The 57,671-nt window shown below is 41.3% G+C and carries 51 protein-coding genes and 1 riboswitch (2 of these 52 running past the window's edge); of the genes, 12 read left to right on the top strand and 39 right to left on the bottom strand.

The window, feature by feature from the left end:
• The 5 genes from ACQ96U_RS00800 to ACQ96U_RS00780 all read right to left on the bottom strand — a co-directional run.
• Window positions 1-908: the beginning of a membrane-targeted effector domain-containing toxin gene (locus ACQ96U_RS00800; protein WP_431719321.1), read on the bottom strand. It extends 11,014 nt beyond the left edge of the window; 908 of the gene's 11,922 nt are visible here — the first part of the coding sequence; it begins with the start codon at window positions 906-908; its stop codon lies off the left edge, out of view.
• Window positions 909-1,590: 682 nt separating this feature from the next.
• Window positions 1,591-2,334 carry a carbonic anhydrase gene (locus ACQ96U_RS00795; RefSeq protein WP_431719320.1) on the bottom strand — a complete coding sequence of 248 codons (744 nt, stop codon included), beginning with the start codon at window positions 2,332-2,334 and terminating at the stop codon, window positions 1,591-1,593.
• Window positions 2,335-2,493: 159 nt separating this feature from the next.
• Entirely contained in the window at window positions 2,494-3,309 is an 816-nt protein-coding gene (locus tag ACQ96U_RS00790) for a substrate-binding periplasmic protein (protein ID WP_431719319.1), read from the bottom strand.
• Between the two features lie 423 nt (window positions 3,310-3,732).
• Window positions 3,733-4,152 (bottom strand): DUF2237 family protein, encoded by a 420-nt coding sequence (locus tag ACQ96U_RS00785; RefSeq protein WP_431719318.1) that lies wholly within the window; start codon window positions 4,150-4,152, stop codon window positions 3,733-3,735.
• A 25-nt stretch (window positions 4,153-4,177) separates the two neighbouring features.
• A complete protein-coding gene (locus tag ACQ96U_RS00780; protein WP_431719317.1) occupies window positions 4,178-4,564 on the bottom strand; it encodes an MAPEG family protein in 387 nt (128 codons plus the stop codon).
• 232 nt (window positions 4,565-4,796) lie between these two features.
• Here ACQ96U_RS00780 and ACQ96U_RS00775 point away from each other — a divergent pair, with 232 nt between their 5' ends.
• Window positions 4,797-5,192 (top strand): hypothetical protein, encoded by a 396-nt coding sequence (locus ACQ96U_RS00775; protein ID WP_431719316.1) that lies wholly within the window; start codon window positions 4,797-4,799, stop codon window positions 5,190-5,192.
• Window positions 5,193-5,272: 80 nt separating this feature from the next.
• Here the strand turns inward: ACQ96U_RS00775 and ACQ96U_RS00770 are convergent, their stop codons facing one another.
• From ACQ96U_RS00770 to thiB, 5 genes are all read right to left on the bottom strand, one after another.
• On the bottom strand, window positions 5,273-5,830 hold the full coding sequence (locus ACQ96U_RS00770) for a GNAT family N-acetyltransferase (RefSeq protein ID WP_431719315.1): 558 nt from the start codon (window positions 5,828-5,830) through the stop codon (window positions 5,273-5,275).
• A 552-nt stretch (window positions 5,831-6,382) separates the two neighbouring features.
• A complete protein-coding gene (locus ACQ96U_RS00765) occupies window positions 6,383-8,641 on the bottom strand; it encodes a tRNA(Met) cytidine acetyltransferase TmcA (protein WP_431719314.1) in 2,259 nt (752 codons plus the stop codon).
• A gap of 14 nt (window positions 8,642-8,655) precedes the next feature.
• Window positions 8,656-9,321, bottom strand: coding sequence for an ATP-binding cassette domain-containing protein (locus ACQ96U_RS00760; RefSeq protein ID WP_431719313.1), 666 nt, complete (start codon window positions 9,319-9,321; stop codon window positions 8,656-8,658).
• A complete protein-coding gene (locus tag ACQ96U_RS00755; protein ID WP_431719312.1) occupies window positions 9,308-10,894 on the bottom strand; it encodes an ABC transporter permease subunit in 1,587 nt (528 codons plus the stop codon). Before ACQ96U_RS00755 ends, ACQ96U_RS00760 begins: the two co-directional genes overlap by 14 nt.
• Window positions 10,870-11,937, bottom strand: coding sequence for a thiamine ABC transporter substrate binding subunit (thiB, locus tag ACQ96U_RS00750; protein ID WP_431719311.1), 1,068 nt, complete (start codon window positions 11,935-11,937; stop codon window positions 10,870-10,872). Before thiB ends, ACQ96U_RS00755 begins: the two co-directional genes overlap by 25 nt.
• Window positions 11,938-12,106: 169 nt before the next feature.
• Window positions 12,107-12,225, bottom strand: a riboswitch (TPP riboswitch).
• Window positions 12,226-12,367: 142 nt separating this feature from the next.
• Between thiB and ACQ96U_RS00745 the strand changes: the two genes are divergently transcribed.
• The 5 genes from ACQ96U_RS00745 to ACQ96U_RS00725 all read left to right on the top strand — a co-directional run bounded on the left by ACQ96U_RS00745 (window position 12,368) and on the right by ACQ96U_RS00725 (window position 18,203).
• Complete coding sequence (locus ACQ96U_RS00745; RefSeq protein WP_431719310.1) at window positions 12,368-12,883, top strand: DUF6933 domain-containing protein; 516 nt, start codon at window positions 12,368-12,370, stop codon at window positions 12,881-12,883.
• 114 nt (window positions 12,884-12,997) lie between these two features.
• Window positions 12,998-14,377 carry a multicopper oxidase family protein gene (locus ACQ96U_RS00740; protein ID WP_431719309.1) on the top strand — a complete coding sequence of 460 codons (1,380 nt, stop codon included), beginning with the start codon at window positions 12,998-13,000 and terminating at the stop codon, window positions 14,375-14,377.
• Window positions 14,378-14,702: 325 nt separating this feature from the next.
• Window positions 14,703-15,218 (top strand): hypothetical protein, encoded by a 516-nt coding sequence (locus ACQ96U_RS00735; protein ID WP_431719308.1) that lies wholly within the window; start codon window positions 14,703-14,705, stop codon window positions 15,216-15,218.
• 193 nt (window positions 15,219-15,411) lie between these two features.
• Window positions 15,412-16,629, top strand: coding sequence for a hypothetical protein (locus ACQ96U_RS00730; protein WP_431719307.1), 1,218 nt, complete (start codon window positions 15,412-15,414; stop codon window positions 16,627-16,629).
• Between the two features lie 953 nt (window positions 16,630-17,582).
• Window positions 17,583-18,203 (top strand): hypothetical protein, encoded by a 621-nt coding sequence (locus ACQ96U_RS00725; protein WP_431719306.1) that lies wholly within the window; start codon window positions 17,583-17,585, stop codon window positions 18,201-18,203.
• 90 nt (window positions 18,204-18,293) lie between these two features.
• Here ACQ96U_RS00725 and ACQ96U_RS00720 read toward each other — a convergent pair whose 3' ends face one another.
• The 5 genes from ACQ96U_RS00720 to ACQ96U_RS00700 form a co-directional block, all read right to left on the bottom strand.
• Complete coding sequence (locus ACQ96U_RS00720; RefSeq protein ID WP_431719305.1) at window positions 18,294-18,716, bottom strand: cytidine deaminase; 423 nt, start codon at window positions 18,714-18,716, stop codon at window positions 18,294-18,296.
• Window positions 18,717-18,847: 131 nt separating this feature from the next.
• Entirely contained in the window at window positions 18,848-20,731 is a 1,884-nt protein-coding gene (locus tag ACQ96U_RS00715; protein WP_431719304.1) for a hypothetical protein, read from the bottom strand.
• 114 nt (window positions 20,732-20,845) lie between these two features.
• The gene (locus tag ACQ96U_RS00710; RefSeq protein WP_431719303.1) at window positions 20,846-21,403 is read right to left on the bottom strand and encodes a hypothetical protein; all 558 of its coding nucleotides are present in this window, start codon (window positions 21,401-21,403) and stop codon (window positions 20,846-20,848) included.
• Window positions 21,400-22,404 carry a hypothetical protein gene (locus ACQ96U_RS00705; protein ID WP_431719302.1) on the bottom strand — a complete coding sequence of 335 codons (1,005 nt, stop codon included), beginning with the start codon at window positions 22,402-22,404 and terminating at the stop codon, window positions 21,400-21,402. Before ACQ96U_RS00705 ends, ACQ96U_RS00710 begins: the two co-directional genes overlap by 4 nt.
• 164 nt (window positions 22,405-22,568) lie before the next feature.
• A complete protein-coding gene (locus ACQ96U_RS00700) occupies window positions 22,569-24,455 on the bottom strand; it encodes a hypothetical protein (protein ID WP_431719301.1) in 1,887 nt (628 codons plus the stop codon).
• 763 nt (window positions 24,456-25,218) lie between these two features.
• Between ACQ96U_RS00700 and ACQ96U_RS00695 the strand changes: the two genes are divergently transcribed.
• The gene (locus tag ACQ96U_RS00695; RefSeq protein ID WP_431719300.1) at window positions 25,219-26,832 is read left to right on the top strand and encodes a flagellar hook-length control protein FliK; all 1,614 of its coding nucleotides are present in this window, start codon (window positions 25,219-25,221) and stop codon (window positions 26,830-26,832) included.
• A gap of 1 nt (window position 26,833) precedes the next feature.
• Complete coding sequence (locus ACQ96U_RS00690) at window positions 26,834-27,142, top strand: EscU/YscU/HrcU family type III secretion system export apparatus switch protein (RefSeq protein WP_431719299.1); 309 nt, start codon at window positions 26,834-26,836, stop codon at window positions 27,140-27,142.
• A 69-nt stretch (window positions 27,143-27,211) separates the two neighbouring features.
• On the opposite strand, the gene ACQ96U_RS00685 is transcribed toward ACQ96U_RS00690, so the two are convergent.
• From ACQ96U_RS00685 to ACQ96U_RS00580, 22 genes are all read right to left on the bottom strand, one after another.
• Window positions 27,212-27,589 carry a DUF2802 domain-containing protein gene (locus ACQ96U_RS00685; RefSeq protein ID WP_431719298.1) on the bottom strand — a complete coding sequence of 126 codons (378 nt, stop codon included), beginning with the start codon at window positions 27,587-27,589 and terminating at the stop codon, window positions 27,212-27,214.
• Between the two features lie 26 nt (window positions 27,590-27,615).
• Entirely contained in the window at window positions 27,616-28,104 is a 489-nt protein-coding gene (locus ACQ96U_RS00680) for a chemotaxis protein CheW (RefSeq protein WP_027708164.1), read from the bottom strand.
• Between the two features lie 269 nt (window positions 28,105-28,373).
• Entirely contained in the window at window positions 28,374-29,087 is a 714-nt protein-coding gene (locus tag ACQ96U_RS00675; RefSeq protein ID WP_431719297.1) for a chemotaxis protein CheW, read from the bottom strand.
• Entirely contained in the window at window positions 29,084-29,887 is an 804-nt protein-coding gene (locus tag ACQ96U_RS00670; protein WP_431720121.1) for a ParA family protein, read from the bottom strand. Before ACQ96U_RS00670 ends, ACQ96U_RS00675 begins: the two co-directional genes overlap by 4 nt.
• 167 nt (window positions 29,888-30,054) lie before the next feature.
• A complete protein-coding gene (gene motD, locus ACQ96U_RS00665; RefSeq protein ID WP_431719296.1) occupies window positions 30,055-30,855 on the bottom strand; it encodes a flagellar motor protein MotD in 801 nt (266 codons plus the stop codon).
• A gap of 176 nt (window positions 30,856-31,031) precedes the next feature.
• A complete protein-coding gene (locus tag ACQ96U_RS00660; protein WP_431719295.1) occupies window positions 31,032-31,772 on the bottom strand; it encodes a flagellar motor protein in 741 nt (246 codons plus the stop codon).
• Window positions 31,773-31,774: 2 nt separating this feature from the next.
• Window positions 31,775-32,848 (bottom strand): protein-glutamate methylesterase/protein-glutamine glutaminase, encoded by a 1,074-nt coding sequence (locus ACQ96U_RS00655; protein WP_431719294.1) that lies wholly within the window; start codon window positions 32,846-32,848, stop codon window positions 31,775-31,777.
• 146 nt (window positions 32,849-32,994) lie between these two features.
• Window positions 32,995-35,331: a chemotaxis protein CheA gene (locus ACQ96U_RS00650; RefSeq protein ID WP_431719293.1), complete on the bottom strand. Its 2,337-nt coding sequence runs from the start codon at window positions 35,329-35,331 to the stop codon at window positions 32,995-32,997.
• Between the two features lie 12 nt (window positions 35,332-35,343).
• A complete protein-coding gene (locus ACQ96U_RS00645; RefSeq protein WP_431719292.1) occupies window positions 35,344-36,135 on the bottom strand; it encodes a protein phosphatase CheZ in 792 nt (263 codons plus the stop codon).
• A gap of 9 nt (window positions 36,136-36,144) precedes the next feature.
• Window positions 36,145-36,525, bottom strand: coding sequence for a chemotaxis response regulator CheY (locus tag ACQ96U_RS00640; RefSeq protein ID WP_431719291.1), 381 nt, complete (start codon window positions 36,523-36,525; stop codon window positions 36,145-36,147).
• 307 nt (window positions 36,526-36,832) lie between these two features.
• Window positions 36,833-37,576, bottom strand: a complete 744-nt coding sequence (locus ACQ96U_RS00635; protein WP_431719290.1) for an RNA polymerase sigma factor FliA — start codon at window positions 37,574-37,576, stop codon at window positions 36,833-36,835.
• Window positions 37,576-38,403: a MinD/ParA family protein gene (locus tag ACQ96U_RS00630; RefSeq protein WP_431719289.1), complete on the bottom strand. Its 828-nt coding sequence runs from the start codon at window positions 38,401-38,403 to the stop codon at window positions 37,576-37,578. The genes ACQ96U_RS00635 and ACQ96U_RS00630 overlap by 1 nt, the downstream gene beginning before the upstream one ends.
• Before the next feature lie 36 nt (window positions 38,404-38,439).
• The gene (flhF, locus tag ACQ96U_RS00625) at window positions 38,440-39,975 is read right to left on the bottom strand and encodes a flagellar biosynthesis protein FlhF (protein WP_431719288.1); all 1,536 of its coding nucleotides are present in this window, start codon (window positions 39,973-39,975) and stop codon (window positions 38,440-38,442) included.
• Between the two features lie 44 nt (window positions 39,976-40,019).
• Window positions 40,020-42,164, bottom strand: a complete 2,145-nt coding sequence (gene flhA, locus ACQ96U_RS00620; protein WP_431720120.1) for a flagellar biosynthesis protein FlhA — start codon at window positions 42,162-42,164, stop codon at window positions 40,020-40,022.
• Between the two features lie 203 nt (window positions 42,165-42,367).
• Window positions 42,368-43,501 (bottom strand): flagellar biosynthesis protein FlhB, encoded by a 1,134-nt coding sequence (gene flhB / locus ACQ96U_RS00615; RefSeq protein WP_431719287.1) that lies wholly within the window; start codon window positions 43,499-43,501, stop codon window positions 42,368-42,370.
• Between the two features lie 32 nt (window positions 43,502-43,533).
• Window positions 43,534-44,313 carry a flagellar biosynthetic protein FliR gene (gene fliR, locus ACQ96U_RS00610; protein ID WP_431719286.1) on the bottom strand — a complete coding sequence of 260 codons (780 nt, stop codon included), beginning with the start codon at window positions 44,311-44,313 and terminating at the stop codon, window positions 43,534-43,536.
• Window positions 44,314-44,317: 4 nt separating this feature from the next.
• Window positions 44,318-44,587, bottom strand: a complete 270-nt coding sequence (fliQ, locus tag ACQ96U_RS00605; protein ID WP_215818604.1) for a flagellar biosynthesis protein FliQ — start codon at window positions 44,585-44,587, stop codon at window positions 44,318-44,320.
• A gap of 34 nt (window positions 44,588-44,621) precedes the next feature.
• Window positions 44,622-45,395, bottom strand: a complete 774-nt coding sequence (fliP, locus tag ACQ96U_RS00600; protein ID WP_431719285.1) for a flagellar type III secretion system pore protein FliP — start codon at window positions 45,393-45,395, stop codon at window positions 44,622-44,624.
• A 109-nt stretch (window positions 45,396-45,504) separates the two neighbouring features.
• Window positions 45,505-45,903 carry a flagellar biosynthetic protein FliO gene (gene fliO, locus ACQ96U_RS00595; protein WP_431719284.1) on the bottom strand — a complete coding sequence of 133 codons (399 nt, stop codon included), beginning with the start codon at window positions 45,901-45,903 and terminating at the stop codon, window positions 45,505-45,507.
• Between the two features lie 74 nt (window positions 45,904-45,977).
• On the bottom strand, window positions 45,978-46,475 hold the full coding sequence (gene fliN, locus ACQ96U_RS00590; protein ID WP_431720119.1) for a flagellar motor switch protein FliN: 498 nt from the start codon (window positions 46,473-46,475) through the stop codon (window positions 45,978-45,980).
• Between the two features lie 290 nt (window positions 46,476-46,765).
• On the bottom strand, window positions 46,766-47,734 hold the full coding sequence (fliM, locus tag ACQ96U_RS00585) for a flagellar motor switch protein FliM (RefSeq protein ID WP_431719283.1): 969 nt from the start codon (window positions 47,732-47,734) through the stop codon (window positions 46,766-46,768).
• Between the two features lie 24 nt (window positions 47,735-47,758).
• Entirely contained in the window at window positions 47,759-48,292 is a 534-nt protein-coding gene (locus tag ACQ96U_RS00580) for a flagellar basal body-associated FliL family protein (protein ID WP_431719282.1), read from the bottom strand.
• 799 nt (window positions 48,293-49,091) lie between these two features.
• On the opposite strand from ACQ96U_RS00580, the gene ACQ96U_RS00575 reads away from it, so the two are divergent.
• From ACQ96U_RS00575 to ACQ96U_RS00565, 3 genes are all read left to right on the top strand, one after another.
• The gene (locus ACQ96U_RS00575; RefSeq protein WP_431719281.1) at window positions 49,092-49,691 is read left to right on the top strand and encodes an Hsp20/alpha crystallin family protein; all 600 of its coding nucleotides are present in this window, start codon (window positions 49,092-49,094) and stop codon (window positions 49,689-49,691) included.
• Window positions 49,692-49,801: 110 nt separating this feature from the next.
• Window positions 49,802-50,563 (top strand): substrate-binding periplasmic protein, encoded by a 762-nt coding sequence (locus ACQ96U_RS00570; protein ID WP_431719280.1) that lies wholly within the window; start codon window positions 49,802-49,804, stop codon window positions 50,561-50,563.
• A gap of 589 nt (window positions 50,564-51,152) precedes the next feature.
• Window positions 51,153-55,088: a PAS domain S-box protein gene (locus ACQ96U_RS00565; RefSeq protein WP_431719279.1), complete on the top strand. Its 3,936-nt coding sequence runs from the start codon at window positions 51,153-51,155 to the stop codon at window positions 55,086-55,088.
• Window positions 55,089-55,176: 88 nt separating this feature from the next.
• Here the strand turns inward: ACQ96U_RS00565 and ACQ96U_RS00560 are convergent, their stop codons facing one another.
• Window positions 55,177-56,121: a hypothetical protein gene (locus tag ACQ96U_RS00560; protein WP_431719278.1), complete on the bottom strand. Its 945-nt coding sequence runs from the start codon at window positions 56,119-56,121 to the stop codon at window positions 55,177-55,179.
• A gap of 168 nt (window positions 56,122-56,289) precedes the next feature.
• Here ACQ96U_RS00560 and ACQ96U_RS00555 point away from each other — a divergent pair, with 168 nt between their 5' ends.
• The gene (locus tag ACQ96U_RS00555; RefSeq protein WP_431719277.1) at window positions 56,290-57,180 is read left to right on the top strand and encodes a substrate-binding periplasmic protein; all 891 of its coding nucleotides are present in this window, start codon (window positions 56,290-56,292) and stop codon (window positions 57,178-57,180) included.
• 45 nt (window positions 57,181-57,225) lie between these two features.
• Here ACQ96U_RS00555 and ACQ96U_RS00550 read toward each other — a convergent pair whose 3' ends face one another.
• Window positions 57,226-57,671 carry the 3' end of an efflux RND transporter periplasmic adaptor subunit gene (locus ACQ96U_RS00550; protein ID WP_431719276.1) on the bottom strand. The gene runs 820 nt beyond the window's last position, so 446 of the gene's 1,266 nt are visible here — the last part of the coding sequence; its start codon lies off the right edge, out of view; it ends in the stop codon at window positions 57,226-57,228.

The raw sequence follows: 57,671 nt of genomic DNA, 5'->3' as shown, positions 1-57,671 counted from the left end.
TCATGCAGTACCAGATTGGCCGCATTATGCCCATCACCTGTTTTTGGCACGACCCATTTTCCATTTGCATCCAGCTTAACCGCAATAACAGCGCCCCGGTAAGCACCAAATGCCCCCACACCAGGAACAGAGTCCCATGTTTGTCCTGCAGGCCAACCACGAGGAGTGACACCTTTCAATTCCTGATAATAACTGGTAATACTATCTTGGGTAACAAGCACACTAATATTGTGGGCTTTCATTAAATCTAATAACTCAGCAGGAAACTTTGCCAATTCCTGTGCGACAGCAAATCGCCCCTGTTCAGAAACGGGACTATTGGTATTCAATGTCACAACATCTAATGCTTTCTGTAAATTAGCAAACTCAGGACTTAATAATGTATCCGTTACTGCACGAAGAATACCTGTATTGAGTTTTTTAGCATTGGCCAAAACCCCTTGTGTTAACGTATTTAAGTAGTCAACCGCTTGTTGAGAGAAACGACTTTCCAGTACCTGCCTTAACTCACTGGGCTGCTCAAACGAATGACCGACAATCCCTTTTAGCAATTGGAGTGCTTCATTGTACGCTTGTTTTTTTGCCTGCTGCTGATCCTGCGCTAACAGGCTTAGCTCCTGCTTTAACTGTTCATTTTGCTGAACATGCCAAACTTGATAGCGACGTTCGATAATCTGTGTTTTAAGTGCTTGTATTGCTGCATTTCGTCCTGACTCAGGATGTTTTTCCAAATATTGGTTAACTTCACCCAATAATAATTTTAATGCATCATACTCTGCAGGTGAGTTTTTACCTTTGACCCCTTCATAAGCTTGATAACGTTGAAGTAACTGCTGGTAACTTTCACCTTGCTTTTTAAATTTTACAGCGGCGACTTTTTTAAATTCATCCAAGGGGATTATGGCCATCTACTACACTCCAGATTAATTTACTTATCAACTGCCTATGACATCCCACATACAGCGATCACGATGATTTACACCCATCAATCGATATGCTAGGCCCGGGTATAAAATAGTTAAAATTATTGATATACAAAAAAAGTTAAAAATAATTAATGCAACTAGGAAAAACGGACAGCATCATTAAATAGTTTTTTCACTGGCACAGCCAGGGTGAGCTATTCAGTAAACAATCTCTCAAGCCCATTTTTCTAAGGTTAAAGACAATGACATATAAAAAAAACTTTCACGACTATACTTCACGAATCTCTTTTATAGGTGCGCCTCTTGATATAGCAAGTTAGCACCTCAAAAACTTCGTTATATATTTTTCGCTGTGGGTATACCATGCTAAGAGTGGTTACAACCTCATTGCACGATTGTAGCACAACCCAATTAACTCTTAGAATACAAACCAGCTCAAATAGTTTCTATTAAATGTATTGATTTAGAAAATCAATCAGCTAGAACGCTTATTTTATTTAATAATCCTATTTTTCTTATTAATAAATTTATATTTTTTTTAATATTAAAGATTATCTTGTGAATAATTCCAATAGCATGAGACGAAACGAAGGGGAATACCCCTTCGTAAGTAAATGAGAATAGTCACTGAACGAGTGGTAATAATGACTTACCAATAGAAGTGTTACTTTAAGACTTGCCGTGCATTAATCGGTTGAACAGGTCGATTATTCGTACCATTTGGTAACACTTTAGCAAACTGCGCTACCTGTTGTTGATTAACTTTCATAGATGACTTTAAGACAAACCACCTTACCCCTTCAGTACAAGGTGGTGTTGTAAGTGAACCATTAAAATAGTAGTAATCCCATTCTGCAGGTAGTAAACTTTGCCAAGCTACTGTGTGGGCCGAAGGTTGTTGCTCATCAGCCTTTGGTAATTTTCCCCACAGTTGTTGTAGTACTTGATTGGTATGGCCTTGTTCAAACATCACTGCAACAACAGCCAACTTACCTTGTTGATCAGCATGTACTAAATGCATTTCCAGTGGGAAAGATTGACCATCAATTTGATTTTCACTGGGAGTATGAAAGTGAAACTGTTTCAGCTCATAGGTTTCGCCTTCCCAAGTTAAAATAGATCCCGGCTCAACATTTAACTGTATTGTATGCCCATTATTGACAATATTTTTCGTATGGATTGGCTTGTTCCAAGTCAGTGCAGGCAACTCTGTATCAAACCCTTGTTTGATATTGATAGGCGACTGATTAAGTCCCGACTGACATGTCGCAAATGACTTATCAAGCTGTCCCCAGTGTTCAGGCCCTCGTTTACCTTGATACCCCCAATGCTCTGCACTATCAGCAATGCTGTAAGGTGTAATTAAGACACTTGATAAAAACAATAAAACAGATGTTTTAATTTTCATAATACCCTCAAAGATAACGTGTAAACCGATTTACTATGAATACTTTATATGCTGTAAACAATGATATTCATCAGCAAAGAAGAATTTTTTACGAGGGAGACCACAGCATAAACTCAACGATGGTATACATTGGATTATACTGACCACTAATGCGTGTAGTTAAAAATTTCCATTTTGTAGGGGAAACCAGCGTTTTTTGAGTTCTGCCAATATCCCTTGTTTAAGAAGAAATGGCCTGGATGAATCAAAATCTTTTAAAATACGTTTTACTTTCGTATTAAGTTTATTGCCTGATAAAAACTCAAACCCTTGATCGAAAGCCGCCAGTTTTTGAAACTTTTTATCGATAGACGTCTCGATTAAATAATGATCAAACACTTCCTCGTAACCTGCTAGCCCTTCTACTCTCCTATAATCTAACATTTGGAATCCTTGCTCAACGGTATTGACTTCCCTTAGTTCAATATGTTCAAGATGAGAATTCCAATAACTACCATAATCCCATCCTCTCATTGCCCCCACCCTAAGCCCCGTCATTTCAGCCAAATTTTGCCAGCTACTTTGGTTTTCCTTATTAGTATAAATGACATAATGTACCGTATTTACAGGGTATTTAGAAAACACCAGAAATTGGCTTCGCGTCTCCGTCACCGCAGCAGGAAAAATAACATCTATCTCATTACGGCGAACCAATGACATCACTCTTGACCAAGGGTAAACCATTAACTGAATAGTATATCCTTGTCGGTGCAGACTGAGCCTGACCACATCCCAACTGTACCCTTGAAGCCTTTTAGAATCATGACCAGGAGGAATTACCTCGCCAACGTCCTTCATTGTCGTAATACTTTGTCTAAAGCAATACGGCGCGTAGTCCTCCAAAGTGGCTACAGTAATCACCTTATTTGGATTATAACTATTAGGTAATGCTGGCTCATTTGCAACGCCCTGCCTTAATACTATTGCTATAGTCAAAGACACAAGGACCTTCATTATGCATGCTAATACCTTATTACCACGCCCCATGGTCGCTATACCCTTTTCAAATCAATCAACGCCATCCCTCTGAAGCGAATCAAACACCTTCTATTCATCATAGTTCAACATAAGGAAGATTTGTCACCGGCATAATAAAACCATCGTTTCATAATGGTTCGCCCTGGAATAAAAATCAAAAGTCTGTTAACAACTTCAATATCACAAAAATACTATTTCAATATTTAAATTAACAATCCCTGCAAAATCTTGACAAAATAAGTATCAACTATTCACTTAGTATTTAGCAAATAACCATCATACAAAGTCTTTTTTAGATTTTAAAACACAACAATTAATTACACACACCCAGAGCAGAACAACGGCATAAAAATCCGCATGCTATTTAATAATTCTGACGATTTAATTCAAATCCAACGCATATTGTCGAAGAATATCAATCGGTATAACATCCAACGTTTTAATATGCGTACTGCCAAGAATCACTTTTGGTGCACTGTCATGCTGATATGCTTCCCACCAACGAGCAGCACAGAGACACCAATGATCGCCTGGACGTAATCCTGGAAAACCATGTTCAGGTATAGGTGTTATTAAATCATTTCCCTGATGTAGAGAAAAAGCTAAAAATTCCTGTGACATGACAGCACATACCGTATGAATTCCCAGATCCTGAGCACTGGTATTACAACAGCCATCCCGAAAATAACCTGTTTTCGGTTGCTCACTACAGACATTAAGTGGCTCACCGAAAACATTGAGAGAAGGTGCTTGTTCCATATTTACATCCCCTAAAATCCCTTTGTTATGGGCATCATTCATTATTTTGAGGGTCCTTGAGTTTATGTCACCAGCTTATCCATAACATACTGATGACACAGACTAACCCAGCAGCAAAGGCCAATGACCTGAATACATCCCAATTATTAATGTAAAAGAAAGCATGCGCCACACGTGCAGCCACAAACAATTCTGCAAGCAATGAAACTTGGGGTTCAGGGGCTTGGCGTAAGTGAACAACAAGCATGGCAACCGTAAAAATGGCTAATGCTTCCCAGGCATTTTGCTGTGCAGCATAAACACGTGCCCCCGTGCCTTGTAGTTGAGTGATCTGCTGTCGAGGATGTTTATTATCGACACCCCCAGGCAGCCTGCTCCGATAATACGCGCCCATCCCCGCATAAATGTAGGGCATCACTGCAACAATCACTAAGCAGATTAATGGGGTTGTCATTTAATGTATTTCCTTACTAGGGCCTGTTAACACTATTTGAATATCACCATCACTGTAGCGCCTTGAAACCCACCACAGTATAAAAAAATTCACTTGTAATTCATTAAACTGACCCAATCTTTAAAACGGTTAGGTTAAAACCTTTAACATTTAATTTAGTGATCGAAGTTGTTCGTTTTGATTTCTTTTCTGGTTAATTTAGTTGTTACACTAACCAAGGAACCCTGGGATTATGAACTTTGATGATAAAACAAAATATTTTTTACGTGTCTTTGCCTGTTTATTTGTGTTAGCAGCCACCTATGTATTAGCAACACAACGTATTAATCTACACCACCAGTATATTATCAGTAGTTTTATCGTTTTAGGTGGATTTATCGCTTCATTAACTGTGTTAAGCCTCACGCAGTTATACCGAAAATGGTGGCTTAATTTACCTACAAGCAGTGCGTATTTAGTATTACTTGGTTTTCTAACCTATAAATGCCCAAACCACTCAGCAAAAGAAATAATGACAATGCTGTGCTTTGTTGCACTAGGCATTTTTGCAGGAAACCTCGTCAAACTATCGCGCATGCCTCAATCTCCTACTCAACCATCTCCTACACAACAACCACCATACTTATAGCACTGGTTTACCTTAAAAAAATAATGGCAAAACCAATGCTAGCATTGATTGTGTATTTTCCTTAACTTTTTATTTTTACCTTAGCTGGAGTGTTCTTTGGCCAGGAACACCTCTTCCATTCCTTGACAACAATCAGGTAATGATTTTAACCAATAGCATGTCACCTCTTTACCCCAGCGGTTAATCGTATCACCCGATTGCATACCCAACTTAGCCACTATCGCTTTAGCGGCTTCGTTATCGGTTTCAACCAGCGTCACAATGGAAGGTAAGCGAAAACGGGTAAAAGCCAGGTACACTGCAGCTTTAGCGGCTTCAAAACCATACCCTTGTCCCCATGCATTTCGTTGTAAGCGAAATATCAGCTCAATGGTTGATTTTCCACACACCGCCAGAGGAGCCAAGCCACTATAGCCAATAAACGTATTATTCGATTTTGTTTCCACAGCCCACCGGCCAAAGCCATAGTTTTTATACATAACCTGGTATTCAGTAAGCAGCTTCGTTGCTTGCTCTAAACTCAAAGGGCCTGAAGGAGAATAGGCCATCACCTCAGGGTCAGCTAACAACTGGTAAAAGGATTGGGCATCGTCTTCTGTCAACTCCCGCAGTCGCAAGCGCTCGGTGGTGAAGATCATTGTTGAGTTTCCTTAGTTTGTAATCAGCTCTGTATCCTATTGCAACGGTCATGTGCCAATGTAAGACGAAGCAAAAGAACTCGCAATAACCGCAACATTTGAGAAACCTACCCTTAATTAATACAAGATAGGCTCTACAGTCAAAGAGCTATAACAGTCAAGTGGTGCCAATTTAATGAAAATACACCTTTACGTTTAACTCTTGCTCATTGGTGCTAAGTCGATCTTATTAAGATAGCGACGAAACATTACCTTAAAATAACTTAAAAGGTTAATGGTTGAGCATTTATTGGTACTCTTCATATCAAATCACATGTCATATCAAACATCACATGCTTTCTTATTAGGTCTCCACTATCTGACCAGACAGTGAATAAATAGCCTATTTAATATAAAGCATTATTCTTTCAAGAAATGATACCTTAGCATATCAGGCTAAGCACTAAAATAAAGGGGTAGTCATGCCTTAAACAATATCCGTTCTCACCAAGTTCTCTGTTGTCTGTTCTTTGTTGTGAGTGCGACACATGTATTGCATTTATCCATGAGGTGTTATTGATGCACAAGATTTTGCATCACTTGTCTTAATTCTGCACACAGATTTTTTTGGCCATTAAACTTTAGTTTACACGCAACCTGTCTTTCAGTTTCCTGTAACCAGGCTAAGCGTATTAAAGCCTCCCAATAGTGCGGGGTCAGTTGTTGATAGCTTTGTGTATTAGCCAGCCAATATGCCAACGCATTGGCTATGGCAGGTAATGTTAACTGCAACCCTCGCTGTCCTTGGATAAACCCTGAAATCAACTGCCAGTCTCTGGCAGTGATGTGATTAGAAAGCCCCTGATCCCAACACGCACTTACCCATGGCAAAATAACTTCACAGCCCATAGTACGAAAGGACACATGTTGAGCGGTTAACCAATAGCGTAATGACAGCACATGCTCCTGCTGCCAGATGACGCAAGACGACTTAGCCTGATCATTGAGTGGCCGTAACATCACTGCCGAAAAAACACCACTGGCTGCATCAGCGCTTAGCCCCCAGCGGACAGGAGACAACCCACACCGTAACCAGAACGCCAGCACATCCCCTGTAAGCCCAAAACTGGTTCCGATAAAGTCAAACCTGGCTTGTTGAGCATATTGATGTGTTTTTTCTACAAGCTGTTGACCTACACCTAAGCGCTGCCAGTCTGGGTGAACGGCTATACGCATAACGCGAAGATAGGCAAAACATCCAGCCTGTTTATCGCCGCCATGATACGTTAATGTTTGTGGTAAAAGCTGACCTTTTAAACGACGCATGCCCAGCCAAACTGATTCCCGTAGCGATTCTGGCAAAGGCGGCTCTTCGACAGCCCATAATGTACCAATGACCTGCCCTTGCCATTCAGCCACCAACAAACGACCACTTGGATCATCCAGTAATTGGCGCAAATCACTGGGTTTAGTTTGATAGTGAGCCAAGACCAACAACGCAAATAGCTGGTTCAGTCGGTGTTCATTGGCGATAAGGTCTTCAGCATCTAGCCAGGTAAGCGTTAACTGCTCAGGCTGCAAATGCCTGGGAGGCTTTACTTCAGCAGGATTAGCCCCCAATAATAAGGCTTGATAGCTGAATGCTTCCAAAGGATCACCTACAGCCCAACGAACTGGTTCTTCAAGGGTTAGTTGCTGAAAACGAGAAAAATGCTGCAGAAGAAAACGGTGGAAACGCACAGCAAAACCACGCCCCGTACCCTCATAACCATGTACTGTACTGGCCAAAACACATTTAGGGTAAGCCATAACTAACCTGGTTAAGATAGGCACAGGTATCATGGCAGCTTCATCAATCAATAATAAATCCACATCTGGACGTTCTTGTAGAATATCCTGTGGCGATAAAAAGCATAACTGGCCTGATGGGCTCGTTAGTCGCTGGCCAACGGTACCTAAAGCAATACCTTCAGACTGATGTTGCTGATCATTTTGCAGCGCCTCACTGGCATGCTGCCAAAGTTTAGCAAGCGCCTGCTTCCGTGGAGCGGTTGCTAAAAGTGACAGAGAGTCTTTACTCGTTGTAGGACTTTGTCGCAGTAATTGCCCTACGGCTAAACCTAAAGCGGCAGACTTCCCTCGACCTCGATCTGCGGTCAGCACGATAGGTTGTGCTTTACGCTTATCAACAAGGTCAATCACTTCTTGAACCACACGCTGTTGCTCAGCATTAGCATAAGTTTTGCCACAAAGTGTTGATAAACACTCGTTGTTTATCGCTGCAGAATATAGTTCAGGCTGGTGTATTAACCCTTTTTCGGTCAAAAGCCAGTGATTGGAAAATCCATGCAAGCAATCCCGCAAGCGTTGCAGAAACAGCCGGCGAGGAGTCAAGCCTTGAGGAATAAACTGCTGATATTCAGGGTCATTATACGCAGGCCAATGAGCTAACTCTGGAATGATCCAAACCAGTGCCCCTCCTGCGGGAATCAGTCCTGTTGCAGCGCCAAAGCTATCTGGGTGAAAACCAACAAAACTGTCCATCACCACCCACTGAACTTCACGTCCCAGCCATTGGTTTATTTGGCGAGGTTTAGTCGCTCGAGTATCAAGCCCTGGATCAGTTAACCATAAGAAAGGATAAGACGAGGTTTTCGCTTGTTGCAGTGTTGAAAGATAAGAAATCAAAGTTTGCTGTTGCAGAGTTGCCCACTGATGAGTTCCACTAACGACAACTAAAGCGCGATGTTTTGTCTCAGTAGCTTGCTTACACGCCCGATTAAGTACATCAATTAAGGTTATATCTACAGTGCTCACATCACGATCAACCATTGATTACACCAGATCTAATTTGTTGCTTGATGAACTGTTTGAGACATCACATCAATGTGCCCTCCTTCACTGATATGCCAATAGCAATCAGCAATAGAAGCAACTTCTTCAGGAAAGTGAGTCACCAGTAAAACCGTTAAGCCAAACTGCTGCTGTAAATCATGGGTTAACTGTAAACACTCATGACGAAGGTTTGGATCCAGAGCACTAAAAGGTTCATCAAGTAATAACAATGGCTTTTGCCTTAACAAGCAGCGCGCTAGAGCCACACGCTGTCGCTGCCCTCCTGATAAAGACAGTGGTGAACATGCCAGCAGCTCGGTAATGGCAAGTCGCTCGGTAATTTGTTGTAACGTTTGCTGTTGCTGAACCGTTAATTTAGCTGATGGTGATACACCAAGTGCAATGTTGGTCAATACATCTAAGTGTTCTATGAGGTTCTGTTGCTGAAATAGCATCGTCACAGGTCGCTGCCCAGGTGCAGACTGATCAAAACGCTCCCCCTGCCAAAATAGCTGACCTGATGTGACTGGAAGCAAACCCGTGATGGCCTCTAATAAGGTACTTTTACCTACCCCACTGGCCCCTGTCAGTGCACAAAACTGGCCTGGTTGCAGCTGTGCTGAATAACACATAACCTGCTGATTTCGTTTAATGGTTAATGCTTCAACTGCTAGCACGCTTTCTCCCCAACATTAAGTAGACCAGCCCATAACATAACCCGCAACAAGCCAACAGCCAAACAGCTACCGCCATTGCAGAGGCTAACTGATAACTTCCTAATAAGCGATAAATGGTCAATGGCAACGTATTAAAGTCAGCGGCACCAACCAGCACCGCCACCCCCATATCGCCCAATGATAAAATCCAGGCCAACGCTAATGACTGAGCCAGTGGTTTATTAATCATGGGTAGCACAAACCAGCGCCACCAAGCCCAACGATGCAGACCCAAGCTCTGAGCAAGTGGTCCATAGTAGTCATAGCAGTGTTGAAAAGCGGAAGCGATTAAGCGAAAGGTAAAAGGCAAAGCCATTAAAGCATTCGCCATCACAATCAAAACATAGCTCCAATAATCGGCTCTCGGCCATGCCAATATGCCAATAAACCATCCTGTGGCTAACACGACAGGTGGTAGGTAAAGTGCAGCAACCGCAGTTTGCTCCAACCATCGATCTACACAGCGATAGCGCAAATGCTGTCGAAAGTGCAACATCGCTATACTTAATAAACAGGCTAACAATGATGAACAAAAGCCGATCAGTAGTGAGTTAAGTGTCGCCTCCCCAAGTGTCGAAGACCAAGGCCATGCGGCAAGACCAGACCATGCCCCCCATACAATCGCCAGTAATGGCAACAGGCAAAAGATCAATCCAAACCCGCGAATAGCAACCCATAACTTACTGGCTGAAAGCCACAAGGCTTCTTGAGACCGATGAACACTAACCGGTGCAGTGGTGGTAGACGCTGGCATCAATCGAGTCGCAAATACCGCAATAATAATGGCGAGTGCTAACTGTAATAACGCCAGAATGCCTGCCTGTGGTAAATCAAACTCATAACGTAATGCTTGATAAATAGCGACTTCCAATGTTGTGGACTTTGGTCCACCACCCAACGCCAGAACAATAGTGAAACTATTAAAGCACAACAAAAATACCAGCAGACTCAAACCAACCACTTGTGTTCGAATCAAAGGCCACTCCAGCCATCGCCATCGCCACCAACCACTGAGCTGCATCTGTGCTGCCTGCGCATAGTAGCTATCAGGAATAGCCTCTAGGTGCGAAACAAGTACTCGTGTTGCCAGAGGTAAATTAAAAAATACATGACATAGCAAAATGCCAGCTAAACCATAAATGGAAAACTCTGTGCCTAATAAATGATTCAACCAGCCACTGCGCCCATAGACTTGGACTATTCCTAAAATCACCACAATAACAGGTAGCGCAAAACAAACCTGCAACAATGCCATTAACCACTGACGCCCCCAAAATACTCTGCGAGCAATGGCTAACGAAAAAAGCACTGCCCCTCCCACACTCAGTAGTGCAGACAGTCCAGCTTGCTTAATTGAAAACAGTAATACTTGCTGTAACCAGGGATCATCCAGTATTACCCACTCGACATCCGTAAAGGCATACTTGATAACATTAAACAATCCCCAGCTTAAACCTAGCCAAACACAGCCTGTGGCAATGACACCAGGAGTATATTTTAATAAACGACTCACTGACTGACTGCTCGACGCCACTGACGAATCCATTGCTGACGTTGTTTAGCTATCACATCCAGAGGCATTTCCAAAGACTTACGTGGCGTAATCAGCTGCCCAAAAGCTGGAGGTAACTGTTTAATAGCCCGAACTGGCAACATCCAGTTATGGGTAGCAATAATGCGTTGAGCATTGGGCGTGAGCAAGAAGGTAAGAAATTGACGTGCCAATTTAGGGTGTTTGCTTTGAGCCAACTGAGCCGCCACTTCAACTTGTAAAGTATGACCTTCATTAAACGCAGCCGCTTGATAATGAGTCACCTTATCCACTTCCTGGTGGTAAGCGGGTGATGTGGTATAGCTCAGCACCATATCAGCTTCACCCTTTAAAAACATGCCGTAAGCCTCACTCCAACCTTTGGTGACTGTTACCGTATGTGTTGCTAACTGCTGCCAGGCTTGAGCGGTTTGATCACCAAACACCTGCTGCATCCATAGCAATAAACCCTGTCCAGGTGTACTGGTCCGAGGGTCCTGGTAAATAACCTGGATGTCTTGTCGTTTTACCAACGAGGCTAACGATTGAGGTGGATTCTTTAACTTACGGGAGTCATAAATAAATGCAAAGTAACCATAGTCATAAGGTACAAATACCTTATCCTGCCAAGGCTCAGGTAATGTGAGTGGTGGTAATGACTGCTGATGAGGCGCAAACAATTTGAGTTTTTTGGCTGCCACAAGCAAATGCTGATCAAGGCCTAAAACAATATCCGCGGGTAAGTGTTCACCTTCCAAACGGAGTCGGTTGAGCAGCCCAACCCCATCAGTGCTACTTAACCAATTTAATGTACATTGACACTGTTCTTCAAAGGCTGCTTTTAATTTAGGACCTGGCCCCCACTCACTGATAAATGACTCATAGGTAAACACTGTCAATGTAAGTGGCTGCGGTGGTTCAGTCGCGCCAGCGAGTACAGGTGCTATTAAGCATAAAACCAAAAGCCTAGGTATTAAAATCTTGGATCTTTTCTTTAAACGCAGTGCATGCACAACCGTCATAAACAGATGCTTGATCGACAACATCAAAATATTCCCCATCCTCTTCTTCGCGGCTGTCACAAAGTGACTGCGATAGCCTTCTTACGGGTAAAAAGCACTAATTAATATGATTTTTAGCGAAAACGATTAACTTTATCTGGTTGCTCAGAGGGTAGGCTGGAGAGACTGCCAATATGCCATATAGAAGCGCATCTTCGGGACAGCACTCAACTTCCTACGCCAGTATTAACTGGATCAGGTTCTACGGGTATTTCTCAGCGAACGTGATTATTCAAAATAAACAACCACAGATTTGCACCCCGATGAGTTCGGTCGTATTGTATACCGTTAGTGTTTATGTAACCAAGCCCCGTTCTACTAACGCCAAGCACATTAATCACTGCTAGGCTTAATGTATTCAGAAGAAGATCTATTACACTTTCTTTACATTACTCACAACACCTAGTTAATGCCTATGTTGGTTTTACGTTGTACGCAAAAGGTCATCAAAGCCGCCGGGCTGACAACCAGTGATATTGCACCACCACAAACACAAGGATATTTAGGCGCGTGGTATTGTAATATTGTCTCTATTCGTGGCAGTTACAGTTTATTCTTTACTCATGAAACCACGCTATACAGCCATGCACTCTTGAATATTAAGAAACAAACCGTTCGAAACATCACCACGGCTTTCAAAGACAGCTTAAAGCAAAACCTTTTATTTGAAGGATTCAACTCAGTTACTCTGACAAATTATTTCCAACAGACTGAAAAGTGCACCTTTACTAAAACCTGTAGCCGACGGGTGCTTGGTTCGATGAATGATCTTGTACATATGCTAGCTGGCTTCCTAGAAGAACAACCCTTAATTGGTGAGCAAACTCTCCTTCGTATTATTCAAGATATCAACACCACCCCCATGAGTATGCTGGATATGAACTCAGGTATTCATGCCATGCGCCGCTTAATGATGAAAGTTGCTGTTTGAGATTGAGATTGTTTTTCAATACTATTTACTAATCCACACACTATGTTTCCATAGTCCACCTATCTCCTAAAAACGTCCTGCTCCTAAAGACGTCCTGTATTAGGAATGTTTTCGATGTCTATATCCCGTCGCCAATTTATCCAGTCTGCAATGGCCTCCACCTTGATGTGCCAATTTTCCTTTCGAGTCTGGGCTGATGACACCTCACCTGCCTATGACTATGTATTGACGGCTGAACCTGCGGAGATTGACCTCATTACCGAAGCACCAACTGCTGCCTTGGGATTTAACGGCCAATTCCCCGCCCCTGTGCTTCATGCTCAACAAGGCCAACCTATTCGTATTAAGTTTATTAACAAGTTAAATGAACCCACGACCATTCACTGGCATGGTCTGCGCATACCCATTGCCATGGATGGTGTCCCTTTTCTCAGTCAACCACCTATTCCTTCTGGTGGCAGCTTTATTTATGAATTTACGCCACCAGATGCCGGTACATTTTGGTACCACCCACACATGAACAGCACGGAGCAGCTGGGTCGTGGCTTAGTAGGTGCATTAATCGTTCATGAACGACAGGCCCAACCATTTGTAGAAGACATCACCTGTCTGTTGAAAAACTGGCACATTGATAAAAAAGGGCAAATTAAACGCTTATCCATTCCTCGCTATGCTGCCCGCATGGGGACACCAGGCCGCTGGCCCACGGTCAATGGTTTACATCAACCTACGCTTAAAATACCTGCTGGTGAGTGGATACGGCTGCGCCTGCTGAATGCTGACAATACACTCACCTACCGACTGCATATTCCTAATGCTCAAGCATACATTCTGGCCATTGACGGTTGCCCATTAGCAACCCCTCGCCTTCTTACGGAACATGCTATGGGACCTGGTATGCGACTAGACTTAGGATTTATCGCACCCAGTAAAGGTACCACTTGGCAAGTATGGCATGGAGAGCACTATCCACTCCTTAGCCTGGAATCTGTTGTCACCACAAAAAATCAACAGCTTCACGCCGATCAACAAAAGGTAACATCACTACCAATGAACCCCATTCCTCAGCCTGATGTAGAAAATGCGGAAAAAATAAGCTTTGTTTTTGAGTGGGCAGGCGCTCTCACACCAACAGCCCAGCAAAAGAAGGGAAAACATACTTTCTGGATGATTAATAAACGTGCTTGGGAAGGCATGAGTGCAGATAACATTCCTGCCCCATTAGCCACCCTGAAACGAGGCAAAAGTTACATTTTTACACTGAAAAACATTACCCAATACCACCACCCTATTCACCTGCATGGGCATAGCTTCACTGTACTGAAGTCTGATAAACGAAAAATAATCCCTTATCAAACAGATACGGTTTTACTCGGTAAAAACGAAAGTGCACAGATTGCCTTTGTAGCGGATAACCCCGGCCGCTGGATGTTTCACTGTCATGTCATTGATCATATGAAAACTGGGTTAATGGGCTATATTGCTGTCACTTAACCTTCTCAGCTACGTCTTGTGCATAGCTGTCATTCCCCACCTTTTAGAGGCTGTCGCAAAACTACTGCGCTTGCAAATACTGCGTTAAAAATCAGCTCAAAATGCTCATTTATTAGCTATAAACTCCGCTTTTCGCTGATTTTTGCCTGGTCTTTGCTTCGCTTCTGACCTTTTGCCCCCCCCTCTTTACAGATGGCTGAACTCAAACGTTTTCAGGTAAAAGTTGCGAATTTGTAACATTCACCCAAACTAAAAGCAGTGCCTTCTACACTCTCACATTACCCAAACGCCCCCAAAGGCAGCGTTGAAAAAAAGGTTTTATACGATGAGTAGCATGATGACATGCACCCTAATAACGAATATTCAACCAGATGGGTTAGCTTGGTTACAGAAATGGTGCAGCCAAAACCCTGCATTTTCCATCATGGAAGAATCATATGATGAGCAAAATAACCAGGCTTGCCTGCAATGGTTAATGTCTGGTGTTACGGATAATGCTGTTGAGCTTATAGATACTTACATAGCCAAGTTTCAACCCCATTTTGCCCGAGGGTTAATTCAACCTGAAGCCTCTATCAGCTTTGATTTGGTCTTCGTACTAGAAGGAAAACGATGGTGGCAAAAAGTCGATAGCCAAGTTTATTTGGAGCTAGAGTCCTTAAAGGAACATCCTGAACAACTGTCTGACTGGCAGCAACAACAGGTCAATTTAGGGCCTCGCCAATATTTTACACAGCTTTTTCAAAACTGGTGTGAAGACATTAATTTTCCCTTCGATTACAGTGAACTAGAAGATATCCTCAGTGATGTTATAGAAGATGCAGAAGAAATTACTCAATAGCTTAACAGCGTTTCGTTTATCATTTATTTTTTCACTCAATATCCTCCCTTTTAACTACTGAACTTTTTATTTCTGCCACCTTTTCTCTGTACCCCCTAACCCTACCTCACGGCTATTCCCCCCTTGAACTTAACGCCTTCCGTAAAATTAGCTATACCTAACATATGGCTCATCGTTTGTAGAGTGAAGTAATGTGGCAGTAATAAATACATCTGTAGGTCCAATTAAACAGCTTATCCATCGTGAACCCACCTGTGTGGACTCAGCCAATGCTATAGAAATCAAGCATATAGCTTCTCAGTCCCCCGCCAGTCAGCTTAACCTTCAGCCCGGAGACTTAATCTGGCAAGTCAACCAGCAAGCAGCCAGTGAAGTTGATCTGCTTGAAGAAAGCTATCAATCCTCTTCTATTCACTATCAACTCTATTCGCGCCAATCCCAAGCAACGATGGAAATCAATGCGCCCAGCATTCCTTTAGGCATTCACTGTGAAAAAACAAGTGCCGCAATACTCAAACACTGGCAACAGGGATTATTTGACTGGCAGGATTTGTTTATTTTATGGAATCGCCGAGAATGGGATAACCTTCTTCTTTGTTGTGACTACTACAACAGGCCCTTAATCATTCGATCCTGTGTGCGCTGGCTAAAAATGGAGCAACGATTTAATGCAACCCATCTTTTTCGAGGCGCCGCTTTATTCGAAAAAGAACAATTAGCTAAAGGGGTTCGACTGATTGATCAATATGTAAAACACTGCATTAACATATACAGTAGTGCCTTTATGAGCATCGCAAGCTTATACTTGGCATTCTGGTCTAAACAGTGTGGACACTGGCAAGACTGGTTAAAATGGTTGCAGTGTGCAGATTTTTTCAGCCAGGGAAAAATCACTCGTATCATGCACACAGTGACCATGGAAGCTCGCATTGAACCTATTACGATGATTCGTTGGCTCAATCGTGCTTTTCCAGTCAATTTTTACCTGCCCAACCGAACACAACCTAAACGCAGCTTTGAATTAAACGCCATACTTCAGCAAATGGGAACCAATCAACTTTTACCGGTTTGCCTATTGGCGAGTAAACAACCAAATCCAACTTATAATGTCTTGATTAAGTGTTACCGCACACTATATAAACACTGGGGAGATGCGTTACACCCTTTAATCGTCATTACCACTTATAATGATTTCCAAACATTCAATTCAAACCAAACATATGAACAAAAGTGTCTTAAAGAAAATATTCCCATTATTTTTTTAGTTGACACACATAACCGTGTAGCAAGCCATTTACAACTATCTCATACGCCTACTTTATTTCTCATTAATCGTGAGGGTAATGTCTGCTATGAAGGCACACAAATGAGTACCTATGACTTTTGGCAGACGTTATCGCTCTCTCACTAATCCTTTATTGCGATTACGATCTAATTTAACGAGCCCTTTAGTCACAAGAAATTTCCACACTCGAGATCCTTTTCATAAAAGTGAAGAAAATATAGCCAATAAAAAATAACAATAATTAACCATAATATTATTCATCTAAAAAATAATTCTTTTGCCTCAGTTTTTGCCCACAAAAACCAAAAAACACAATAAAAGCATGTAGTTACAATTAACTTATGATAAAACTCAAAGCACCATGGATAAATATCAGAAAAAAATAAACTTACGTTAACCGGTATTTTACTATTGACAATAAGGGTAATTTTATTGTTATTTTGCTTTATTCTTGATTTTAATAACCAGATGATATGAATCTTTTGATAATTTGCCTTGTACCAACTTTATTGATATATACCACTGAAAATTAAGGATAAAATGCTAGTAACGATAAGCTAAGCCAAGCAAAGCTCAATATCATAAATAGCTCATTAATTAATTGAGTACTGGCTTACAAAAGCAACATCCACCTCTTACATGGCATTGCTGAATATTTACGGACGTTGTAATAATAGACAGAGACTAGAAATTAATTTTTTTATTGGCCTGCACAAGAATCAAAGATAGAATAGCAATGTTATAGCACAAAGCCTGTTAAACCATTGTTCAGGAAGATTGACCAGCAATATCTATTGCAAATCTAATTTAGGACAGCCGTCAAACAATACGTTTCAACCAGTACCTATTTTTAATATTATCCCTGTGTAAACTTTGGGGTTACTGCAAAGAAATAATAAGTACCTGGTATTAAAGACAATCCCATAAAAGCATTGCTGCTGCGGATCAAGCAAGGGAGTAAGTCTAACGAACGTATGGGCTCTGCTAAAAAGGCTAGAAAGTATTAGTAACAAGCAAATCACATAGCTAAGAAATGATTTGCTTAAACAACATTGTAGTGAATTGAGGTGTAACAGATCATGTATTGGGAACCCTTAGAAACCGCTTCTAGTGAGCAGTTACTAGCCTGGTGGCATCCAGCACCTGATTGGGTTGAGCCTGAAGACCTTCAGTTATTCTATGATGAGCTTGGATTTATCATCAGCGAGTACGTCCCTAATGGCCAACTCTGGCTAAAACAACAAATTGCTCGAGGTAATCTAGAGCAGCAATGTGCAGCACTCCGTCACGGCTTATCACGCCAAACACTGTTACCTGAAGATCAAGACTTAATACTTGCAGCATTGGACTCCAATCAACCAGAGTTTCAAGCCATCGCACTGAGTGAGTGCATCAACCAACAACGCTTTTTACTACCCTTGAGTAAAGTTCAACGCTTAACTCAAAATAACAATGAGGAAGTTTCAGCTTTAGCAGAAATGTATTGCTGTTATGCCTTGCCTATAGAACAAATATTTAGGCTCCAACGTTGCTTACTTTCCCCATCAGCCAAAACACGTGAAGCAGCCTGCGACTTTATTGGCAATGAACTCATTTATGTGTTGGAACTCGCTTTACGAAAACGCCTGCAGGATACAAATTATGACGTTAGAGATGCAGCGATAGAAAACTTAGCCATTTTAAAAGAAAACTTACAGTAACCCCCTTCCCCTGTTATTTAAGTTACGCCCACTATCAGGTGTAACTTAAATAAAAACTCATATCTCGTTACCTTAATTTGCACATACCCACTAGTCAAAAGCGTGATGCCAATGATAAGGCATTAAGCTTTTAAGTGCCTTAAACACTAATTGATTTTCTGTATTTGTCACCGCTACTTCAACATCATATCCCCAATGAAACAAACGTTCCTGGCAAATCCCACACGGTGAAAGAATAATAAAAGGCGACTGAGTATCCATTCTGGAAACACAAAGACTATGAGTTACAGCTTCATTGAGTTTATGAGCTTCACAAATTGCACCTACTTCCATACAAAGACCAAGGCCTTGCTGTTTAATCTCTGGCGAAACACTTGTTAAAATTTTCCCACTGACTGTTCTTAATGCAGCAGCACCCGCCCAACCATCAGGATAACGCTGCTTTGCCAAACTAACTGCAACATTATACAACGATTGCTGTATATTATAGTTATCGCCCTCTACTAAACTCATTGGGTACCATTTTGGAAATACTACTTATAACGTCGTTATTGATAAAATAAGTCTAACGTAGTATATAATGCAACTATAGCAACAGTAAAATCATTGATTAAATTACACATTTACCAATATCGTATATTTTATTAGGGTTCCCAAAACATAAAGCTTGTTACTGGCTCACGAATAACACCCAGGTCATCTGTTTCAAGCTGTCTATTTGTGCGTTCTATGATATCCAGGCATGATAAAGAAAAAGGGTTACCTTCACATAGTTTTACGCTTTTACCTACATCATGATCAGCCTTCGCTCGATAATCTCCCTTTTTTGGACATGCTGATAAAAACTGTGTTTGCCGCATGGATGATTTCCAACAGAAATTTGGCATAGCATCCAAAATAAACTGATGAACTTCAGACTCACCTGTCTCTACTACTTCCTCAAACTTGATGGCATCATTAATATCAATAGCAAGCAGCCAAAAGCTACTCCGTTGTTTTTGAATAGTATTTCTTACGTTAGTACCCCATTCTTCTGTATAAAAATCTTTCCAGCTCAAAAAGTTTTTCCAGCGCCAATCTACGACTGATGGCTCTCGTGCTTGCCAATAATCCAGCTCTTGTTGGATATAATCTCCATAACGCTGTTGCTCTGAATTTGATTTTAAAACCCGTTGAATCCCTTGTTGTTGATAGTACTTCATAAAAGCTTGTGTGGTATAAAAACGGGTTGCATCCTGCTCACCTTGTCTCACATTCCAACGACAAGGTTTCTGAGTCGAATTAAACAAACCACTATAAGCATCATCATAATATATTGCATGTTGATCCCGCGATGCTGTACGTCCATGATTAAACCACTGTTTATCCAGTTGACAATGCATTGTTCCTTTTAATATAGGGGGTTTTACTTTCACATCAGCTGTCAACACCACGGGAAGCGCCATAACCCCCCACTTTGCAGTATTTGCCATCATTGCACCAACATAAGTAAAATCTATCATGACGTTACACTGCTTATACTTTCCACATACCCCATTTTGTTCAATATTAACGCCTTTATATAGTCTAGGGGCTGATACAATCGCATTATTATCCACTATTGGATTATCAACACTTGGCTGGTTAACTGACACACCTGCCATAGAAACATGCAACTGTTGTGGTTGAATATCAACTAAGCGAATATCAGGTCGTAATTGATAATAATAATCCAGGAAAGCCATTTCCTGTTCAGTATATCCACTCAACAAAAGACCTTGCCTGACACCAAAATTCATACTGTGTACTGCTTTAGCGGTAACAGTCAGTATGCCTTCCACCTGCTGTTTAATATTGTTACTAAACAACATAGCCTGCTCATCTGCTGACACCTGATAATCTAAGGTTGCCATCGACTTAACTATTTCTTTAACAAGTTCTTTCCGTAAAGTACCAGTCAATTCGCTTAAGCCTTGCTCACCCTTCGCTTTTAATTCGGTAAGTTTATTTTCCAACACAAGATCTTGTTCGGCTAAGTCCTGATCAACCTGCTTTAAATAAGCTACCGCAGTGTGGTTACCTTGCTGTTGAGCATGTGTTATTTGAGTTGTTACATGTTGACGTAAGGACTGTAAAGATAAACGTTCTTTTGTTATTTGCTCATAATACACTAAGGCAACATCCGCCGACGTGACTAAATCCTGAAGAGAAGCAATCACTTTTAAGGCATTACTGGCAACTTCTTGAACACCAGCAACCGGGTATTTATCTGTGGGTTGATAATAAGGTAATAAATAATAAGTTTTATCGATAGAAAGATTATTTAATACATCCGTACTGGTTAGATTTGCATGATCAGGAAAAACGGTTAAGCCTAAGATAAATTCCTGAAATTGTTGTAATAGTGCTCCACTGTATTGGTCACTGGCAATATCGAGATCTTCTCCTGACAAAGGTAACCGTGCTGGGAGTGACATAGGCGCGGAAACACTATACACACTATATGAATAGATGAGTAATATGATACTGTGGATAATTAATTTCTTCATACTTCCTTTTCTCTTTAAATCGATACCCTTCGCTGAAGGTATATTCCATCAATTTTATTTTATCTTGCCCCATTTACCCACGACATAATATGCGCGCTTTAACACATAGATAAATTATTCAGGAAACGATATTAATTCATATTTCACTTCACCATTTTCATACGTTAATTTATTCCATTTAATACCTGCTTCATCCGTAAATTCTTCTAGCTGCGGTGGCTTAACTTTAATATTCACAAGCTCTTCGCGAACTGTTTTAATTTTTTGCTGCTCAACCACTATATCTTCACGGCTTATCTGAGCTGTTCTTTGGCGAACCACTTCCAGTGCAGCCCTGACTTTTTCTTCCCGAGCCAGCCTAACGGCTTCAGGAATTGTATCTTGTGGTTGCTGAGCAATATTCTCTTCAACCTCTTCATTCAACTCTTCAGGAGGAGGCTCTTGTGGAAATTTTTTTGTTGTTTCAGCCAAACTCAGCACTGGGTTATTATTCGCTGATGGTGTAGCTACAGCTTCCCCTGTCTTACCCGAAGTTGATGAGGTCTGAGATTCTACATTTTGTAAACTTGATGATTGAGAATAAACCTCATCTTCTTGATCAAATGAGATCCAAACGAGAGACACAGCAGCAATAATGATAATACTTAACAAACCATAGTTTTTCACATTCATGGTTGTACTCCAACAACTAAGGACGACTGGTCATCAAGGGTAAGTTTGATTAACGCTAATGGAGATCGTGTTTTACAATCAATAAAATTAAATGGCTGAAACAAATCTTCTTTAGTCATTACACAATAATCAGTAATATTTTTAATTTCTTGGTCAACCAAAGAAGTTTCACGCAAAAATTGCCAAAAGCTAACATGGTCTTTTTCAAACGCTGAAATATTAGCAATACTCGTAAATTTACCTAATGTTGATGTAAGTGTTTCTTTAAGAAACCCTAAAGACTTTCTCACCCAGAATCCCTGACCACCAAAATAAAGTGATTCAAATGTTTTAGCAAAAACAAATAAGTCTGCGGATGATACTCTGAAATCATTTTTACCTTTTAGGACTTTATTCAACACAAGTAACAGACGTTCTTGCACTACAGGCGCCATTTTGTAATTATTATTACTTTGCTCACAGCGATCCTTTTTATAAGCCTGAAGCATTTTATTCGCAATGGGTTGATATTTTCCAAGTAATGCTTTTATTACTTGATCAACATCACTTGCATTAGCTACATATTCGTCACTATCAATAATGGCTTTTTCTAACTCAAAAACATCATCAATAACCATCAAACTTTTCATACAAGCAGTAGTCATATGCATGAAGTAAGGCAAAAACAATGAATTACTTTCCCCTATCTGAGGTTGAACTTTAATATCCCAATAGTTACTGACAAACTGATTGACCACAACACCCGGAAAATGATCTTCTAGGTTAGATGCTAAAAGCTGATAAAGCGAATGACTAATCTGAACAGGTTGTTTATTTTTATCAACCAGTGTTACCGCTACAGTTGGAGGGAAATACAGCATATCTGGATTTCTAGGAATTTCTACCGGACGATTCCAAAACTCATAATGTGCATCAATTTCGGCCTGTCCATAACTCCAAGCACTATACACTAATACCAATAAGTAACTTACAATGAGTCCGACAATACGATACGTTTTCATGTTCTACTATTCCCTCAGCATAAAAAGTGCTGTCTTAACAAGCACTGCCCTTACAAGTATTAAGGTCTAAAATTAAGATATTTAACACCCCTTAGCAAAGGGTATACTTAAGCGTACATATAAAAAAAAGGGGAGCCTTATTAGGCTTCCCCTTTCATTTCAACTTATACTGCCCAAGGATCTTGAATCACACCATTATCATCGGTCGTTTGATCCTGCTCATTTTGCTCAATCTGATCAGTACAATCAGTTGTAAAACTCTGATCCTCACAAGTTTGTTGAGTTCTGCCTAAATCGGTATCAGCCTTATCATCATATTCTGCTGTTGGACAGGCAGACAGGAACTTATTACCAAAGCCTTCAGATTTCCAGCACAATGTTGGGTTCGCATCAAATGTAAAGCGAACATTTTGTACTGTGTTCAGCTCTTTAATAGTGGTCGAAAACTTCACTTGATCGTAGGAAGACGTGTCTTCAATACGTGTATGCCAGTAGAAGTTTCTTGCCGCACCGACTACAAAGCTAACTGCAGTTCCCCAACCACGGCCAAATGCTCTGGTCCAGGTAGTTAATGAATACCACTCCCAACCATTCTCCTGTTGAGACATATTGGCATGACGCTGCACTTCACGGGTAACATACTGCTGATAGCGTTCTTTTTCCTCTTTTGATTTAATCGCACGTTCATTTTTCAACTGCATGTAGTTTTTATACAAATAGTTGATGGTATGAAACGCTGCAGAGTCTTTATCTCCCTGGCGAATAACATAATCACATGCCCCCTCTTCAAGAGAAGAGTATTTTATGCGGTTATAAACATCACCGTCATAAATAACAGCGCCATCTTTAACATCAGCACGTCCTTTTGCTTCCCAACCTGTTTTAAAGTCACACGTTAACGTACCATCAAAATCGGGTTGTTTAAATTTAACATCAGCTTCAAACACAACAGGGAAAATTTTCGCTCCCGTCTTAGCAAGCGCAGAATAAGCACCTAGACTGGTTAAATCAATGACGACATTACAACTACGTGTATTACCACAGCGGCCATTAGAGCCACCATTCACCGCCAGATAAAAACGGGGCGCATTAGCCACACCACTGCTGTTTGTTAAAGGATCGTCTCCATTATTATCCACACGTGAAGTTAATGAAGCGGCTTTTGCATACACTGCAGTTGTTGATAATGCTGATACTTTTACATCATTTCGAATTAAGCGGTATACCCGGATATATTCCATTTCTTTTTGGCTATAGCCTTGACTAAAGACACCTTGCTGTACACCAAACTGTCCCTCACCATTAGCTCTGGCCATCATAGATGTCATTGCCTGCAGAATTTTTTGTGACTCGTTACTATTAAAGAGTTTCAATTCTTCAGACGTAGCCTGTACACCAAGCATCGCTAGATCCATTCTCACCTGGTTAGCCACTTCTTGACGTAATGTGTCGTACATTTCGTCCAGACCTTGCTGTCCTTGCTGCTGACTTTGTTGCTGTTCATCTTCCAAGCTGCTAATTTGCTGCTTCAATTCAACAATAGCTTGCTTAATTATTTCAGCTTTAGAAAATTCGCTGTCCTCTAGCGCTTGCTGATACATATTCTCAAAAGCTTTAAGCGATTTTTGATAGCGCTGAATTTCTTGTTGGCGAGCAGTATATTCAACTAACTTAAAGTTAAATGATCTTGCCGTCGTCTGTACCCCTGCCATCAGTTTTAAAGCATAATCAGCTATTTCGACTGCACCTGCAACTTGCTGATCTCTAGGTGCTTGAAAATAAGGTGGAACATAATACTGCTTTTTAATTTGCTTATTATCCATCTGTGCGATGGTCGTTGGGTTTTTGTGATCAGGAAAAACGTCCAACCCTTTCACAAACTTCGCAAACTGCTGAAGTTCTGCTTCACTGGTAAAATAGTTGGCCGCTTGAATTAGGTCATCACCAGTGAGTGGTAAACTGGTTGATGACAGTAAAGGTGCAGCAGACAATGTTGAACTTAGTATGACGCCCCCAAGTCCAGCAATAATAGCACGAGTAATTTTGTTCATGTTTCCTCCATTGAACATAATATTTATTTTTCTAATGCATATAGCTAAAAAACCAATGCGGTCCAATCCCTTGAATTTCCCACTACTCACACACGGCTTGTGCAGTATAAATAATCAAATACCAAACCACATACCATGCAAAACGATACTAACGTTCAAGCCTTAACTAAAAAGTAATTCCGGCACTCGCTACCAGTAGATAATTAACCTATTACTTAAGCAGCATACGATCATTGGTGTACATCAAAAATGCCTTTTTACTCTTCAATAAGATCATTAGACCTTTCTTGGTGTCCCCCTAAGACCCGTTATATGGGTAAAATACGCTCAAAACGTCGCTCTACTTTTTAACGATACCCTTCGTTGTGGGTATACCCTGTTAACTTCATAGAGAATGAAAAAAATTCATTTATAAAATTCGTGGCTTATTTATCAGTAAATTGTTATATTTATTACACTAATCATACTAAAATTTATTATTCTGTAGCTTTTTGTGATCATAATTTATTACAAATCAGCGCGCAACTCCTTATTTGTTTTTTAGCACTTATTTCCCCTATTTTTTTATAGTTTAATCGTCAGCCATACATACCTTTTAAAAGAAAAATCAAGGCTAAGATAAATATACCCACAGCGAAGGATTTTAGAGGTACCCATTAGCGTTATCTTTTCTGCCAAAATAACCAACTTTATAAGCGTATTTTAAGCAGCTAATAATTTTAACAACTATACTGGTTAAAAAGCACACAAAGGATACCTGTTGATGATTGATGCTGGTTCACCAATTGATCCTCCAACATCTCGACCAATATCGAACATCAGTGCTACAGCTAAATTGCAGTTAAATGAAGAACAAATTGCTCAACTACGTATTTTGTTAGGAGCACAACATTCAACACCAACACTTAGCACGCTGACTGCACGAGTGCTCTCTTCTACCCCTCTATTTCAATCTTCTGCATTAGCACAAACGGGTTCGACGCCTTCGATACCTCGTGAGGCCATTCCTGTCAGTGAACCGGCAAATTATTTATTAACACTCGAAGTTGCAGGCAAGCCCTTTAAAATAACGTCTGCTTTTAATTATTTACCAGGTCATACCCTCGGATTGATATTAAAATCACCAGGTCAACTGCCTGTAAAAGTTGTTCAGGATGAACTTTTCCAACAGCTTGTACAATCATTACAATCTAATCAAAATGCTTCCCTGACGGCTAAGGTGATTGCGACAACAGTAAAAGAAAGCTGGGTGGTGAATCATTCTCTTCCATTAGGTCAAGGGGGGCGTTATTTTTCATTAATTCAACTCGCCAATCAGCAACAACTTTGGATTAATACTGAACAGCCCTTAAAACTTTATAGTCAACTGCTATTGCAATATCGTGAAGGCAGTATACATACCCAATTAGCCACACTAGGTCCTTGGCATCACGCTTTATTAAATAATAAATTACAGACCACGCTTAGCGCATCAATGCCTTTAACACAAGCTTATTACTACTTACAACAAGGTAAAGTATCACCCTCCTTTGTGCAACTTCCACCAACAGTGCAACAAGCGATCAATCAACTGTTACACCGTTTGCCTAACGCTTCCCAATTACAACAACCTGAGCAACTTGCCAACTGGCTTCAACAAAGTGGTATATTTATGGAGCAAAAATTATTAAATATACCACAAACGCAGTATTCTTCTTATTTACCCCTTTTATCTACGCCACTAAGCCATGATCTAAAAGCACTCTTATTACGCACAGCACAGCAACTGGTTAATCACTACCCACACCTTGCAAACAATTTATCTCCCTCATCAATACTTATGCCATCAGGTCCCTATCAACCTGCGCTTGCTTATTTGTTACCCTGGTTCCCTTCACGGAAAGAATTCAATACGCTCAACATCGAGCAGTTATTTAAACTGTTACAAGGCGCAGTCTTACGTATCCACTCCAGTCAGCTGATATCACTTCATCAGCAACATGCCATAGGTCAAGATCCAACGCTCATTAACAGCTGGAATTTTGAATTACCAATTCAACATAACCAACGGCTTGATCATGCCCACATTCAGATAGAACAACGTGAGCAACAAGGAAAAAGTGCAGCAAAAGAGCACAAGTGGGATTTATTTTTAGCGTTAGATATTCACCCTATTGGCACGTTGTATGTCCAGTTAACGCTACTTGAGCGAAAACTATCAGCTACATTTTGGGCAGAACATAGCCAAGTATTAAATAAACTGGCAACCCAACTGGATGACTTGAAACAACGCCTAAAAAATCAAGGCATAGAAGTCCAAGCCTTGAATGTAGCCCAAGGGATTCCCCGACAACAAAAAATTTCTATTCAACATCAACTCGTAGATATTACAACATAAGATGAAACAAACACCGCCCCCCACCAAACAAGCTATTGCCCTTTTTTATGATGGAGAAACTGCACCTAAACTCACCGCAAAGGGACAGGATGATATTGCCGAACAAATTATTGCTATTGCCCGTGAAGCCGGCATACCGCTTTATGAAAATGCAGAATTAACAAAACTATTAGCGACACTTGATCTAGGAGAGGAAATACCAAAACTACTGTATATTACAATTGCGGAAATAATTGCTTTAGCCTATCGCCTGCAAAATAAATATCCACCCGGTTGGACACCCGATGGTAAAGGCACTGATGAGATGTAATTTAAAAAAGTAGCAACCGCTTTGTGATTGAAATGTAAATTTATAAGAAAATCATACAAAGGACATATTTTAATTTACTGGGTGAAACCGAGCCAATAACTCTACTTCAGCCTGAGTTAATCCACAACTTGATGCCACTTCCTGGGTTGAAGCCCCCATTTCAAGTAATTTGCTAGCTTGGTTATAAGGCAAGCTGCCTAAGTCTCGTTGTTCAAGAATTTCCTGCTTATCAACCAAATGATAAAGCTTTGCTTCAACATTCTGTAAATGCTTACCTACTCCAATAGCACCCGCAGCTACAGCTTTTAAGTCTTCTTGTAAACGTTGTAGTTGTTGTTCAGCACTTTTCTGCTGTAATCGCCAGCGATAAGCCGCCAACATCATACACAGCTGTAATACAACAATAATAAAGGCAATCCCTATGAGCGGCCATAACCAGTCCATCATAAATACCCTTGGCGATGGCTAAGTCATTAAAAATCTGAAATCTCAGCCCACTCATCATCACTGAGTAGCTTATCTAACTCAACCAAAATTAATAGTTCTCCATTTTTATTACACACCCCTTGAATGAATTTAGCACTTTCTTCATTTCCAACATTGGGTGCTGTTTCTATTTCAGATTGGCGTAAATAAACCACTTCAGCAACACTATCAACCATAATGCCTACAACTTGCTTTTCGGCTTCAATAATGACAATTCGCGTATTATCCGTCACTTCACCAGGCGCAAGCCCAAAACGTAAACGGGTATCAATCACCGTTACGACATTACCTCGTAAATTAATGATACCTAACACAAATGGTGGAGCACCTGGTACAGGTGCAATTTCAGTGTACCTAAGCACTTCTTGAACCTGCATTACATTAATACCGTAGGTTTCGTTTGCTAAACGAAACGTGACCCACTGAAGAATTGGATCTTCAGCACTTTGATTGGCATGGGTTGAATGTGTCGTCATGGCACTGCTCACTTTTTTGCTCCACAAAAGTCTCTTTTGGGCTCAATAAAAGTCACTTTTTTATTCCATAAAAGTCACTTTATCTACGCCGGACCAAGGTTTTTCATCCTGCGTCGCCATTAAACATATTAAGTAAGTTAACTATAATACATGGTCATCAAAGTGGTTAGTTCAAACTATACCCAGTTGATTTTTGAAGGGGCTTACTATTACTACCTTTACAGAACACATCTCCAATTCCATAAAAAATTAACGATCAATGTTCTGCTTCATGGGCTGGAATAAATTTGACTGTTGAGTTGCAATGCAAGCGCTTTAATATTTAATAATGCACACATTTTGGCTATCACCGTACCCGCTAACCAGGGACGCTTACCTTTGTGCTTGCGCCAACGAATTTCATGTGGTGAGAGCGTAATAGACTCATGTACATTATCAACAGCGAGCACCCATGTTGAATTTTCAATCACCAATAAATAATGAATTGCCTGGCTGGTATTGTGTTCATAGCGCTCAGGCATAATACACTGGGCAGTATCAATCACTTTATACGTTTGTTGCTGATAATGAAAAACACCTAAAAACCAAGAGGGCTTACCTACCAGACGTGTGAGTGGATAGTCACTCACTGAAAGCACTGTACCCAGTTCTGTAAGCGGTACCGCCAAGCGCAATCCACTCACACTGAATAACAAACAATCAAATGCTTGAGCCTGATCTTCATCCTCTTCCACCACTGTTTCAGGAGCTAACTCAGGTTTAACTGTCGCTAACTCATCCTCAGCGTGTACCTCGTCCTGAGACACAACATCAACCGTATCGGTAGCTGGTGTTAAATCGACTTCAGATACAACCTCTGCTCTGTCTGTCTCAACATCAACCAGGCCTTCTCCCCAACTCACTTCTTGTAGCAGGTGATCCAAGTAATCCTTGACGACAACCGTCGATTTAGAAAGGTTTTGAGTATTTCTTTCCTGGGTCATTTTGCTTGGGTCCTAAGCGGAGTGGACTGCTGTTGCATGGCCAGTAGATCTTTCAACAAATGACTATACGCTTTTACACTGCGAGAGTTTTTATCAAATATTGAAGGAGGAACACCGGCCTGGCTTGCATCCCGCAAACGTGTATCCACAGGAATATATGACTGCCAAATATGATCCATATGTTGTTTACGCAATGCTAATAAACTTTGCACTGAAGCCTGTGTTCGACGATCAAATAGCGTAGGAATCACTAAAAAAGGTAACGCTTTTTTCTGCGACTGACACACCATACTCATGGTATGAAGCATCCTCTCTAAACCTTTTAATGCTAAAAACTCAGTTTGTACTGGCAGGAGCAGACGCTGACTTGCGGCTAATGCATTAACCATCAATACGCCAAGCTGAGGTGGTGTATCCAGCAATGCATAATCAAACTGATCCCATAGATGAATTAATGCCCGAGAAATTACCAACCCATAACCACCTTGATTCGTAATTTGGCGGTCTAATACGGCAAGTGATGTCGTTGCAGGTAACAACATCAAATTACGAAATCCCGTCTCAACAACTAACTGGCCAGGTAAGTAGTCAGGTACTTTGCCCTGATGGCTAAATAAATCGAATAAACTATGTTCTAAATGATCAGGATCATACTTAAAATAACACGTAAGAGATGCATGTGGGTCCAGGTCTAGTAGTAAAACCCGGTAATTTTGCTGAGCTAATAATCCACCTAAGGCGACAACGGTCGTCGTTTTTCCTACGCCCCCTTTTTGATTTGAAATAGTCCAGATTCTCACAAATCCCCCAGCATTCACTTTCCCCATCATTCAACGACAGTTTTTTTATCGCTAAAAACAGCAACAATTGAGCCAAGAATTATTTATGTTAATTGTTAGCATCTGCTCAATGAGCGTACCGCGAAAATTTAATATTCATTACCTTGAGCAACCTGCTTTGTTAAACATCAAGGGGTAGCACCTGCCGCATGAATACTGCGCCTAATATCAAGATTCTTGGAAATAACCAACACGACCCGACGATTCTTTGTCCTGCCTTCAGGTGTACTATTTGATGTAATCGGTTGGAATTGGCCATAACCAACGGCAGCCAATTGCCGGGGATCAACGCCATAACTGGCGAGCAATCTAACAATGGCCGCTGAACGTGCGGCAGATAATTCCCAATTGGTTGGAAACTGATTGGTATTAATGGGCATGTTATCGGTAAAACCTTCAACATGTATTGGGTTCTTATAATGACGTAATATATCAGCCACTTTTTCTAATACATTAAAGGCTTGATTATTCGGTATAGAGTCACCACTGGGGAATAACAGGCTAGACTTCATCTCAATTTCAACCCAAAGCTCATTGCCTGCTACTGACAATAAATCATTACTGATTAAATCTTTAAAACGGTCCTGCACCTGGCTTTCAATTTCAACCAAAGGATCTTTTTCTGGCTCCTGTGGGCTATTAATATCATCAATTGCCATATCATGCTGATTAGGCTCCTGTACAACCTCCTCAGGTTCTTTCGGCTGGCGCGGTGTCAACTCTCCTACTTGAACAGGCTTTAAACTTCGCGCAGGTTCATTAAACACACCATCTAAGGTTTCTGATAACAGCTTATATTTGCCTTCATTGACTGAAGAAATGGAATACATCACGACAAAAAATGCAAAGAGCAAGGTAATAAAGTCTGCATAAGACACCATCCAACGCTCTAGATTTTCATGCTCTTCAATCATTCTACGTCGAGCCATGGTCATTACCTTTTACTTGAGCAGCCAAATATAAACCCGACAGGCATTCTGGCAGGTTTAGTACCTTTCCTTTGAAAAAGAATGCACTCTTACTATTAGATAGGAGGGAGAGAAGATAGTTGTCAACACATATGGCTGGATATTTCACCAGAACCAAAAGATACCTAACCCTCAGGTCAGGTAATAAAACCCTGTAACTTCAGCTCTATTGACCGTGGATTTTCCCCTTCAGCAATGGCCAATAAACCTTCAATTAACATTTCACGGAACTGGGATTGACGATGAACACAGGCTTTTAATTTATTGGCAACGGGTAACAACAATAAATTAGCCATACTCACCCCATAAATGGTTGCCACAAAGGCTGTCGCGATCCCAGACCCTAACTCTGAAGGGTCTGCCAGGTTTCCCATCACATGAATAAGCCCCATGACAGCACCTATGATACCAATAGTAGGTGCATACCCGCCCATTGCTTCAAAGACTTTAGCGGCCTGCAAATCCCGGGCCTCAGCTACATAAAGCTCGACTTCAAGAATATTGCGTAATGCTTCTGGCTCATTACCATCCACCAGCAACTGTAACCCCTTCCGAGCAAAAGTATCTGGCTCGATATCAGCAATAGTCTCAAGGCCTAGTAAACCTTCTTTACGTGCTTTCAAGCTCCAGCCAACCACCTTCGCAATCCCTCCTTCTATATCCAACGAAGGAGGTACCACAACCCACTGCACAATGCTCAGTGCACGTTTAAAATTTCGACTTGAAGATTGAACAAATGCTGCGGCGACGGTGCCTCCTACGACAATGACAGCTGCAGGGCCGTTCAACAGTGCATCAACATGACCACCTTCAAGAAAGTTTCCGCCAACAATGGCCAGTAAGCCCAGAACCAGTCCGACTAAACTGAGCACATCCATGCTCAAATTGCCTCAACAAGTCGCCGTGGAATATCATTCAGGTGAATTACTTCATCAGCCAACCCTGCGCTAACAACAGCCATTGGCATCCCATAGATCACACAACTCTCTTGGTTTTGTGCCCAAACATGTGAGCCTGCGGTTTTAAGCATTCTAGCGCCATCACGACCATCAGCGCCCATACCTGTCAATACAACCGCTAACACTTTATTGTTAAATGCTTTCGCCGCAGAACCAAAGGTGACATCAACACTGGGTTTATAGTTGAGTCTGGTATCCCCCTCTAAAACCCGAACGATACCACCATGCCGGGCATCCACCATTAACTGCTTCCCCCCTGGAGCCAGCAGTGCATGGCCAGGTTTTAATCCGTCATTATCCTTAGCCTCACTGACACCAATCTGACATATCCGGTTTAGGCGCTCAGCAAATGCATTGGTAAAGGTACCTGGCATGTGCTGGACCAATAAAATCGGTACGGGAAAATTACTGGGTAACGCAGTAAGAATGGTTTGTAAAGCAACAGGGCCTCCTGTTGATGTGCCTAAAATCAATAGCTTATGCTTCGCGACGCCACGGTTATAAACCTGAACCGTTGGCCGCTCGGGTGCTGAGGTTACTGGTCTCGCTGCTGGTGCTGGCTTTGCAGCTTCTGCCTTGCGTACAGTTGACCGATAACGACTCCTTGCTACCGCTTTAACACGATCAGACAGCACCTTTTTCAATCTGGTGGAATTACGGGAAATATCCTCAAAATTCTTGGGTAAGTAATCAACCGCGCCAGCTTCTAACGCATCCAGGGTGATTTTGGCACCCTCATGGGTCATCGAAGAAAACATCAGCACTGCGGTCGGCTTACTGGCCATAATCTGCTTTAACGCTGAAATACCATCAAGGACAGGCATTTCATAATCCATGGTAATGACATCAGGACTCAACTCCTTGTTTTTCTCAATCGCTTCTCGACCATTTTGTGCTGTGCCCACCACTTTAATTAGCGGGTCGCCACTCAATAACTCCGTCAAGCGCCGCCGAAAAAAACCCGAATCATCTACAATTAATACCTTTATTGCCACCAGGCATCTCCCGCTTAGTAAGCACCTTTAAATACGTTAGCACACATGTATTCTGCATCCTCTTTGTACTGAGTAAGGACTACCCACTGTGAGCGATCGTCGCCAACCGGAATCGTTGCTGATAATGAAGAGCTGAAGGTTAGACCTTAGCCTGCTACAGACTGTTTGCGTGCATACTGTTTTAATAAGCTAGGTACATCCAGAATTAACGCAATTCGTCCGTCCCCAGTAATGGTTGCTCCAGACATGCCGGGTGTTCCTTGTAATAAAGCCCCCAGGGGTTTTATCACTACTTCTTCCTGACCAATCAGCTGATCAACCACAAACCCCACCCGCTGAGTTCCCACGGAAACAATCACCACATGAGACTCATCCACAGGTTTAGCGTCATTATGTCCTGCCACTAACCAGCGTTTTAAGTGAAATAATGGTAAAGCTTTATCACGAACAATAACGACCTCTTGCCCATCCACCACATTGGTCCGTGACAAGTCCAGATGGAAAATCTCATTAACACTGACCAAGGGTAAAGCAAAGGCCTGTTTTTCCAGAACAACCATCAACGTTGGCATAATCGCCAGCGTTAACGGCACTTTAATAATAATTCTAGAACCCTTACCTTTTTCCGACTCAATATTTATGGTGCCATTTAACTGGGATATTTTCGTTTTAACTACATCCATGCCCACACCCCGGCCTGACACATCGGAGATTTCCTGCTTGGTGGAAAAGCCAGGCATAAATATCAGGTTAAAACATTCCGTATCAGATAATCGGTCAGCGGTATCCTGATCATAAAGACCACGCTCTACTGCTTTGGCTCTTAGCCTGTCTGGATCCATGCCTGCACCATCATCCGCAATAGAGAGCAGGATATGATCACCTTCCTGTTGAGCGGCCAGCAACACATTACCCTGTCGGTTCTTACCACTTTGCTCGCGCTCCTGAGGACTCTCAATCCCATGATCCACCGCATTACGAACCAAATGCACTAAGGGGTCAGCAAGTGCTTCCACCAGATTTTTATCCAGATCAGTTTCTTCCCCTTCCATCTGTAAATTGATTTCTTTTTTCAGGCTTCTTGCTAAATCACGGACTACCCGAGGAAAACGCCCAAACACTTTTTTAATAGGCTGCATTCGCGTTTTCATTACGGATAACTGCAAATCGGCAGTGACGACATCTAAGTTAGATACTGCTTTCGATAATGCTTCATCACTGCTTCGATCACCCAATCGAACGAGTCGATTACGCACAAGAACCAGCTCACCCACCATATTCATGATGTCATCCAAGCGAGCCGTATCAACCCGTACCGTGGTTTCTGCAGGTGGATTAGCATCTTTAACAGGGGCTTTAGGTGCTGCTGCCGGCTTAGCAGCGGCTTGCGCAGCAGGAGTAGGTTTTACCGGTGCTGGTTTTGCTGGTGCCGCAGGTTTACTTGGCGCAGCGCCACCCTGTGCACTGTGTTTCAGTTCCTTTAACAGCTCATCAAAGTCTGCTTCTGGTACTGGCTCACTTTCAGCGGGTTTAGCAGGCTGCTCCGCAGCACTATAGAACTGGCCCTTGCCATGCAAATCATCGAGCAGCGATTCAAACTCTTCATCTGAAATTTCATCACTGGCGGGTGGCTTGGCTTGTTTTTTCTCAGCAGGTTCAGCTGCTTTTGGGGCTTCTGCTGTGGGTTCAGTTGATGGCTGTTCTGGGGCAGGGGCAACCTCACCAGACTCTCCACTAATAGTCTTTTTACCATGCAGCTGATCTAATAAGGCTTCAAATTCATCATCCGTAATTTCATCTGAGTCACTGCCACTCACACCTTCAGCCGCTGGAGGAGGAGTCACCTGCTCTTTTGGACCTTTTTTCGTCTCCTCTTCCTTATCTTGTTCTGCTATGGCATCAAGCAGCAGCTCAAACTCTTCATCCGTGATCTCTTCTTCTGGTGCTTTACTTTCAGCGTCTTCAGTGGGCTTAGCTTCTGATGGAGTTGTTTCTGGTGGTGTCTTCGGTGGTGGCTCAGCGGCTTGCTCTGGTGGTGCAGGCGTAGGTTCAGCGACAGGAGGTTCTGCAGCAGGTGCTTCGGGTTCAGCCTCTTCAGGTTTCGCAAATGTGGTCAGAGCTTCAATCAACGACCTGTCAGCTGGCTCAGGATCTTGACGGTCACGCACCTGGCTAAACATTTCATTGACTTTATCTAACGCCTGCAACACAACATCCATGAGTTCCGGAGTCACTGCACGCTGTCCATTGCGTAAGGTATCAAACACATTCTCAGCCACATGACAGCACTCAACAAGTGCATTCAGCTGTAAAAAACCTGCTCCGCCTTTTACTGTGTGGAAGCCTCTGAAGATTGCATTCAGTAAATCTTTATCATCTGGACGGTTTTCAAGATCAACTAACTGTTCAGACAATAATTCTAAGATTTCCCCTGCTTCAACAAGAAAGTCTTGTAGAATCTCTTCATCAGCATCAAAACTCATGAAATAACTCCCCTAAAACCCCAAGCTGGATAATAGGTCATCAACTTCATCTTGACCTGATACCACATCAGTTCGCTCCTCTGCCCGCATCTGAGGTCCTTCGGCAACCGTTTTATCTTTTTCCTTCGTATCAAAGCGATGTTCAATACCTGTAATTGTGTCAAGCTGTCCTGCCATACGCACTAAATGAACCAGGCTTTCTTCTACTTCAGCCACTAAGTCGACGACTTTTTTAATAACTTGACCCGTTAAATCCTGAAAATCCTGAGCCAAAATAATTTCATTTAAATTGCTATAGAGGGTATTCGCTTTACCTTCAGTGGTATCCAAAAATTCATCAATGTGATGGTAAAGCTCACGAAACTCTGTAGGCTTCATCTGTCGCTTACGAAGCTTCTGCCAGCTTTCACGTAAGCTTTTTGATTTTTCGGCAATATCTCCAGCAATGGGAACACTCTCATCCACCAGGTCCATGGTGCGATTAGCCGCTTGTTCAGTCATTTTTGTCACATAACTTAAGCGCTCAGAGGCATCAGCCATACTGGAAATTTGCTCTTTATCTTCACCCGAAAAGCCTGTATCCAAATGAAAATTCATAATGGCTTCATGCAAGGCCCTTGTCAGACGGCCAATTTCTTTATAAAGACTTTTATCGCGCACCTCATTAATTTCGTGAATAACCTGAATGGCATCTTTTAAATTGCCTTTTTCCAGATATTCCACCATTTTATGCGCACGATTTTTTAAGTCTTCTTCAAACTCTGCTGGTGTCAATCCATCAGCTTGTTTATCTAATAACGACATATCAGCCTCTTAACCACTGGCTTCCACACGCTCAAATATTTTTTCAATTTTTTCTTTCAATACTTGAGCAGTAAAAGGCTTGACTACATAGCCATTGACACCCGCTTGTGCAGCCTCAACAATTTGGTCTCGTTTGGCTTCAGCCGTTACCATTAAAACCGGTAAAGATGCGAGTTTAGGGTCAGCACGAACGGCTTTTAATAAGTCAATTCCCGTCATACCCGGCATGTTCCAGTCCGTGACTAAAAAATCAAAGCCACCACTTTTCAGCAATGGAAGTGCTGTTTGACCGTCATCCGCTTCTGCCGTGTTGGTGAATCCCAAATCTCGCAGTAGGTTTTTAATGATTCGCCTCATTGTGGAAAAGTCATCCACGATAAGGATCTTCATATTTTTATCCAAGGCGACCTCCCTCATGATGCACAGATGCTGCCTTTTAACATCTACTACAAGTCTAGTAGGTGATTATTGGCATGCCAGTTTATTCGATTTATGTTTAGAAAGAGTGCAAAACATTTTCTTACGCAATAACACTTTATAGCCAGAAATATGCACTAAACCATGGCCTTTTAATGACTGGAAGAATAATTAATTAATGATCAATCAGTTAGGTATGAACCTGATGAGCGTTAGACAACATCTATCGTAATTAAAAGGTGTTAGCGTAAAAAGAATACGGTTTTATTAAAAACAGACATTATTCTGGGTGCCAATCAGCAAGTCTTGCACGAAGACGCATAGCGGCTTGTGAATGAATTTGACTTACCCGTGACTCACTGACACCTAACACCTGACCAATTTCTTTTAGGTTTAATTCTTCATCATAATAAAGTGCAAGCACGAGCTGCTCTCGTTCAGGCAAAGTTTGTATCGCTCGTGCTAAATCCTGCCGTAATTTTTTCTGCTGTAGTTCATCAGGAGGTTTATCACTGGTGTGCTCACTGGCTATTGATTCTTGTGGTGCATCGCCAGCATCCATCAGCTCCTCAAAGGAAAATAAGCGACTACCGGACAAATCACTTAACATAGCATAGTAGTCATCTATTGAAAGTGAGAGCACTTCTGCTATTTCATGATCCTTTGCATCTCGGCCATGCTTTGCTTCAATTTGTTGAATAGCGTCAGCGATTCGTCGACTGTTACGGTGAACAGAGCGAGGTACCCAGTCCCCTTTACGAATTTCATCGACAATACTGCCCCGGATGCGAATCGTGGCATAGGTTTCAAAGGTTGCCCCTTTGCTCGCATCATATTTTCGCGCAGCCTCAAGCAGTCCAATCATTCCGGCTTGAATCAAGTCATCCAATTGGACACTGGCAGGTAATCGAGCAGCGGTATGTAAGGCTATTCGCTTAACAAGACCAGCATAACGCTGGACAAGCTGCTGTCCCTGCTGCCCACTCACTTGGGAATATAACCCAACACCTTGCATTGATTTCATCAACAACGTCCGACTTCACAGGACACCAAGGTTTCCACAAAAAATTCCAAATGCCCTCGAGGTGAGGCGGGTAATGGAAAGTTATCAATCTTTTGCGCTATCCCACGAATCGCTATAGCCGCTTTTGACCTGGGATAGCACTCTAACAACGGCCGCTGACGTTGAACGGCTTTACGTAAAGCCTCATCAAAAGGAATAGCACCTAAATATTGCATGGTCACATCCAAAAAGCGCTCAGTGACATTGGTCAGCTTATTAAAAAGCTGCTGACCTTCTTGCTGGCTGCGCACCATATTTGCAATAACCCGATAGCGCATTACTTCATGATCACGATGAAGTAACTTAATTAACGCATAGGCATCCGTGATTGAGGTGGGTTCATTGGTTACCACAATCAATACTTCTTGACTGGCAATCACAAAGCTAACAACAGAACTCGAAATACCAGCTGCGGTATCAATAATCAATACATCCAGTTGATCATTAATTTCACTGAAAGCACTAATCAGTCCTGCATGCTGTTGTAACGATAATTGGGTCATTGCCTGGGTGCCGGAAGATGCTGGGATAATCTTTATGCCTCCAGGACCGTGCAAAAGAATATCGCGTAAATCGCATTTTCCCTCTAACACATCAGCAATGGTGTGTTTGGGTGACAGCCCTAGCAACACATCAATATTGGCTAATCCCAAGTCGGCATCAAGTAACATGACGCGACGCCCCATTTCTGCAAGGGCAATACTCAGGTTAAGCGCTACATTGGTTTTGCCAACGCCTCCCTTGCCTCCGGTTACAGCGAGTACCTGAACTGGATGTTTAATTCCCATCGTGTTGTTCACTCAGACAACAAACATTGCTTGTGATTACCCAACCGCACGCTCGTTAAACAGTGAATGTCCAGAGACCGTCCATTCTTGTTGTACAAGCCATGCTGCATCATCTTCAGCGAGTGCGCCCGATATGGCTACAGCTCGACTCAACAGTGTATGACTACGCGCCAATGCAATATCTTCTGGAATTCGCTGACCATCTGTATAGTAAGACACCGCTAATTGGGCAGCGATCACCATATCTAAAGATTCTCCAAGACTGTGTGTCTCATCCACTTTCGTTAAAATCGTACCCACTGTTTGTTCTGTTGAGTAAGTATTGATTGCTCGCTGTAATACATCGCGCTGGCAGGTCGTGGCCAGCACCAAAAAATTCCTGATCATTGGCCGTACTTGATCAAGTAAATTTAATTGTAGCTGTAAATTATCGTCCTGCGGATGCAGACCCGCAGTATCGATTAAAATCAATGACTTACTTCGAAAAGCATCCAAGGCCTGTTGTAATCCTGATGCATCACTCACCACTCTAATGGGCACATTTAAAATACGTCCCAGGGTTTTCAGCTGATCACAGGCCCCTATGCGAAAAGTGTCTAAGGTAATCAACCCCAGTGATTCCGTACCATGCTTCAGTGCATACCGTGCAGCTAACTTACCGACGGTGGTTGTTTTGCCACTTCCTGTCGTCCCAAGTAACGCAAAAATACCACCGCCCTCCACTAAATCTCGTTTAGTAGTATTCAATAACCGACCAATCTGTCCTAAAACATGACGCCAGGCTTCCTTTACACCAATATCTGCAGGAAGATTTTGCACAATAATGTGACTCCGCTGTGGTGACAGCCCCATTCCCACCAATCGCCGCCAAACCATAGCGGCTACAGGATGAAGCTGGCAAAAATCACCCCAGGCTTTTTGCCCCATCTGTTGCTGAAGCAACATCCGCATACCATGTAATTCTTGTTGCAAATTAGCCAGTAACCCTGGTGCCGCCTCTCCAGTCTGTTCAATGCGCTCTTTTTTAGGCTCACCCAGGGCTTGTCTTTGCTGCCACTGCGACTCAGGATGGTTATGCTGAGACTTATGGCTTTGTACATCCTGATAGGCGCTGGTATTTAGCGATGATTTCGCTTGCTGAGATGGTTGCTGTTGAGCCTCAGATGGAAATGGTTTTGGATTTTTAGCACCCCGTAAACGGTTGGCTTGTTTATAGTTCTCAAGATCAACAAGGGATTGGTGATGGTTTTGCTTCGCCGCGCCAGCTGACTGCATTTGCTGATTGACGTGATGTCCTTGCCAACTGAATTCATTATCTTGAGAAAAGGTACGTTTTGATTTAGAGGCTGATGCGTGTTGAGTGTAAGATGCATCCTTGTGGCTTCGTACATTATCTGAAACATAAGTGGCAGAAGCATGGGTAGGAATAGTCGGCACATCCCTGGCCACCACTAGCTCGATACCTCCAGCTACCCGCCGTTGTTCTAAAATGGTTGCATCTGCACCTAACTCCTGCTTGACCAACTTAAGTGCCTGGCGCATATCAGCAGCAAAGTAGCGTTTAATATTCATAAGCCCTTCCTATGCCGTGCTTTACCTCAGTATCTACCAGCAAACTACTCATGCTGGCCCACACTGGCGACAATCGTTACTTCTTTATTGTCTGGTATTTCTTGATAAGCCAATACATACATGCTGGGTATGCCAAATCGAGCAAATCTGGCTAACATTGGCCGAATCGGACCAGCCACTAACAGTACAGCTGGTTGCCCTGCCATTTCCTGTCGTGATACGGCCTCTTGCAATGAGCGCTGTAGTCGCTCAGCCAGACTGGGCTCAATCACAAAGCCATCTTCAACACTCATACCCGATTGCTTAGCCTGCTGAGCAGACTGCAGCAACATTTGTTCCAACTGTGGCTCAAGGGTGATAACTGGAATCTTATCGGACGTCCCTACAATACTTTGCACTATCGAGCGGGCTAACGCCGTTCTGACAGAAGCCGTTAAAGTGGCAGGATCTTGACTCTTCGTACCCACTTCAGCCAGCGCTTCAGCAATGGTCCGGATATCTCGAACAGGAATTCGTTCAATGAGTAAGCTTTGCAGCACTTTTAACAGCGTACTGTGTGATACTTTGCTGGGAAGCTCTTCGGCCAGCTTGGGTGATTGACGTCCTAACAGCTCAAGTAGCCTTTGCACTTCATCATGACCTATCAGCTCATGCGCATGCTTAAACAGCACCTGGTTTAAGTGGGTTGCCACCACCGTAGACGCATCAACCACGGTGTACCCCAATGTCTGGGCCTGATCTTTTAGTCCTGGTTCAATCCATACCGCATCAAGACCAAACGCCGGATCTTTGGCAGCGATCCCCTCTAGAGAACCAAAGACCTGTCCAGGATTAATCGCCAGCTCTCGCTCGGGATGAACTTCCGCTTCACTGATGGTCACCCCCATCAACGTAATCCGATAGACATTGGGTAACAAATCAAGGTTATCGCGGATATGGACTGAAGGCAGCAGAAAGCCCAGCTCTTGTGAAAGCTTTTTACGAACCCCTTTGATCCGGCTGAGCAACTCGCCGCCCTGGGCTTTATCAACCAATGGAATTAAACGATAGCCCACTTCCAACCCCACCATATCGACGGGGGTTACATCGTCCCAGCCCAATTCCTTGGTTTCAATGGATGATGAAGAGGGCTGAGCCGTTGCCCCTGCAGGCACAACCTGACCACCTGCTGCAGGCTGTACGGCTTTGCCTGGTTCAGCAACGGAGGTCGCGCTGATTTTTTGACGATGATGAATCCACCAGGCACCCACCGCCGCAATGCCTCCCAACCCCAAAAACGCAATATGAGGCATACCAGGGATAGCCCCCATCACCATTAATATTGCCGCAGCAACACCAATTGCTTTAGGTGAAGAAAACATCTGCTGACGAACCTGATGCCCCATGTCTTTAGCATCAGAAACCCGGGTCACCATAATCGCCGCCGCTGTGGACAGTAGTAATGAAGGAATTTGAGCGACTAACCCATCACCAATGGTTAACAGTGAATAATTCTGTAAAGCAGTTTGGAAGGGTAGCTGGTGCTGAGCCATACCAATGGATAACCCCCCAATGATGTTTATGGCTAGAATCAGTAGCCCCGCAACGGCATCGCCTCGAACAAACTTACTGGCACCATCCATGGACCCATAAAAATCAGCCTCCTGGCCAACTTCTGACCGTCTGGATCGTGCCTGATCCTGATTGATTAAACCTGCATTTAAGTCAGCATCAATCGCCATCTGTTTACCCGGCATCGCATCCAAGGTAAACCGGGCTGATACCTCAGAAATACGACCAGCACCTTTTGTCACCACCACAAAGTTGATAATAATGAGGATGACGAATACGACTAAGCCCACCACGTAGTTTCCGCCAATCACAACCTCACCAAAAGACTCGATGACTTTTCCTGCAGCATCTCCACCTGTATGCCCTCGCAGTAACACCACGCGCGTTGAAGCCACATTCAATGCTAAACGTAACAGTGTTGCCACCAACAAAATGGTGGGAAACACAGCAAAGTCCAGTGGTCGCATGCTATAAACGCATACCAGCAAGACAACCAGTGCCAAAGTAATGTTGAAGGTAAATAACACGTCTAACAGGAAAGGCGGTACGGGTAATGTCATCATGGCCAAGATTGCCATTAACAGAACCGGAACCCCTAAGTTACCCTGACCAAGGCCTTTCAGTGTACTCACCAGCATCGTACGATCTGCCACTCAGCCTTCTCCTTGTAGTAAAGGATTGTTGCTTATCAACGTCCGCCCTATCAGCTTGGTATTGGTGTGCAAAAACCTTTCCCACCCATAGCACTATTGGGTGAGAGCCTACAACTTTAGGTCTTATAGGTGTGTACTTGGATAGAAAGTTAGCTGTATCTACACACGACCAAACAGCTTACTGCCATTTAATTGTCGCGACGAAATTCTTCAGGAATGGGATAGTCTTTAGGAGGCCGAGGTTTCTTGCCATAACGCTGCTGTTTAAGCTGGTACACATAGGCTAAAATCTGTGCAACAGCGATATACAAGCCACTGGGTATTTGTTGATTTAACTCCGTGCTATGGTAAATCGCCCTACTCAGTGGTGGCGCCTCTAAGATGGTGACATTCGACGCCACTGCAATTTCCCTGATTTTTAACGCAATAAAATCGACACCTTTAGCAATGACATAAGGGGCATCCGCTTTATCGGGATCATATTTAATTGCCACAGAGTAATGTTCAGGGTTAGTGATCACTACATCGGCTTTTGGCACTTCAGCCATCATGCGTCGTTCAGCCATTTCTCGTTGTAACTGACGGATACGGCTTTTAACTTCAGGTTTACCTTCTGTATCTTTGAACTCATCCCGCAGTTCTTGCTTCGTCATTTTTAACTTTTGACGGGTATCCCAGATCTGAAATGGTACATCAATGGCCGTAATCAGCACTAAACTGATACTCAACAAAATAGCCGCCCAACCGATAAGCCATAAACTGGAAATAATGGCATTGTCAACAGAGGCTCGTCCTAAATGCAAAATCTGGTTCTGTTCCCACAGCAATACCGCTATCGCAAAACAGGCCACAACCACCACTTTGGCAATTGCTTTTAACAATTCCACTAAGGACTTGGCAGAAAACATACGTTTCAAACCCGCCAATGGACTTATACGGTTCATTTTAGGTTGTATTAATTTACCACTAAAAACCCATCCTCCCAGTAAAATAGGCGCCAGAATACCGGCTAACATCAAGGATAAAATTAACGGAAAAATTGAAACAATGGCATCATTCAATGAGGCGCCCAGAAACTGCAGCATCGTCGCCGTATCAAATATTTTTTCCCGCTCTACATCTAAGTTCAACCGCATTATCACGATTAAATGACGTGCCAAAAATCCAGCAGACAATACCAAGCTCACCGAAGCGATAAGTAAAATCGCCATAGTGGTTAATTCTTTTGACCGAGGAACCTGACCTTCTTTCTTTGCATCTTGCAAACGTTTCTGGGTAGGTTCCTCGGTTTTTTCCTGACTTGTATCTTTTTCCTCAGCCATAGGTTATTCCAGGCATCTCAAAATACATTATGCTATTGGGCTATTAAGTCCCTTAAGAAAAGTAACGCCTGTTCACTAAAGGTTAAATATTGATCTAAAAACCCAGTAACCGTTACCCAAACAATAAACAGGCCAAACATTAATGCCATTGGAAATCCCAGTGAAAAAATATTTAATTGGGGGGCTGCTTTCGTCATTACGCCAAACGTTAAATTAACAATCAGTAATGCAGTTACACCGGGGATAGCAATCAGCAATGCACTGGAAAATATCCAACTAAACCAAAGCACTAAACGCTCAGCACTTCCTGCCGGCAACAGATACCCCTCACTAACAGGCATGGTATGAAAACTTTCAACCAATACCTCAATCACCACAAGATGACCATTAACCGCCAAAAATAATAATGTCGTCATAATCAAATAAAACTGTCCCAAGACCGTGACAGTTACTCCATTGGCTGGATCATTCATAGAGGCAAAACCAAGTCCCATTTGCATGGCAATCATTTGGCCCGCCATCGCAAATAAATGAAAAAAAACCTGTAATGCAAAGCCCATTAATGTACCAATCAATACCTGCTGTAAGTTAATCACCCATGCGTTCAACGACAAAGGATCTACTTTAGGCATCGCGGGTAACATGGGCATTAACATAAGGGTAACCGCTAATGCCATGGCTAAACGAATACGCGCAGGCACCATTTGGGCGCCAAAAATAGGCATCACCATAAATAATGAGCTGACCCGAAATAGCGGCCATAGAAAGGGGGTAATCCAGGTACCAACATCCTCAGCAGGCACTTGAAACATAATGTTAACCAATTAATCCGGGAATATTCAGAATGAGCTTATTAAAAAAATCCATTAACTGGCCTAACAACCAGGGTCCAGTGACCATTATGGTTAACAGTGTGACTAATAACCGAGGTAAAAAACTTAACGTTTGCTCGTTAATTTGTGTGGCCGCCTGTAACGTACTGACAATCAAGCCAATAATTAAACTAGGGGTTACAATGACAGCCACCATTTGCACAATGAGAAACAAAGCATCCCGGAAAATATCAATCACCACTTCAGGTGTCATGTTTACTCCTCATTCAAGCCTTATTCATCAAAGACTACGTAACGCCAAAACTTGTCGCTAATGTGCCAACAATCATGGCCCAGCCATCGACCATCACAAACAACATGATTTTAAACGGTAATGAAACAATTAATGGTGATAACATCATCATCCCCATTGCCATTAATACACTGGCCACCACTAGATCAATAATCAAAAAAGGAATAAATAATAAAAAACCGATTTGAAAAGCCGTTTTTAATTCACTCGTGACAAAGGCAGGAATCAATATATTGAGTGGTACATCATCTACTGACTGTATATCACCCACGTCAGCTATACGTACAAATAAATTAAGATCTGTTTCTCGCGTTTGCGCTAGCATAAATTCCCGAAAGGGACCTGCAGCAATTTTTAACGCTTCCTGAGCGGGGACTTTCTCCGCTAAATATGGCTGAACAGCTTGTTCATTTACCTTATTTAACACCGGAGACATAATGAAAAATGTCAAAAATAACGCCATCCCCAATAAAATCTGATTGGAGGGTGTTTGTTGTAGCCCCATGGCTTGTCGTAAAATTGAAAAAACAATAATTATTCGTGCGAAGGATGTCATCATAATCACAATTGCGGGCAAAAAAGACAGTAATGTCATTAATGCCAGCACTTGAATAGTGACAGAATACTCTTGTCCTGTAGGGGTATCGGTTACTGTTAAGATTGGAATGGTAGTAGCAGGTGCCGCATTGGCATATGGTACAACCACTAACAACAACATTATCAGTGCATTGTAAGGTATTTGACTCAGTATACGGCTCAGTGGACTCATGTGTCCTCTTTGCTTAATAAGTGCTAATTTTTTAATTTAAAACGTAGCCTTCTGTCATACCATAAATGACGGATATATAATTTTTCAGGACTTTTTAAGCGTTATTCACTCAATGTCGTTGTTTAATCATTTCCATTAAACGCTTGGAGAAATCATTACTGACTTCATTTTTACTGGTGATAACAGGCTGATCAAATACATGAATCGTATTCATACCTGCAGGAGAAATACCTAATAAAATTTGTTTATCACCTATTTGAACTAAAACCAGCCGCTCCTTGCTACCTACAGACATTACAGCAAGATTCTTTATGACCGGGCTGGTCATTGGTTTTATTGCCCCACTACGTTTAACAATCCAGGCCGCTGCAAATATCACCAGTAAAACCACCGCTAGCGCCAGCACAACTTGAATCAACATCCCCCATGTCGTAGGTATTGTTGACGCAGCCCAAGTATTTGATGAATAAATACAACACATTAAGTAAAAAAAACAACGACGACTCATGCTCAGTATTCTCTTAGTTTAACGAATAGAATTGAAGATATCCTAAACGTCAAGTGTAGTGGGAACAATAAAAGTTAACGTAATTTTTTAATCCTTTCTGTCGGACTAATGACATCCGTTAAACGTATACCAAACTTTTCATTGACGACCACTACTTCTCCATGTGCAATTAGTGTTCCATTCACTTTTACATCCAGAGGTTCCCCTGCTAATCGATCCAGTTCAATAACCGAACCCTGATTTAACTGCAGCAAATTACGAATAGTAATATCCGTACCACCTACTTCCATACTAATCGTGACGGGTATATCCAAAATAACATCTAAATTAGGCCCTTCTTCCAGACTGCGAATTTCAGTGGGTTCAGTAATATCTTCCAGCTCATCCATATCCATAGGTGATGCTGTTGTTTGGAATAACTCATCAATATCTTCCTGGCCACCACCACCCTCAGATTCAGCTAAAGCCGCCGCCCATTCATCGGCCAGTGCTTGTTCATCACTGGCTGCATTTTCTTCACCACTCCCCTCTTCGTCAGAGGCTTCCTCCGCTACAGGCGCTTCTTCTGACACAGCCGTTTCCTGCACTTCAGAAGGTTCTTGCGCGGCCTCACCATTACCATTATTTTCTACGTCAGTTTCAGGCTGTTCTTCTGTATTATCAGGATCATCTGCCATCATCTAACTCCTGTAAGTCAACTGCAATGCAGTCAAGCAACCTTGTTTTATTATTGACGAAGTTACACGCTTTTATTTTAGCTTCCTTAGCTATTGGGCGAAGCATCATACTCCCGCTTCCCCCATTGAGCTGTAGGTTATCAGTTTCAGGTCTTGGCCTGGCTGTTTACATTAAATAATTTAAACTAATACTTTGGTCGTTCAATCATATTTAATACTTGCATCGCCAGCTTTTCTTTAGTTACCCCCAATCGCGTTTTAAATACTGGGATGTCATTTGCCGATAAAATAAAACTACCAGGCATTTCAAAGGGAATAATATCGCCTTCCTCCAATTCAAGAATATCGCGTAACCGCATTTGAGTTTTAACAATATTAGAATTGACTTTAACGTTAACCCCCAGTATTTCTTCTCTTAACGCTTTCACCCAGCGTTCATCCCTATCATCCACATCACTCTGCACGCCAGCGTCCAAGAGTTCTCTTATGGGCTCAATCATTGAATAAGGCAACGTGACATGCATATCCCCCCCGCCGCCATCCAATTCAATATGAAACGTGCTCACCACGATGACTTCCGAGGGACTCACTATATTTGCCAGAGCAGGGTTAACTTCTGAGTTTATATACTCAAATTCAACTTTCATCACAGGTCCCCAGGCTTCCTTCAAATCTACAAAGACCTGCCGTAGAACCATTTGTACAACACGATTTTCAGTTGGCGTAAATTCACGCCCTTCAATCTTGGCATGCAAGCCCTCCCCACCAAAGAAATTATCCACGAGCTTAAAAACCAGCTTGGCATCCAAAATAAATAATGCCGTACCACGAAGCGGTTTCATTTTGACTAAATTTAAGCTGGTGGGCACATAGAGCGTATGCACATATTCACCAAACTTCATTACTTGTACACCACCAACAGCAACATCTGCACTACGACGCAGCATGTTGAACATACTGATACGTGTGTAACGGGCAAAGCGCTCATTAATCATTTCTAAGGTCGGCATCCGCCCACGGACAATCCGATCCTGGCTGGTCAAATCATAAGACTTAATACCATCAGGCGCCTCATCCGTTTCGGTATCGATGTCACCATCATCCACACCATGGAGGAGCGCATCTATTTCGTCTTGTGAGAGTAAGTCTTGCATGGTTCAGCCCTCGTATAGCACTTACTACTGCATGACAAAACCAGTGAATAACACCGTTTCAATACCAGGTTTGCCAATTTCCTGCTGTAACACCTGTTGTATTGATTCCGTTGCTTTCTGCTTTAGCATTTCCTTGCCTTCAGGCGTTTGTAATGTCTGAAAATCCTCACTGGCAATCAACAACACCAAATTATTTCTAATCAAAGGCTCATGTTGTTTGACTGCAGCCATTGCCTCAGGGTCCCTGCCCATCACTGTTATTGACAGTTGAACGTATCGTTGCCGACCACCAACCTGAAAATCCACTGTAAATGGCGGTTCCATAGCAAAATAAATTGCTGGGGGCTTGGTTGCTTTTTGTGATTCCGCAGATGAGTCTTCTTCACCTGCTGTATCACCACTCCCCATCAACATGTATATAGTGATTCCAGTCGCGCCACCCAACACAACTAACACCACAATAATAAAAATAATTAACTTCTTTTTTTTTCCTCCAGAAGCTTCACTTCCTTCTTCAGCTTCTGGAGCTTCTGCTTCTGCCTCATCCTGATCTGCCATTTTTACGTCATTCCCTTATTGGCTCATAAATAATGACTATTTTCTTGCGCTCAACAAACATAGTGAAATGTAATCAACATACATTACCCAAAAGACACTCTATAAGTTTGCACTGCAAAACCTTACGTCATACATTTGCCAAGAAAGTATTTGATGGCAAAAAAAGTGCCAACGGTTTTAATGTACTCTCTCATTAACACAAGCGTCTTTTTTTAAGCATAGCACGCACTGACTGTCAGAGATTTGACAGTTTTTCTGTTTTTTTCATTGCAAAGTCAATTTGCTAGCTATGCGACTTACACAATTCACATCGATGAAAAGTACCTAGGGGTATAAAAAATCTTCGTTATGGGTACTAGGGCCTGTTAATACTATTTGAATATCACTGTTATGACGGTAAAAGCACTAATCTAGGCGCGAAGCGTGAAGTTTAGTTGTTCTAAATGAACAATGAGCAACAACGAGTAGTGCTTTTACCGTCATAACCCTTCAGGCCGTGATTATTTTTCCACCTAGCGGCGTTACAAGTCATTTATGTAGAATGACTACACGGCATTCCTTGTGCCTTGCTAAACGAAAAAATGGTCTACGGCAGTGGTGATTCAAATAGTATTAGCAGGCCCTAGGTAGTAATCATCATTTCATTAAATATTAATTGATTCCTTCAATAATCCACTATTATACATTTGTTGTCGTCTTAAGAAGAAGATAACAACATGGTTCCCACCCTGCTATTCGTTACTTCCTTTGCCGACAAGCCAACCGTATGTGTCATTAAAATGAATAAAAGAGGTCTATCATGAACTTACAAAAACTAAATCCTTGGAACTGGTTCAAGCATGAAGAGCCTCAAAAAGCTAATGAGCGTGTAATGCCTGTAACACGTGAGGCAGAATCAAAAGATATGCCTGTCTCTTCAAACAGTTATATGCAAAACCCTATATTCCAACTCCACCGCGAAATTGAGCGCCTTTTTGATGAAGCATTCCGTGGTTTTAACTTACCTAGCCTTGGATCATCCCTTTTTCCTACTCATCCTAACAGTGGACTAATCGCTCAAGCATTTCGACCTAGCTTAAATGTCTCTAGCGATGATAAAGGTTACCAAATAACACTGGAGGCACCAGGCCTTACAGAAAAAGACATTGATATAGAAATAAAACGCGATATCATGACAATTCAAGGCAGCAAACAAGAAGAAAAAGAAAATAAAGACCGACATTTTTATCGTATTGAACGACACTATGGAACCTTCCAACGGGTTTTAGCCTTACCTGAAGATGCTAATACTGACGCTATTCAAGCAGAAATGAAGAATGGCGTACTCAAAATAACCATTCCTCGACAAGAAACCGAGATCACTAATAAACGTAAAATCACTATACAATCCAGTCAGTAACTAACTACGCTGTTATAAGTACACATGACTTGCTTCATTTAAGGGAGTTGACCTTCACGTGTTGGATATATTCCCGTAACAAAGCATTAAATATGGTTGGATTATTACCTATGAGTACTTACTTAACAGGATTGATTACTCTTTTTCTTACACTGACACTTCATGCCAGCGAGCTATTAGTTGTCACAGAAGAATGGCCACCTTATAACTATAAAGAAAATGACTTAGTCACCGGCTATTCAACAGAAATTGTCCAAAAAGTACTAAAAAAAGCAAATATTAATTACACCACTCGTCTTTACCCTTGGGCCAGAGCTTATGAGCTTGCACTCAAAAAAGAAAACGTACTGATTTACACAATTGTTCGAACCCCAGAACGTGAAGCATTATTTCAATGGCTAGGGCCTATCTTACCCGGTAAAAAGTTTTATTTGTATAAACTAAAAAGTAGAAAAGACATTAATCTAACAACAATAGATGATGCTAAAAAATTTAAAACGGCTATTATGCGTGATGATGTAACGCATCAATTTCTGAATGCGAGAGGTTTTATTGATGATAAACACCTTGACTTGTCAGTATCTGAAGAAATCAATATAAAAAAGCTATTTAATAATCGCGCAGACCTCATTATTGGCAATGTAGAGAGCCTACCACTCAGAATAAAAAATTTACAACTGGACTTTTCAAAAGTAGAACCTGCCATCTTTATGTTTGAACATGGCTACTACATGGCGCTCAGTGCCCAATCCGATGAACAGTTATTTAATCGACTGAATGCAGCAATGAAACAAGTTTTTACACCCGAATATCAGAAATCACTCGCACTCAAATATAAAGTTAAATTACTTTTTCCCTCAAGAGATGAATAAATAGTGTACCAATACAACTCATGAATTAATTTTTCTATGTAGGTCATTGGCAAACAAGCCGCCAAGGAGCGAATAATGGCCTATTCGAAGAGCGTTGTGTAGACTTTAGACAAAAGTGCTTTGAAAAAAGGCTTTTAATAATGTTCAGTTATTGCTGTTACTCTGCATAATGGGTCAATATCAAAAAAGATGTCAATATTAGTTCATAGTTATTACTTTCTCATTTCACTACTTAAAACTATTCTATCTACCAAGTTTAAATTGCACACATCCCCTTCGCCATTACTATCTATAATAAAAATCATCTTCAACGAAATTCAAGATCAAAATCAAATTTGGTCACTATAGAAAGTATAACCTTAGAGGGAACTAGAATCATGTCGTTTAACACGGATGTAACATTTTCAAATAATACCCATTACTTAGCTAAAGAATTTGGCAGATGATTTTAAATCTCCAAAACATCCGTGTATTACAATATTTGAATAAAAAATTTAAACACATGTTACAGGCAAAAAAGATATGAGTTCAGTCAAATAAATATTTTTCATGTCATGTAAATAACTTTTTGTAAGCACACTAGCTGATTATGAGTAACATAACTAATTTTATAAAGAAAAACTATATCATTACATTAATCACACTCTTTACTCTTATAATCAGTCTACTTGCTGGGATTTCATCATTCAATGAAGCAAAGCGGGTTTACCATGATTATGATGTTTTACTTCAGAGTCAAGCGGAAATAGCTGATACTAAGTTTATCAACACAGTTAACCGGTTAAAAAGTGACCTTTCATTTTTGGCTTCAGTCCCCCCTATTCAGGGTATTATTCGCGCCAGCCATAATAATAACCAAGACCCCCAGGAAAATAGTACTACCGTATTATGGGTCAAACGTTTAAATATTATTTTTCATGGCTATATCAATTCTCACCCCAATATCACACAAGTTCGTTATATAGGACTTGCAAACCAAGGGTTAGAACTTGTTCGAATAGATCAATGGATAAAGAATGTTGAAGTTATCTCAGATGATAAGTTAATTCCCTCTGGACATAAAAACTTCTTTAAAGAGACTATAAAGCTTAAACAAGGCAAGTACTTCGTATCAGATATTACACACACAAACGTGGATACAGGTACTGAAACATCCACTATCCCCACCTTCATAGTCAGTACCCCCATTTATGATAATAAAGGCCAACTGTTTGGTTTACTTGCTATCACTTATAATACAAACAACTTATTTCAGTATCTCAAAAAAACACAGTTAAATTTTTACCAACTTTACTTGGTTAAAGAATCTGGAGAATATCTCATCAATCCTGAGTTCACTTCACGTTCAACCCGTGAGCAACCAAAAAAATCTCATTGGTATGATGATTTCAAAACAGTCTCAAAAACAAGTTTATTAGAGGAAAATCTATCTGAAGTACAAAAATATAATCAACAGCACTTTCTGGTCAAGAATAAAAGCATCTCCTTATACGAAGAAACCAGCAATCAAATTTTCTTAAAGCTTATTTTTCCCAAAGCAACGGTAACAAATATTATTGTTAAAGATTTTTTAAATAATATATTTACCATGCTTATTGTTACTATCACGCTGTGTGGACTCTTTTATTTATATCGCTTCGCCGTTCAGGAACGCCAACGGGTTAAACTTGAACAAGCTCGCCTAGCTGCCATTGTAGAAAGCAGCGAAGATGCCATCATTAGTTGTACTCTTGATGGTACCATAACAAACTGGAACAATAGCGCAGCTACAATGTTTAAAATACCTCCAAATGAGGCAATTGGGCAACATATCAATGATCTTATCGTACCTAATACAAGAAAACATGAAGAAATCCATTTTCTTAACCAAATTGCCCAAGGAAACTCTATTTCACAATTTAATACGCAAAGGCACTGTAAAGATGGAAATATACTGGATGTATCGGTATCTGTTTCTCCAGTAAAGGACCAAAAAAACCAGATTATTGGTGTAGCAAAGATTGTTAGAGATATTAGCCAGCAAGTAGCTACTGAAAATAAAATTCGTACACTTAACACCTCACTGGAAAAACAAGTAGCAGAGCGAACAGCAGAAATAAGGCACTATTTAAATTTACAATCAGCCATTTTAAAACAAGCACCCGTAGCGATCATTATCACTAATCCTAAAGGGATCATAACCCTTTTTAATCCTGCAGCAGAGAAAATGCTTGGTTACCACCCTGATGAAATCATCAACAAATGTACACCATTGAAGTTTATACAAAGGTCAGATATTGCCCAAGTAGCTCAGTCTCTATCCAAGCAGATATTTAATAAAGCAGTGGGTATTTCATTCGAAACCCTTATTTTAGAAGCAAAGTACTCTCTTCATCATCACGAATGGCATTATATCAATAAATATCAATCACCTTTCCCTGTTTATCAAGAAATAACACCGCTTCTTGATGCCTCTTCAAATACGACTGGCTACTTATTTATTGCATCGGATATGACCCAGCAAGTCGCAAACCGAAAAAAGCTGGAATCCATACGAGATCACTTGATTAAAGCATCAGAGGTTGCTCAATTAGGTATTTGGACATGGAATATAGAAACAAATGAACTAGATTGGAATCCTCTAATGTTTAAGATGTACGGCATATCACCTCCAAAATCTGGTAGCAAATTACATTTAGAGACCTGGTTAAAATTTCTTCATCCTGATGACAAAGAAAGTGTATCTTCTAACGTTTTAAACATCCTTAATGAAAAAGAAAATTTTGAGTTTGTTTTCCGAATTATACGTCAGGATGGCTCTATAAGACATATAAAGTCTAGTGCAACCATTGAAAGAGACGATGTTGGCAAGGTAAAAACGGTTCTTGGTATCAATCTGGATATCACAGAACAACTGGAAAAAGAGTTGCTACTTCACGAAGCAAAAGCAAATGCAGAAAAAGCCAATATTGCAAAGTCTGAGTTTGTTGCCAATATGAGCCATGAAATACGCACGCCGATGAATGCTATTTTAGGTATGGTAGAACTATTAAAACTTACGCAGCTCAGTCATAAACAGCTTGACTATGTTAAAAAAACAGAGTCTGCTGCTAATGTATTGTTAGGTATCTTAAATGATATTTTAGATTTTTCAAAAATTGAGGCAAGAAAACTCTCTCTAGATCTTCAACCTTGTAATTTAGAACATTTACTTAATAATATAGGGACTATAGCATCTATCAATGTTAGGGATAAAAATGTAGAAATATTATTTGATATCGAACCTGATATCCCCATACACATTTTGGCAGATGAACTACGTTTACAACAAGTACTTATAAACTTGGTTTCCAATGCGATTAAGTTTACCCATCAAGGTGAAGTTATTATTAGTATCAAACGATTATCTACTGACTATGACCAATTATTATTCAGTGTCATTGACTCAGGTATTGGCATTCCAGATGATAAACTTGAAACAATTTTTGAAGACTTTTGTCAAGCTGAGGCCTCTACCACAAGAAGATTTGGTGGTACAGGATTGGGACTCGCTATTTGTAAACGTTTAATCCACTTAATGGGAGGAGTGCTATCTGTCGATAGTGAAATCAATAAAGGTAGCAAATTCAGTTTTACCCTTCCATACCCATTTGTCAACTCTCACTCACCCATGTCAATTAAAGAGTTCTATAAAAAAAGTCATACACTTAAAAATATTAAATTATTAATTGCTTCAACCAATAACCAAACAATTAATTTTCTTAAAAACATTGCTGATATACTTAATTGGAAAACAGAATCAGCTAACACTAAAGATCAACTGGCGACGACACTGCAGTTAAGCAGTGACGAGTATAAATGTTTACTTATCGATACAAATTTTCTTGAAACATACAAGATAGACGCTTTCCTATCTTTACAAGAGTCATTGTTCCCCTCTAATATCCCTATCATAATGATGATGACATCGTATCAGGCGCAACAGTTTAGTCAAAAACTCGAAAATATTGCTATAGTCAACAAGCCAGTCACGCCTTCGTCTTTACTAAATGCAGTATCTCATGCCGTTAAACCTGAAAAACATCAGTTATCACCTATAAAAAATGAAAAAGATGAACCGTTGAAAGGTTTATCAATTTTAGTAGTGGAAGATAATCCAACTAATCAATTAGTTGCCAAAAAACTGCTAACGTCCGCGGGTGCAAATGTAACCGTTGCGTCAGATGGTATGATTGCAGTTAATACCTTAGAAAACAACAAACTACTATTTGATGTGGTACTCATGGATATTCAAATGCCAAATATGGATGGTTATACGGCAACAAGTATTATCCGAACACAACTACAACGTAAGACATTACCCATTATCGCAATGACTGCCAATGCAATGGAAACTGATAAGAAAAAAGCTCTGAATGCAGGCATGAATAATCATATAAGCAAACCATTCAAGTTAAAACAAGTCATTACAGTAATTCTTCACGAGGTACGAAAATGTCAAAATAATAAAAATACTACTCACGATTCACTAGCTTATACCATTTAAGTAACTCTGCTTTGCCCCACAGGCTATTTTTAGAGGTGCCCTTAAATGAGGAATTATGTAGGGGGGGGTTATTCGAATTTTTTAGACATTATAAATTATAAAGTGTTACCCCTTTTCGTCCTGAACCACCTGTGGGGGCAGTAAAAATCTGCTCTACTTTCTGTGTATCAATATTAATTTTCTGAAAGCCATTTTTTGATATTAAAATCCAATCATTATGAATCCCTAAAATGGGGACATCACTCAATGAGGTAAAGTGTTGTTTAGTTTTAAGATCAAACAAATCATACCCAAATGCAAGGTAACGCCCATCATTCGATACACTGTTTAAATGCAATAACGATTGCGGTAAGTAGTCAAACTCTCCGGATTTTTCTTCATTGAACTGTAAATCATAAATAGTATATTTTCCTTTTTTAATCGCCAAAAACTGTTGCCCCTCATTGATTAGATATAACCCAGCATTTTCCTGGTAATCAATGGCAGACAATTGGCCTGTTTTTAATGAAAATACTTTTGTCTCATAGGCTCTATTGATAATCACGCGTTGGCTATCAGGGTACCAGGTAAAATGCGCTGAAGCGACACCTTCATCGATCACTTTACGTTCTCTTGTCACTAAGTCTAACAACACAATCCGTTTCTTATCACTAATGAACGTATAAATAATATAGCGATTATCGGGTGAGCGTACGGGTTTAGACGATATAACAACAGAGTGGCGGTAATCGCCATACAGTTCCTTCGCAGTAGCCACATGTCGTAAATCTGAACCATCCAACTTAATTGACCAAAGCGTTAACTGTCGTCGATTCTTGGCCTGAGGAGGAATCCACAGAAACTGGATTCGCGGTTGATCATAACTCGCAATGTTATTGAGCGTCTCTAACGGTACTTGCTGAAAACTTGAATTTTCACTATTGGCTGTTTCGTTAGCCCGCTTATCTGCAAACGTATTTTCAGTCGTTTCAATTTTTTTTTCAGTACTCGCAGTAGTTGGCTCATCTCGTTGGGTATTATCACACGCACTCATAAATAAACAACACCATACTATTATGGAGTGTTTAACCCACAACAAACCGCTTGGTATTCGCATTAGGTACTCTTTACCCGATCAACTATGCTTATTTGCATTATAGAAAATCAATACCCTGAATTGTTTCAATTAATCAAGTTCATCTTCTTTTCAAGGAAGAATGATATGTCAAAAACGCTCTTATCAATACTCGTCACGATGCTATTTTCCATGACCTGCATGGCAAATGATACGGTCATTCATCCCCGCTCTCAGTCCCACAAAGATACCCGTTATTTAGACCTCATCGCGCTGTTGCGTAAGGCCATGGACGAAACCACCAAGACTTTTGGGGATTATACATTGCACGCCGCAAAGAAGCTTGTTTCAGAAACCAAGTCTATTGAAGAGCTTGCAGCAGGCACCAATTTATTAACCGTCATATGGACATCAACCTCCGAAGAAAAAGAAAGCAAATTGATTCCTATCAGAATCCCCTTACGGAAAGGTATTCTTGGTTACCGGCTCATTCTAGTGACCGAAAACACCCAAGAAAAACTTCGTGATGTAAAATCCTTAGATGAGCTTAAGGCATTTACCGTCGGACAAGTTAAAGGCTGGGGGGATGTAACCATTTTTAAACATAATCAATTTACTGTCGCCACGAGTTCAACCTATGAATCTTTATTTAAACTACTGGCAACAGATAAAGTCGCCTTATTTCCACGAGGAGTGAATGAAGTATTTAATGAATACCGTGTCCACAAAGGTCGCTTCCCCCGAATTAAAATTGAAGAAAAATTACTACTTTATTACCCCTGGCCTTATTACTTCTTTGTTGCTAGAGACAATGAACGACTTGCAGAAAGAATAACCAAAGGCTTAGAAAAAATGATCAAAGATGGCAGCTTTGATACCATTTTTAATCAGTTTCATAAAAAAGCGATCGAACAAGCTCGTCTTAATGAGCGACAGCTTTTTATTCTTGAAAACCCACTTCTACCTGCAAGAACACCTCTGCAAAGAGAAGAATTATGGTTAAAATTAGCGGTTTCTCCAGATGGTACGCCGCAGTAGCGCTATTGAAAACAAGGTGATTTTTTAAGGCGCTCCCTTACTTGATCAATCCCTTTTAACGACACGCACATGAAGTCCAGAAATAGCATCAGGCAAGTGTGTTATCATCACATCATCGCCAATGTGTAATGCATCGCTACGAATAAGTACCCTGGACTTACCTTCAACTGAGTTATTTCTACCCAGCAGTTTAACGGAGACACCTTGTAACCGCCCGTCCTTCACACGGTATACCATATCATCATTATAAATAGCCTGGGGTGGCAGAGCCGTCACGCCATGCTGTGGGGGCAAGTGAATGGTCAACTGTATTGGTCGACCAATAGCCAGTTTTAACGAAGTGCCTTCAATGTTAAAAAAGGCATCCAATCCGCCACGCCCTTGTCTCACAGCATGTGCTAGCCGCATCAAAGTAACAGGTAACAACTGATTATCCAGTGCCAATTCACCTGTAATAGCGTATTTCTGATCCATTGCCTGTTGAATCTCGG

The organism is Zooshikella sp. RANM57, from assembly GCF_050749885.1.
Lineage (GTDB): Bacteria > Pseudomonadota > Gammaproteobacteria > Pseudomonadales > Zooshikellaceae > Zooshikella.
This window is presented reverse-complemented; position numbering and strand designations above follow the sequence as displayed.

Bases quoted from the DNA above. Each gene is read 5' to 3' on its own strand.
- ACQ96U_RS00565 (WP_431719279.1), top strand. From the start codon at position 51,153: ATGAGTAACATAACTAATTTTATAAAGAAAAACTATATCATTACATTA.
- ACQ96U_RS00635 (WP_431719290.1), bottom strand. From the start codon at position 37,576: ATGAAATCAATGCAAGGTGTTGGGTTATATTCCCAAGTGAGTGGGCAG.
- ACQ96U_RS00745 (WP_431719310.1), top strand. From the start codon at position 12,368: ATGTTGGTTTTACGTTGTACGCAAAAGGTCATCAAAGCCGCCGGGCTG.
- flhA (WP_431720120.1), bottom strand. From the start codon at position 42,164: ATGCTGGTGAGTACACTGAAAGGCCTTGGTCAGGGTAACTTAGGGGTT.
- ACQ96U_RS00640 (WP_431719291.1), bottom strand. From the start codon at position 36,525: ATGAAGATCCTTATCGTGGATGACTTTTCCACAATGAGGCGAATCATT.
- ACQ96U_RS00795 (WP_431719320.1), bottom strand. From the start codon at position 2,334: ATGAAAATTAAAACATCTGTTTTATTGTTTTTATCAAGTGTCTTAATT.
- ACQ96U_RS00735 (WP_431719308.1), top strand. From the start codon at position 14,703: ATGAGTAGCATGATGACATGCACCCTAATAACGAATATTCAACCAGAT.
- ACQ96U_RS00785 (WP_431719318.1), bottom strand. From the start codon at position 4,152: ATGAATGATGCCCATAACAAAGGGATTTTAGGGGATGTAAATATGGAA.
- ACQ96U_RS00740 (WP_431719309.1), top strand. From the start codon at position 12,998: ATGTCTATATCCCGTCGCCAATTTATCCAGTCTGCAATGGCCTCCACC.
- ACQ96U_RS00560 (WP_431719278.1), bottom strand. From the start codon at position 56,121: ATGAGTGCGTGTGATAATACCCAACGAGATGAGCCAACTACTGCGAGT.
- fliO (WP_431719284.1), bottom strand. From the start codon at position 45,903: ATGAGTCGTCGTTGTTTTTTTTACTTAATGTGTTGTATTTATTCATCA.
- ACQ96U_RS00775 (WP_431719316.1), top strand. From the start codon at position 4,797: ATGAACTTTGATGATAAAACAAAATATTTTTTACGTGTCTTTGCCTGT.
- ACQ96U_RS00690 (WP_431719299.1), top strand. From the start codon at position 26,834: ATGAAACAAACACCGCCCCCCACCAAACAAGCTATTGCCCTTTTTTAT.
- ACQ96U_RS00575 (WP_431719281.1), top strand. From the start codon at position 49,092: ATGAACTTACAAAAACTAAATCCTTGGAACTGGTTCAAGCATGAAGAG.
- ACQ96U_RS00720 (WP_431719305.1), bottom strand. From the start codon at position 18,716: ATGAGTTTAGTAGAGGGCGATAACTATAATATACAGCAATCGTTGTAT.
- ACQ96U_RS00700 (WP_431719301.1), bottom strand. From the start codon at position 24,455: ATGAACAAAATTACTCGTGCTATTATTGCTGGACTTGGGGGCGTCATA.
- thiB (WP_431719311.1), bottom strand. From the start codon at position 11,937: ATGTTGTCGATCAAGCATCTGTTTATGACGGTTGTGCATGCACTGCGT.
- ACQ96U_RS00650 (WP_431719293.1), bottom strand. From the start codon at position 35,331: ATGAGTTTTGATGCTGATGAAGAGATTCTACAAGACTTTCTTGTTGAA.
- ACQ96U_RS00675 (WP_431719297.1), bottom strand. From the start codon at position 29,087: ATGACCCAGGAAAGAAATACTCAAAACCTTTCTAAATCGACGGTTGTC.
- fliR (WP_431719286.1), bottom strand. From the start codon at position 44,313: ATGTTTCAAGTGCCTGCTGAGGATGTTGGTACCTGGATTACCCCCTTT.
- flhF (WP_431719288.1), bottom strand. From the start codon at position 39,975: ATGAATATTAAACGCTACTTTGCTGCTGATATGCGCCAGGCACTTAAG.
- ACQ96U_RS00680 (WP_027708164.1), bottom strand. From the start codon at position 28,104: ATGACGACACATTCAACCCATGCCAATCAAAGTGCTGAAGATCCAATT.
- ACQ96U_RS00725 (WP_431719306.1), top strand. From the start codon at position 17,583: ATGTATTGGGAACCCTTAGAAACCGCTTCTAGTGAGCAGTTACTAGCC.
- ACQ96U_RS00645 (WP_431719292.1), bottom strand. From the start codon at position 36,135: ATGTCGTTATTAGATAAACAAGCTGATGGATTGACACCAGCAGAGTTT.
- ACQ96U_RS00770 (WP_431719315.1), bottom strand. From the start codon at position 5,830: ATGATCTTCACCACCGAGCGCTTGCGACTGCGGGAGTTGACAGAAGAC.
- ACQ96U_RS00580 (WP_431719282.1), bottom strand. From the start codon at position 48,292: ATGGCAGATCAGGATGAGGCAGAAGCAGAAGCTCCAGAAGCTGAAGAA.
- ACQ96U_RS00630 (WP_431719289.1), bottom strand. From the start codon at position 38,403: ATGGGAATTAAACATCCAGTTCAGGTACTCGCTGTAACCGGAGGCAAG.
- fliQ (WP_215818604.1), bottom strand. From the start codon at position 44,587: ATGACACCTGAAGTGGTGATTGATATTTTCCGGGATGCTTTGTTTCTC.
- ACQ96U_RS00780 (WP_431719317.1), bottom strand. From the start codon at position 4,564: ATGACAACCCCATTAATCTGCTTAGTGATTGTTGCAGTGATGCCCTAC.
- fliP (WP_431719285.1), bottom strand. From the start codon at position 45,395: ATGAGTCCACTGAGCCGTATACTGAGTCAAATACCTTACAATGCACTG.
- ACQ96U_RS00715 (WP_431719304.1), bottom strand. From the start codon at position 20,731: ATGAAGAAATTAATTATCCACAGTATCATATTACTCATCTATTCATAT.
- motD (WP_431719296.1), bottom strand. From the start codon at position 30,855: ATGGCTCGACGTAGAATGATTGAAGAGCATGAAAATCTAGAGCGTTGG.
- flhB (WP_431719287.1), bottom strand. From the start codon at position 43,501: ATGGCTGAGGAAAAAGATACAAGTCAGGAAAAAACCGAGGAACCTACC.
- ACQ96U_RS00710 (WP_431719303.1), bottom strand. From the start codon at position 21,403: ATGAATGTGAAAAACTATGGTTTGTTAAGTATTATCATTATTGCTGCT.
- fliM (WP_431719283.1), bottom strand. From the start codon at position 47,734: ATGCAAGACTTACTCTCACAAGACGAAATAGATGCGCTCCTCCATGGT.
- ACQ96U_RS00570 (WP_431719280.1), top strand. From the start codon at position 49,802: ATGAGTACTTACTTAACAGGATTGATTACTCTTTTTCTTACACTGACA.
- ACQ96U_RS00765 (WP_431719314.1), bottom strand. From the start codon at position 8,641: ATGGTTGATCGTGATGTGAGCACTGTAGATATAACCTTAATTGATGTA.
- ACQ96U_RS00705 (WP_431719302.1), bottom strand. From the start codon at position 22,404: ATGAAAACGTATCGTATTGTCGGACTCATTGTAAGTTACTTATTGGTA.
- ACQ96U_RS00660 (WP_431719295.1), bottom strand. From the start codon at position 31,772: ATGGATGTGCTCAGTTTAGTCGGACTGGTTCTGGGCTTACTGGCCATT.
- ACQ96U_RS00695 (WP_431719300.1), top strand. From the start codon at position 25,219: ATGATTGATGCTGGTTCACCAATTGATCCTCCAACATCTCGACCAATA.
- ACQ96U_RS00685 (WP_431719298.1), bottom strand. From the start codon at position 27,589: ATGATGGACTGGTTATGGCCGCTCATAGGGATTGCCTTTATTATTGTT.
- ACQ96U_RS00555 (WP_431719277.1), top strand. From the start codon at position 56,290: ATGTCAAAAACGCTCTTATCAATACTCGTCACGATGCTATTTTCCATG.